Consider the following 57,671-nt stretch of genomic DNA (forward strand, 5'->3'; position numbering starts at 1 on the left):
GATGGATGAGGTCAGCTTCCGCTGCGAGTGAAATGGAGCGGGTGCGTTAGCAGAGTTGCCTGTATCCTGAACGGGCGTATGATAAATCATGTATGAAAAAATTTGCCAACGATTACTTGACAGTAACAAAAATATCTGACAGAAACGTTGCTGTTGAAGTTTAGGATGAAAACAGTGTATAATGACCATAACAGGAGGGGTGTCTATGTGTACGAAAAATGAATTAAGTGACATTATACAAAAGCTGACGCAGATATACCGCACTGTATATGGTGGAAATCTTGTTGAGGTGATTTTGTATGGTTCTTATGCTAGAGGAGATTATAATAATGATTCCGATGTAGATATTGTAGCAATTGTTCGGGGAGAACGCGAAACGTTGCAGGAACAGTTAAAGCAGGTATGGGATGCATCCTGTGAATTGGAATTGGAATATAATACCATACTTTCTCCAACTGTGATTCCTTATGAAGAATTTAAACGATATCAGGAAGATCTTCCATATTACCGCAACATTGTAAAGGAAGGAGTGGTCATTAGTGCTTGATAACCGCGAAGAACTGGTAAAATACCGCTTGGAAAGTGCAAGGGAGCGTTTAAATTCGGCAGAGGTATTGCTGAAAAATGGAAATTACAAAGATTCTATAGGACGATCTTACTATGCGATGTTTACTGCTGTTCGGGCGTTGCTTGCGAGGGACGGAATTGATTATTCAAAGCATGCAGGTGTGATTTCTTATTTTCAGAAAGAGTATATTAAAACGGAACAGTTTGATAAAAAATATTCGAAATATTTAAGTCAGGCTTTCCAAATCAGGAATAACACCGATTACTCAGATTTCTTTGTGGTGTCACATTCAGATGCGGAAGAACAATATGAAAGGGCATTGGCGTTTTGGGGTGTGATTGAGAGTTATTTGAACAAAAAATAGAAGAAGCTGCTAAAAAGATCTGGCGGGATATGAAAGAATGAATTTCATATCCTGCCTTTTTCGTTTGGGAAAGGAGGCGGTCGTTTGGAAAAAGAACTGATTCTTGCATATTACCAAAATCATGAATGGGAACTGGAAGAGAAATATTTAAAGGAAGATAAAGGATATCAGGAGCGGGAAAAAGAATTGAAAGAATCGGTTGCGGTTCTGGAGCCACTTTTAAAGGAACTGGGACATGAGATCTGGCTGAAGGTCGATCGGGTATTGACTGCTCATAACCAGTGTGAAGCGTATGCGCTGCAGGCGATGTACGCAAAAGGGGTAGAGGATGCCTGTAGGATTTTTTGCCCGATACGAAAGGAGGAAATATATGGCAGAAATTAGCATGTATCAGGCATGGACAATGAAACTGCCTCTGCCAGAACCGTTTCAAAAGCTTATGGAACAGGCAAAGGGAAAGCGTGTCAGTTATGCAGATGCAGACTGCTCCTGTTATAACAAACGCGAAAAAGGAAAGATGACAAAACTCCATCCCCCTACCTTATCAGCAATTCTTGGGTTGCTTGAAATTGATTCAGGAACTGCGCCAGGCGGCTGTGGTATTCAGAAACGGAAAGAAGTGGACTATTTTCTTATGGAATACGAAAAAGAGGGCAGAACATATATTCTGGTATACAACTACCGTAATGGGCGTTTTGCGGGACAGGTACAAACCGAAAAAGGAATGGAATCCCTTCCATGTGTTGTTCCCGGAAAAGATACCGGAGAAGAATATCTAGCGGTTCTTGCATACGCAAGCCTTCTGGAAATTAGTCCGCTGTATGACTCAGAATTTTCCAATCATTTTTATGCATTAGGACATCAATATCAAAACGGCTGGACGGATCCGAAGGAAGCACTCCATTCTGCGTTTGTATGCTGTGATAACCTATACCGCAGGCTGAGCGCTGCGCCAGAAGAGGCAATTCCGCTGGAGCAGTCCCAGTTTTGTGAAGAAGGAAAGATGGAAAGGCTTTCCCATTTTAAAATACAGCTTGGTATTTACGCACCAAATGATCATATATGGGGAACTTTTCAGTACCTGACGGTACAAAATACAACGACAGTTGGACAGCGTACGATTGCTGACATGAAAGAATTATATTCCTGTAACTGGGACGTTCCAGAGAACTCCCGAAGCCGGATCCCTCATTTGCCGGAGAGCTATCGGGTAAGCGAAGGCGCAGAGGAAATCCTCCAGAGGATTGTGGATACGCCTGCACGGATGTTTATGCTGACCGGAAGCGCTGGCGGAGGAAAGACAACGGATGCAAAGATGATCGCGCAAATCCTTGGACTTCCTTATTATGTATTTACCTGCGGGCCGGATACAGATGAGTTAAGCCTTTTATCCAGCACAGTACCAAATATGGGAAAGAATCCTAACACACTTCCAGAATTTCCTCGGTTTGAAGATATGCAGATGGATCCAGCTACGGCACTTGCTGTTATAAGTGGTTCTTATGAAGCAGAAATTGGGGCAGAAGACGCTTTTCAAAAGATCATGGAGGCGGCTTATCAGAAGGGATATGAACAGGCAAAGAATGAAAAGGATTTTTTATTAAAGGAATCGGAAATTGTAAAAGCCTGCCGGGAAGCCTGTGTTTTGGAAATCCAGGAGCCGTCTGCAATTGAAAAACCTGGAACTTTGGTACGCTTAAATTCTCTTTTCGATGATGGGGCATGTACTGATCTGGTAAATGGGGAAATTCTGAACCGGAATCCAAATACCATCGTCATTATGACAACAAACCTAAATTATGCCGGATGTCAGGGATTTAATGCTTCTGTCATATCACGCATGGCTTTGGTTCAGCATAGGGAAGATTTGTCTGTAGAAGACATGGTACAGCGAGTAATGGAACGTACCGGTTTTGCAGATGAGGAACTGCTTCTGTTTATGGCATCCGTGGTAAAGAAAATCCAGAAACATCTGGAACAGGAAGAAATTCAGGGAGGCATCTGCGGATATCGAGAACTGGAAAATTGGGTATGGAGCTATCAGACAACAGGAAATCTTTTGAAATCGGTTAAGAATACGGTGATCAGTAAGGCGGCTTTTCTTCCGGAGGACCGGGAAATACTGATGGATACCTATATTCTGCCGCATGTCAGTGAGTAGGAAGGATGGATGCGAATGAAAAATTCTGATTATCAGAAAAGAATCCGCTCAGAGACAGAAAAGGTCTGTCCCAAAGAAGTGTTTGCTTCCGCTTCGTATCTACGGATGATGAAATCGGTGGCATGGGAACTGACCGGCGGCCGACCGGTAAACGTAAGACTCTATTATTTTCCAGGAGAGGATCGGCTGGGCTGGTCTGATGGAAAAACAGTTGGAGTAAATTATGGCAATGGCCTGACGCAAAGTTTTCTGACTATGGAGCAACAAAACTTAAGTGTAACCGGTATTTTAGCTCATGAATGTGGGCATGAGGTTTTATCGGATCACGGACTGCGCATGCATTATACAAGGGGGATGCTGGAGGGAATCTGGTATCCCCGTCCGCCAAAACCGCAAAACGAAGAGGAAAAAAAATCTTTGGAGCAGATCCGCCATTACTTTGAGAAAAAAGACCAGATGGCGTTGTCATTAATCGTGCAGGTAGCCAGATACTTACATAATCTTCTGGAAGATGTCTATGTGGAGGAAATCATGTGCCGCCGTTTTCCGGGAAGTGCCAAAAAAGGAATCCTTCTGAATCGGGAACGAAACGTGGAATGGCTTCCCACACTGCGGGAACTGTTACAGGAAAAAGAAGATGCGGTGTCCATTTTAATGAACTTGTTTGCCCAATATGTGCTGTCCGGAAGAGTTAATAACTGGACACAGGAAGAACATCCGCTTCTTGATACCGTAAAAGAAGCACTTCCGGCTATTCAAAAGGGAATTTATGGAACCAATCCAAGTAGCCGCGTTCTTGCTGTCAATCAGGTACTTCTAAAGATCTGGAAATACCTGTACGAGATCATCCAGAAAATGGAAACGGAGCAGGAAAAAGAGGAGGAGGATTCTCAAAATCAGGAAGCGGAAGATAAAGAAGAACCACATTCCACACAACAGCCTGCAAATAAAGAAACGTCTCTTGGGGAGGGCAATGCTTCAGACGAAGAAAAGCCTGCTGGCTGTGACACAACGCAAGATTCGGAAACTTCGGAGGAAAAACAAGAAGTTTCCCCTATGGAGGCTTATTTAAGGCATCTTGCCGCACGTATGCCGAAGTTTGTACAAGATCCAACAACCGGAAAGCAGTTTCGTGACTTACCAAAGGATGTTTCCTGGGACGGCGATTGGGATGCAAACTGGGAAGTGCCGGAAGAAAAGGAAGAAGCAAAAATTCCAGTTATGGTAATTGATACAGAAAGCAGCCTGCAGGAACTTTTATATCAAATGGCAAAAGAACGGGTGAACGTACAGGTAGATGCAGAAATCCAGCAGGAACTACAAAAAGAACTGGACGAGGCAGATTTTGATACAGGACACCGGAAAGTAAAAAAGAGCGTATGCCGGTTATCTGAGATAAGTGAACAGCAGGAAACACAGTATCAGGAGTTTTCTCGAAAAGCAAAAAAGATACAGCATCGCCTTCAGACAACCGTACTTCCATTTTTGAATATTAGTGGAACTCGAAGGGAACGGCGGCTTTTTATGGGAAAGAAGATTGACATGAGAAGCATAGCACAGCCGCAGGGCGCTATTTACTGCAAGGATTATCCAGGAAAGAAATTGGATGCAGCAATGGCGGTACTTCTGGATTTGTCGGAATCTATGTCTGGAAAACGATTAGAGCAGGCAAAACTTGCCGCATTATGCCTGTATGAATTCTGTCGAAAAGTAGGAATTCCAGTATTGATTTACGGACATCATACAGATGGATATTTTCACCAAAATTTGGAGGAGGAAACAGTATTTCTGCATTCTTGTGCAGAGTTTGCTTCGGACCGAAAAGACGGTTACCGTATTACAGCATTGAAACCCAACGGTGCAAATAGGGACGGCGTTGCAGTGCGCTTTATCGGAAGGAAACTGGCACAGCGAACAGAACACTGTAAATTGTTTGTCCTGATCAGCGATGGGCTTCCAAACTCGAACCAATACAAAGGAGAAGCTGCAAAAAAAGATTTAATACAAATAAAAAAGGAACTGGCCGGACAAGGGATTTCCTTTCTTGCAGCGGCGATAGGAAGTGACAAAGAACGGATCCGCGATATTTACCAGAATGCGTTTTTGGACATCTCAAATATAGAGGCTTTACCGGTCACACTGGCAAAGAAGGTTGCACAGGAATTAAGGAGGAAGTAGCGTGAAAGAAGTAAATCAGGAAGTATCAAAACAGATTAGTGTATATAAAACAAATACAGCTCTTCTGGAACTAAATAACTGCCTGCGGCCAGCATCTGCAGCTGTACCCTGGCATATCCATGCACAGGGACGGCAAGACGAAGCTGGATATTCCCTGATCCGTGCAGTGATGGTGGATTATGCATCGCGAGATCAAAGTATCAGCGTATATGCAAACCTTACGCCGGAACAGGTACGTTATCTTTATGTTCAGATTTGCCGCGGGATCGAAGAATTTTCTTATTTCCAACAAAAAATATTCAAAGACAGTCAAAAATCAGGAAGGGGGATTGTTACCTGCTTTTCCATGTGCCGCCATACTTTTGATGCCAAAGGGCAAAAGCGGCGTCTGCCATGGACGGTAGAAATACAAAATGGAACGGGGAAGCTTGCACACAACAAAAATGGCGGTCAATTTTGTGAAAAAAGATCTTATATAAAAGAGCGGGCGGTATCTGTAAGCCTTCAGGATGAGGACATATTTCTTTTGTTCGCAAGGGCAGAGGCGGTCATACGAGCCTTTGAACAAGACGCTCTCTTCCGAAAGAGAAACGCCGGCAATTTTCAGAAGCTGTATCAAATGATGGAAAAGCTAATCTTGGGAGTGTCTGATTTCACAAAAAGGGCAGTTTGATTTAAGGAGCTATTATGGAAGAGAGTAAAAAGAATAAGCAGCCCTATTTTCGGACCGGCTATGTGATCGAACTAGAACAAGATCGATATTTTTCCGGTTGGCAGGGGGGCAGGATCTGCGGCACTTCTGTAGAAGGAGCCAAATATTTTGATACTGCAAAAAGAGCAGAAAGTTATGTGCGAAGACATCTGGGCTTCCTAGGATTTTCAGCCTGCCTTTGTCGGGTCTGTTTTGTGTTGGTAGAAACGGAGACATTGGAAACGGACTGGGAATTGATTTCGGATGAAAATGGAATTGTCAAATTTACATCTTATGAAGCTGCAAAAAAATACAGGAAGGAACATATGCTGCAGGAGCATACGATGATAGAGCTTTTTGCTTTTCGTGAAAAAAGCATGCAGATAGCAGCATAGGATAGTTGTACAGGGGCTGGAAACAGTCCCTGCTCTACTTAGGAGGATATTTATGGAATGGAAGATTTTTGATGCGCTGATCGATGAAACGCTATATGTTCAAATGAAAGAGCTTATTTATCTGTCCTGTACAATGGAAGATAAATACAGGCGAAAACAAACACAGGAAACGTATGATCTTTTCACAAAGACGGCAAGTACTTCCTTAAAAGAGACCTATGGATTAAGCTATCCGGGGGAAGTATTGGAACGTCTTGGAGAGCACAGGAAGATCACCCCAAAGGAAATACGGACACTGGGGCTTGCTTTGGCAAGAACAAACGAACTACAGGAAAACAGTATGTTTGTAGAAAATCAATTATCCGTATTTTTGAAGAAGCTATTTGCCCTTCCAATTGAGATGGATCCTTTTTTACTGTGTATCCGATATGTACTGGATAATAAAAATAAAATATCTTATTACAATTCCTTACTTCAATATGCTTATACATCCGTTGCAGAGATTTTAGTTGTGCTGTCATTTTTTCCGCAGGACGATATCATTTGGGATAGAGTAAAAGGTCGCTTGAATGAATTGATTGGAAAAAAACGCCAGATTTCAGTGCATGAAAACCTGCCCGTATATGTTTATCTGAGCCAACATTTTTCTTTTCGGATGAAAGGCTACCGCAAAAAGGATCTGGAAGCATTAAAGTACCTGATGCGGCTGCCATTTTCCAGTGTTTTAGGAAGTGGAAAGCTGGCGGATCAGAAATTAAAGGAAAATGGATACGATTCAATGGAAGTGCTGTTTTTAAATGAGGTTTTAATTCATGAGGTAAAACATCCGGAAACGATAGCCGCATATTCGATTACAGCAGAAAAACTGGCGATAGAGTTTTGCAGAAAAGTTCTGGATTCAGAGCAGGAATTCCCGGAACCGTTTTATGAATTATGCAGAACTCTGTTTGGAATATATAAGTCCTTTAATCCTAAAGTGCAGGGATATGACAACCTGCCGGCAGCATTGGGGCCGCTGGTAAAAATTAAAAATGTAAAGTCGTTCTTCGTCCTTCATCCCTATATGAATGATACAGACCGCAGGCACTGGAGGCAGATTGATCTGACCGATTCTAAATGGGACATTTTGTATGGAAGATTATCAGAGAAAAACTATAATCTTTGTGTGACCGAAACCTTAGAAGCAGAACAGGATGCGGAAAAATTAAAAAACAGTATTCTTCATTACCGGGAACTGACCGGAAATGATTATACAACTCGGTTCTGGGAAAAAAGTATCTGGCAAAATCAAATTATTTTTACCCATCTCGTAAATAAAGAGGTACTTCCGGCAGCAGATCTGATGGATACATTTTTAACGGAATACTTGGAAGACGAAAAAAAGGCTGTTGATAAATGGAAGAACATGGTCTGGTATCTTCACGCATATTGCAAAGGAGTGAAGTATCCTGCTGTTTTTCCGGTACTGGAACACTATGCGGAAAGAATAGGAGTTGCAGACCTTCCGCATATTTTTGCGGCGAAGGAAATTTGGGAAAGCTGCTTTAAGAGAAATGATGGTTATTGCAGGAGCAATCAGTATGAGATGGATTTGATACGGGAGTTTTTGACACCTGAGCAACACCAGAAACTGTTTTCCTGGATTGATGCCTATATTTTTCAGTATCATACTGGACAATATCGCTGTTTTTTACTGCATGTACTTTCGCAGGAAAAAAATCTTCTCTGGCTTCCGAAAGAAGATGCAACAGATATATTCCAGTATCTTGGAGATGTAATCGGAGAATTTGAGCTTCCGACACAGCTTCGGAAGCTTTATTTATCCGAGCAGGAACAGGAAGAATTAAAAAAACGAGAATTGCTGAAAAAAGAAGAACAGGAGAACCGGGAGCTACAGTATGATTTGCGTGAAATACGCCATACATTTTCTGTGATTGTTGCAAAGACCAGAAAAAAAGCTGGACAGTTTCAGAAAATTGGATCTTTTTTGAAAATGTGTAGGCGGAAGCATGAACTTTCAAAGTATATTGCCTCTTATCTGAGGGATTATTTTGCAAGGGAACCGGTTTATTTATATGAGCCGCAGGATTTGGAAGATCTAGTATCCCTGCTTACCTTTTTATATTGTAAAAAAGCAATGCAGCTAAAAGAAATCAAAGACATTATTTGCAAAGTGGAGGAAATACCGTATGAAGAAAATCAAGGAACAGGTCATGGAGCATCTGGAGATAGTAAATAGCATGGAAACAGCAGGAATCCCTTCTGGATTTTTGGAAGAGTATGGAGTGAATGCCTGTGAAACAGCAGTATTTGCTATTTTAGGGTGTGGGATAGAACGTATTGTAAAAAAGCTTCCGGAAAAAGGCAGAAAGTATTTTATACAAGATCCGGATATAGCAAAATTCCTTCGGAAAATACAAAAGAAAGAAGAACTTCTCATTCATCGGTTATGCAGCCTTTTTTTGCAGGCAGGAAATGAAAAAATATCTGCATTGGACTGGAAAATGGTAGAAGAGGTTTTATTTGACGAAGAAATTCCGGCAAACATTCAGTATCCGTTTCTATGCTATTTCAAGGCTCTAAAACTTTCTGAAAACCAGATACAACAAGTCTATCAAAGCCTGGAGCAGTACCCGAACCAGACAAAAATTCTTCTAGGCGAACTTTGCGAGGAAGAACGGGCACTGCTGCTGGAACCATTGTTTACGGATAATTTTCTGGCATCCATATGGGAAGATCGAAACGGATGGAAAGCACTGATAAAACCGGGTGTATTTTCAGTGGTACAAAGAATCCATGAAATAGCTTCTGCACAGCAAGAATTGACAAAAAACCAGCTGTTCCAAATCGCTGAAAAGCCGGAGGAAATCCATGTGTTATTAAGTAAGGTACTTGTTTATTTTCAGGAAGAACAATATCCTCAGTTTTGTGAACGGTGGCTGGAAAATAATGCTCTGTGGGCGGATTTAAGGCAGATGGACCGGATTCTTCCAAGGATAACAGAGAAACAGGAAATCCTTGATAGTCGAATTGGCTATGTATGTGCATTATATCATGCCCATTTCGAGAAACTTTCTGTAAGAGAGTTAAATTGGAAACAGGAAGAGTTGATACTCTACGCACTTGTTTATGGTAAAAAGCATTTTCTTAAATTGGTGGATGCACAGCATGAAGATTTTGAATATTTGCCGTACCACAACATGCTGTTGGATAAAGATGTTTACACGCATTATTTAAACATCAATACCATAAATGAAAAAAATCTGCGTAACTGCCGCTTCCTTTCGAAATTTACCCCAAAACAGAAAGAATATTTAAACCGACCGTCTTATACCTTTGAAGAATTGGAATTTCTTTTACCGCTGGATCCGGCGTACATTTATTTTTATGATCGGTTGGAACTTAAACGAAGTGATGACCGTCTACGCGTAACAAGGGAATTGACAAGCCAAGATTATAAGTTTTCCCTTTTACATGAGGAAAAAATTCAGAAGCTTGCGAAAAGGATCTCTCAAAAACCTGTATCCTTGTGGCAACAGCAGGAAATGGGGCATATCAGTGAATTGAAGTTGGTATGCGTTCTGGAACTTCTGGCAGACTGGGAACTATATGAACGCTTTATACCGGAAATCGGTAATGAAAGTCAGGCAAGGTATCTAATTCGTAATCAGAAAATAATACAAAAATATGAAACATTTACTGATTTTCAAAAGCATATGCTGCAGGAAGATAGTGCATGGTTATGGCTGAAGAAAACACTTCCATTTTCAGAAACATTTATTCAGGCAAACGAAGAACGAATCCGCAGCTTTATCAGTTCTGGAAGTGCGGAAATCGTTTATCAGTTTTGTCAGAATACAGAGAATAAATGGGAGAGTGTACGGCGTCTTCTTGCGGCAGAACTGATGGGAGAGTTTCATAAGCTAAAGTATTATACTTCAGATTTGGAACAGGAGATTGCATATCCGTTAGCGAAAGAAACAGAAAAAATGTGGCAGGAAAATCTGGTCCGAACCAGTAAAGCTGGAAAACTATGGGAAGAAGATCGGTTTATCCAGGTACTTCAAATCGGTGAAATTCCTGCACACACTTGTCTTTCCTATCAATCTGGTACCTATAAAGAATGTCTGTTATCTTGTTTTGATTCGAATAAAAAGGTTCTTTATTTAGAATGGGGTGGAAAAATTGTCTTTCGAGCTTTACTACGATTGACAAAAGGTTCCTGGAAAAAGCATCCGATGCCAGCCAGTCATGTGGAGTTTGCTGACCTTACGAAAGAGAAGCCGAATCAAGAAAATATACCAGAAGAGCTGGTTCTGTTTTTGGAACGTCCCTATTTTAAGGGTTTAAACAAAAAAATGGAAAAAACAGTAATGCAGCTGGTAGAAAATTTGGTTCAGGAAAAAGCGAGAAAGATTCAGGCACGACTGGTTATCAGCATGAGTTATTATGGATATCAGGCATTTGAGCATTATAAATGCAGAGAATACTATGTGTATATTTCAGCATCAAAAAATGGAAGTCAGTATCTGGACAGCTTGGGTGGTGAAACAAAGATAAGTGAAGAAGGCACTTACGGAAAAAATGAGTTTTTGATTATGGAAGAAACAATCTTGAAATAAGTGAAGACGCGTGTTTCGTAAAAGGCAACAGATTCCCTATAAGAGAAATCTTATAGGGAATCTGTAATCAATATGTCTAGCGATATGCGTTTCTAAAGGTTGAAAAGCTCAAATTCTCTTGTAAGTTGGAAGAGTGTAACCCCAAATAAGATCTAAGAATTCCTGTAAAACTATAAAATATTTAAATTTTTTTATGGCACAAGAACTTTACCAGAGAAATTTCAGAAATTATAGAATAGCGATTTTGCTTCATTTTTCAATCAACGGAGAATGAGGCTTTTTTATAATTGGGATAGAGATATTCGCAATTTGTAAAAAAATGTAAAAAAAATAAAATCTATGCAATAAAACCTATTTCTGCAGCATTGTATTTATAAAAGGAAGAAAAAAGGGGGAAAGAAATCTATGAAGAAAAAAGGGAAACAAGTGATGGCGGTTTTATTACTAATCATTTTATCAAGCAGCATTCTAATTCTGACGCTCGCAAGACAACCGGTACAAGGAAAACAAAAGGATGTGCTGAAGATTGTTTTGCTAAAGGTTGGAAAGGCAGATGCCATTATTGCACAAGCAAACGGAAAAGCAATCGTAATAGATGCAGGTGAGGAAGAAGATGGGGAGGAGATAGTTACATATTTAAAAAATCAGGGACTCTCCAGAATTGAGGCATTGATCATTACACATTATGATCGAGACCATGTTGGAGGTGCAGATACTTTAGTAGAAGAGATGGAAATTGGTGAAGTGATTATACCGGATTATACGGGAAGCCACACAGAATATGTAGATTTTATTACTGCATTAGAAGAAAAAAGAATTGTACCAAAGAAACTAACGCAACCGATGGAATTTACGTTTGGTGAGGCAACTGTGCGAACGGAGCCCCCATTATCGTATGATAATACAACGGGTGCGATAGAAATGGATAATAACTTTTCATTGATTACTACAATTACGCATGGACACAATCAATTACTCTTTATGGGAGACGCAGAAAAACAACGAATCCGCTCTTGGCTAGATCAAGAAAACGATGTAGCATGTGATTTTATAAAAATTCCACATCACGGTGTTTACAATACGGCTCTTCGTGACCTTCTGGAAGCATCCGAACCGGAATACGCGGTAATTTGTTCTTCTAACAAAAATCCGGCAGATGTTCCGACACTTGAACTTCTAAAACAATATGGTGTGAAAACTTATCAAACCAAGGATGGAAATGTCACCGTATTAAGTGACGGAAATATGTTGGAATTAAAACAAGAATTAGAACATTAGGAGGTGTTTTTATGGCACAAACAGTTTTTAATCGCTACGAAAAAAAGTATCTGATGCCCGAAGAAATATATCAGGAACTACGTTACCGGTTGCAACCGTACATGCAGGAGGATGCATATGGCCTACATACAATTTGCAATATTTATTATGACACACCGGATTCGTATCTAATCCGCCATTCCATTGAACATCCGGCATACAAAGAAAAGCTTCGATTACGTAGCTATGGTATTCCCACACTTGATTCAACAGTTTTTCTGGAAATCAAGAAAAAATATCATAAAATCGTTAATAAACGTAGAATTCAGTTAACTTTACAAGAAGCATATGATTATGTGGAACATGGCATGCGGCCGCAACAGGATAGTCAGATTTTACATGAGATTGATTTCTTTTTGCATAGATATCCGTTAGAGCGTGGCTTGTATCTTGCATACGATCGGATTGCATTATTTGGGCGGGAAAATCATGATTTTCGTATTACATTTGATCAGAATATCCGTAGTCGTCATACTGCAATGGGATTGGAAAATGGAGACTGTGGACAATTGCTTCTTCCAAAAGGATATTATCTGATGGAGAGCAAGGTAATGGGTGCAACACCACTTTGGTTTACGGAAATTTTATCAGAACTTTCAATTTATCCGGTATCATTTTCTAAATACGGTAATATTTACAAAAAGGAACATCAAGCGTTTCATTTTGATGACATGATGGTACATAGAATGGAAAATTGGAATAAAATTAGGAGGGAAGAAGTATGTTAACAAGTATATTTCATGCAGGTACATTTCGTTTGGAAGCAGTTGCAGCAGCTATGGCAGCAGCTTTGATTCTTGGTATTATAATTGCAAGCTTATATCGTATAACAGGAATACATATTAGCAGCTTTGTGGTTATTCTTGCGGTAATGCCATTACTGGTTACAACAGTGATTATGATTGTAAATGGTAATCTTGGAACATCGGTTGCGGTACTTGGTGCTTTTGGATTGGTTCGTTTTCGAAGTGCACCAGGAAGTGCGAAGGAAATAGGTTTTATTTTCTTTGCGATGGCGGTGGGACTAGCCATTGGAATGGGCTTTTTATCGCTGGCTGTTTTGCTTACAATTGTAATTGGAATTACGATGATAATTTTAGAAAAAGCTCATTTTGGAAATGATACTTCCAGTGAACGTGAATTACGTATTACCATTCCGGAAGACATGAATTACACAGGCATTTTTGATGATCTGTTTCAAGTTTATACGAAAACATCACACCTAGAGCGAGTAAAAACAACAAATATGGGAACGATGTACGAGCTTTCATACCGAGTTGAACTGCGCAATATGGAAAAAGAAAAAGAATTTATTGATGCGCTTCGGTGTCGTAATGGAAATCTCTCGATTATTTTGGGACTTGTACAACGAGAAAAAAATGAATTATAATGGGAAAGAGAACAGATGCGTCAATACACAAGCATCTGTGGATAAGGAGAATCTGCTATGCTGGTATTTGCTGCTGTAGTCAATGATGGACCACAAAACAAAGAAATAATTGAGCTTGACGAAACTATATTTTACAGAATTGGAGCCGGAGACAAAGAAGCTTTCTGTGAGTTGTATGCAAAAACAAGCAATGCCATTTTTTCTTATGCACTTTCTATTTTACGTAATCAACAAGATGCAGAGGATGCCATGCAAGAGACATATCTGAAAATTCGTTCTGCTGCCCACCTTTACCAACCAGAGGGCAAACCGATGGCATGGGTGTTTACAATTGCGCGTAACATTTGTTTAATGAAATTCCGCAAAAAAAAACATGCGTCTGTTGTTTCATTTGAGGAAATGCAGGAAACACCGGATTGTAGTAAAATTAAAGATCGGGAGGATCGTATTGTACTGGAAACGGCATTTCGAATTTTAACGCATGAAGAATGCCAGATTATCGTGTTGCACGCAGTGACAGGGTTAAAACATAGGGAAATTAGTGAGTTGCTACAGTTGTCTTTGTCAACTGTTTTATCAAAATATAACAGAGGGCTCAAAAAGCTGAGAAAACAGCTTGAGGAGGAATTATGAAAAAAATTACAGATTCCTATTTAAAAACACATTTAAAACATGCATTGGCACAGCTTGTTCCAGAACGAGCAGAAATTATTTGGAAAATGCCAATAGAAAAGGCATCTGGAGAGGAATGGTATCTGGATGGTGTACGAAAACCGAAAAGGCATATGGGAAAAGTGATTAGTATAATGACTGCAACTGTGGCAGCGTGCCTTGTAATTTGCCTGATGTCTGTACATATGCTGAGTCAGAGAATATCGGCAACAATTTATTTGGATGTAAACCCAAGTGTGGAATTTCAGATTAATCAGAAAGAAAAAGTACTTCAGGCAACAGCGAATAACCAAGATGGCGAAACGATTCTTGAAGATATGGACTTGAGACATACAGATCTTAATGTTGCATTGAATGCAGTTCTTGGTTCTATGGTTAAACATGGTTATCTGAGTGAAGCTCAAAATATGGTATTGCTTTCGGTAGACAGTAAAAATCCGCAAAATGCGAATGCGCTTTGTAATCGGCTCTCTGGCGAGATAGAATCGTGTCTTGACTCTTTGCTAGGTACTGGAACTGTTTTTGGTCAGGAAGTCCAAGTTGACGATAAGCTAATTGCTTTGGCAGAAAAATATGATATGACACCTGGAAAAGCATTCTTGTTACAAAGCCTTATGGAAGCAAATCCGAAGCTAAATTATGAAACGATGTCTGATATTCCTCTGCATCAGCTTCCTTCCTATTTAAATGAAGAGGGTATGAAACTGCAAGATTACGTGTATATTACCGGGAATCAGGATGTATTGGATGATGATACTGCAGAAGAAACAGAAGTGAAAGCCAGTGAAGTAGAAGAAGAATTAAGAGAAGAAACAGAAGAGGATGCGGCTGAGGCAAGAGAAGAAGCAAAGGAGAAGGCAGAAGAAACAGCCGAAAAATTAGAAGAGGCATCAGAAAAGAAGCCGGAACGAGTGCCGGAGTCTGAAATAGTACAACAGGAGCCTGATGCGAATTACGATGACACAAATGATGGAAGTATAGAAAATTACAGCAGTGATGATTTAGAAGATAATGATCCCATAGTATCAAACGAAGTAATAGAGGCTTCTGATGACTACGATGATAATGATAGTAGTGTTTCTGCCTCTAGTGATGATTTTTCTTCCGATGATGAAGCATCCTCGTTAGATGAAGAGAATGACGATTCGGACGATTCTGAAGATGATTAGTTATGAAGAATGGATGTCCGTTTCTGAAATTCTGGTAAGAATAGCTTTTATGTAAGTTAAAAATTTTCTGAATGAGAGAAATCTGTTTGCAGTATTCGACTACTAAAAGAGAGAGACGTTGTAAAAGTTCCTTTAAATTACAACGTCTCCCTTTTTATGGATTGCATCGTTTACATGGTGAATAGCCGCGTTGAATTAAGTCATCTCTTGTACCTAAAAATTCCGTTTTGTTATCATTTTTTATTTCATTTAAACTAGAGCAGCTTGGTAAATGAAATTTTTTTGTATTTGTATTTAGAATATAAGAATTTTCGGTAGCCCCAGTGTTCTTTGGAGGAGAATTTTCAAATCCAAGTTGACTTTCTCCAGTAGTGTAATCAATAGTGATGCCGGGCTGTACATTATAACAATATATTAAAAAGAATTGCATCTCCATTATTTCTTACTGACTTAGCTTCTATCTGACTCCGCTTGCAACTAAATTATCACCATCGTACACAGGGGTGACCTGATATAACACATGATTTCCAGTTTCTTTTATGTAATCTGCCACCATATTTTCGAATGGCAACATTCCTTCTATATTTAAATATCTAGTTCCAGTGATTAAATTTTGCGTATTAGCATTTTCAGATGTCAATTGAAAGCCTATCAAATGACAACGATTATATAGATATTTCCCATCTACACAATCATATTTTACAGTATGCCAACCGGAAGGTTTAACTTGGCTGATAGAATCTCTGTCTTCTGTTGGCATTAAGTCAGGACCGATATTTGCAAATGCTACACCACATCTTCCTAAATCATCTAAATCACTATATATTTCAAAGGATTTTTCTTTTAAATCGGAATCTGCAAAATTGGGAATATTATTTGCAATTGTAATATAAGGCTCGCCAGAATAGGCGGGTAATGCATCTATACTAACTGTGGGTTCAGTTTCTACAATAATCTCCCAAGAGTCTTGATTTTCAGAAAAGTTTCCACGAACCTCTGAACTACACCCACTAAGGAATAGAATAGAAACTGTTATAAGGAGAAAACACTCTTTTTTCCATTTATTCATAAATTTAACCTCTTAAATATTATGTTTTATAATACCATTGACTGAAAAGAGGAGCTTTGCAATTGGTTTGGTGTAAGATAATAATCAGTCACATTGGCTTTTGCAAAATTATGGAAATTATATTTAGTAAAATAACTGCATACTATGTTCGATATATTTTTATTTATAAGATAGGGAGAAGTCGATCATATACCTCCATTGTTATCATTTCATGCGAAGAACCAGTAAAATTTTCTGAATATTTCAATTTCCAATTTCCATTAGCAAGATCAATATCAAAAAAGAAATCTCCAGGATAATTTCGATTCCATTTAAATAGAATAATTTTTTCAATCCATGCTTCTGATTTTTTAAGAGATACGTTTTCTATAAAACAATATTCGCCCGGAGCAGCTTCATTTAATAAATTATCATCAATGTTTAGTTGAGGACAACAGGAAATATTTGCAAATTGCTTTTCTGTGTAGTGGTTTACCCATAGTTTACTGTTACTTGTTATTTCTAAAATCTTTTTACAAAGATTTTTATCTTGACTTTGGCGTCGATGATTAAACATAAGACCATTTCTATTATCAATAGCAGCAATTATAATCATATATTATTATTCCTTAACAATTACCAATAGTATTAACTTTTGTTTTTTATAATGATTTTTTTTAAAATAATTCTACTTTTAATTAAGAACTTTGTCTTTTATATTATATCAGTTTTTAAATGTTACCACAAGAAAAACGTATCAGGAAGAAACCATATTGGTAGAAAAAGAGAAGGGAGGAATGCATAGCTGATGCCGCATATTTCATCTCATATCCTCTCGATTGGATGAGAATAATATCAATCTCAAAGTTATACAGTATGTAATGGGGGCAGGATGCTTTCGTGGACATCCGTTTAGCAGCGATTGTAGCGAAGACTATTCAGATGTACAGATTACCATGAATATTTCTAAAACATTGCCGAAATGTCTCATGTGGAAAATGAGATAGCCAAAATGAGCCTGCCAGGAACTGTACCTGCTGTGGTATAAACATAAGTCGTGTCGTAAAAAATATAGTCAAATCAAAAAAATCAAGTGCGAAAGCAAGCGAAAACTCTCTGCAAAACCCGTAAAATCAAGGCTGCACAAATTATTTATAAAAAAATTAGCACTCAAGCGTTGACATTGCTGACAATGCGTGATATATTACAAATAGAACAAATGGGATATGAAGTTATATTTGCTTTTTACATTCCAGTTCCAAAGAAACAAGGTTAATGAGCATAGAAAAGAAAAGGAGTGATGATTTATGTTGATGCCGAGTATTTTTGGAGAAAATTTGTTTGATGAATTTTTTAATGATTTTCCGATGTATGATGTCAGAGATATGAGAAATTCTGAAAAGATGTTATATGGCGGAAGATTAGCGTCTTTTATGAAAACAGACATTAAAGAGTTGGAGAACGGTTATCAATTAGAAGTGGATTTGCCTGGACTAAAAAAAGAAGATGTAAAAGTTTCATTAGAAAATGGCTATCTAATGATCAAAGCTGTTAGAGGATTGAGTCAGGATGAACAGATTGGACATTATATTCGTAGAGAACGCTATGCAGGTTCTTGTACACGAAGCTTTTATGTAGGTGATGATGTGCAGCAAAATGATGTGAAAGGTGAATTTAAACATGGTATTTTGACATTGTTTGTTCCAAAGAGAAATGCAGAACAAATTGTTGAGCAGAATAAATACATTGCCATTGAGGGCTGACAATCGTGAATATCTTGTTTTAATGGTTATCACTGCAACCCTGATTTCGATAAGTAAAAATTGAGATTTCTTTTTATAAGTTTTGCTTCTCAAACAATCGAATAATCACTAAGCAAATGATAGTACATGAAATATAAAATCAGAATTTGGAGGAAAAGATAAATGAATACTTTAAAAGCTGAAAAACGGAATATGGATGTAAAGGCCAAAAAATTGAGAAGAGAAGGCTTTGTCACAGGTAATTTATTTGGAAGAGAGATTGAAACATCAATTCCTGTGAAGATAAACAAAAAAGAAGTAGAACGCTTGTTAAAGACGAACCATAAGGGAAGTCAAATTGTACTTGCTGTAGATGAAAAGACATATCATGTACTGATTAAAGATGTAGTATACAATTCAATGAAACATTGTGTGGAAGAGATAGATTTTCAAGCACTTGTCAGCGGGCAAAAAGTACATTCCGTTGCAGAAATTGTATTACAGAATCATGAAAAAGTGAATACAGGAGTATTGGAAGAGTTAATGAAAGAAATTTCATATAGAGCGCTTCCAGAGGATTTGATTGATCAAATAAGTGTGGACGTTGGAGATATGAGAGTTGGAGATACAATTCGTCTCAAGGATCTTCCAATTGCAAGCGATGAAAAAATAGAGCTACTATCGGATCTTGATGAAGTGGTTGTAACAGTAACTGCTGTTAATAATAAGATTCCAGAGGAAACTGTAACAGAAGAATAATAGAAAGTACGAATACAATACAGAATACTCAGAATTTTTTTATTACTATAATCGTATTTGGTTTCCGGGAAACCATTTTGACGTAAACAAATCACATAAAATTTATATATAAATTGAAGAAAAAATTTAAAGGGTTTTAGCAAAGTTAAGCGAAAAAGAACGGAAAATTAAAAAAGTGTAGTATCGTTTTGAAAGCTATAAAAAGTTCCATAAATCTGAATTTTTACTTAATTTTTTAGATAAATACTTGCTTTTTCTATCAGAAGAGTCATAATGAGGGTAGAATATAATTATAGAAAGTGAGTGATTGCCGATGGATCTTCAGGTATCTGATGAAGTCTCAAAGGAGTATTTGGCAGAAGTATTGCCGATTCTAAAAAATGAGGAATTTCTTTCTCTCGGCAACTTTTGTCACCATCAATGGACAAACCGCTTAATGCACAGTATAAATGTTTCTTATGTCTCTTGGCTAATTGCCAAAAAATTTGGATGTGATGAACATGTTGCTGCAAGAGCGGGATTACTTCATGATTTCTGCCTTTATGACTTTAAAGAAAAAACACCGACTGGTGAAGCGCAGGCTTTCTATCATCCGAAAGCGGCTGCCGAAAATAGTGAGCGTGTATTTGCTATTAGTGACCGGGAACAAAATGCGATTCTTTCCCATATGTTTCCTCTTGGACCGATGCCGAAAAATAAAGAAGGATGGATTATTACTTTAGCAGATAAAGTATGTGCGTCTATGGAACTTTGTCATGTAGCAATAGCTTTAGAAAAAAATAATAGGATGGTAGTTTCTTCAATTTAATTATTGGCAAACAATGAAAAAAGGTGTTACAAGTTTTTAAATAAGCCTGTAGCATCTTTTTTTATTTTACTTGAAAAAAAGGTAAGCGGTATTTTTATGTATGATGCAGAAAATTTTGCAATTTTTTTTAGCTATTTCAATGCTTGATCTGTAGCTGATTTGTGATTGACTTAATGCTTGCGTTTCTTAGTGATTTATCGTAGAATAATTTTACTAATTTGGGTGTAAAACAAATCACAGGAGGTTATACGCTATGAAAAGAAATATATTCCATAATATTTCAAAAAAGGCAGTAGCATTTTTAGCAGCTACTGTTATGGTAACTGCTGGAACAACGACTGCATGGGCAGAGTCTTCTTATCAGAATGCAGAACAAACGGTATTGGATTCTTTTGTAGCTTCCATAACAGAGAGGTGGAACGCACAAATGGAAGAAGTAGAGAATCATTCGCAGGCTACCAATCTTATTGTAAATTTTAAGTTGGAAGATACAACTAAGTATCTTTTGAATTTTTTAACCTCAATGGATTTTTCCTGGCTAAATAATATTGCACTTTCGGTGAATACGGCAGTGAACCAAAAAAGCGAAGAAATTGATATGAATTTGCAGTTAAATGGTAGTCAGATCTTACAATTTTTGGAGCAAGTGAACATTTCTAATGCGGAAATTTACATGAAGGTGCCGGAGCTTTTTGATGGAAGTATCAAAGTTCCGATGGAGGTCACCGGAAATGTGACTATGCCAGATGGAACCACACAAGAAATGTCTCCACAAGAAGCACAACAATTTTTAACGTCCATGTCTGACGTAACAACGTTTTTGCCAGATACAGCAACGACAGCGGAGCTCCTTAACAGGTATAAAGATATTGTACTTGCGGAAATAGAAGATGGAGCAGAAGCTAAAGAACAAGAACTAGTAATTGAAGGTGTGAGAGAAAACTGTACTCTTTATGAGGGACGCATATATGAGGAAAATTTTTATAATATAGCAGAGAAAGTTCTCAATACGGCAAGAGAAGATGAACAGCTGAAAGCTGTTATTGAAAAGTTTGGTGAACTTAGTCAAATACCTGATATTTATGTACAGTTCCAGGCTGCGATTGATGACGGGTTGGTATCTATTGCAAAGAATGCAGCGGAAGATGCGGGGTTGGATGTTTATTTTTTCTCACGGTTATGGTTAGATGCAAACGGTAACGTAACTGGAAGACAGTTTGGAATGTCAGACGATATTACAACAATAGAATTATTTTCTTGGTATAGTATACAAGAAGGCGATACGTCAGCACTAACTGTGGAGTTCTCTGATGGTGAGCAGAGATTTTTGCTGTCAGGAAATGGAATGATAACTGCTGATGGAAGTTTGGATGGAAATTACCGGGTGATATTTGATGATGCACCTGTATTGGATATTGCAGTATCCGATTATATAGAAAGTGATACAGATTTCATTGGTTCCTATACATTAAGTCTTGATCCAACCATGAGCGATCAGGAAACCTATACTGCTTTTGGTACATATCAATTGGTATTCGATATTAAAAGTAGTGCAGCAGACAAGGATGCAATTATAGAGATTAGCCTACTTCAGAATGAAATATCTCTTGCCAGTTTGACCTTAACTACTGTATATGGTGAAAATGCAGAGATTCCTGAATTGGGAGAGTTGGAGCCAATATATAATCTGAATGTGGAAACGGATGGAATAACTTTTATAGAAAACTTGGATTGGAGTCCATTTCTAAAAAAATTGATGGATGCAGGTATGCCAGAAGAACTGGTGCAGGCTGTAGATACTATGATTGTAAGTTCTTTGTATGGAGAAGAACAATATGAAGATACGGAAAATGAAGATACAGAAGAAACTTATGCGGAAAGTGTAACTGTAAATACCTCTGATACTGTAAAATAATATAGTCAATAAAAGGAAAGAACTAAGAAAGAGTACATTGCATCAGCTGGTATATTCCTTCTTAGTTTTTCCTATTTGGGAATGGGTTATGATTATTTAGTAAACGACTACATAAATGGGAAATAGAGCAAAAGGCAAATGGATCCTTGATATTTGAATAACAATTATCACTAAAAAGATTAGAACATTAGATTACTTACAATTCCGGCAATGCTGAGAATTTAAATTGTGGAGGTTGCATAATGAATATTATTTATACGGTTCTAGCCGCCATAGTAGGTATGGCTTTAGTAATTACTGTTGATATAGGAATAACGAAAATATTTAATAACAAAAGCTTTTTGCAAAAAAATTATATAAAAATGCCGTTGTCTTATTTTATCAGATTTTTTGTTTTCCTTTTAATTATACGATTATTTTTTTCGTAAAGATAACATTCAAACAATATTTTGAGAAGAAATTCATATGTAAATTAAAGTGCAGGGAAGCAAAAATGATTACTTGTCTTATCTTTTTGGCATTCATCTTGTTGGTTAATCTACCATCTATCGTACAAAAAAAGCCTTGCTTATAAGTCAGTAAATGGAGATTATCAAACAGAAAACGGTCCATTAAAAATAATTGAATGGTTTAAGCTCTATCCACTTAAAAAGTTATTATTGATTTTTATGGCTCTTTTGTGCATATATTTCCCTAAGAGGATTGGAAGCATTTTGGAATGAAAAATATCAGATGTTAATTGGAATAGAACTATTTTTTATTGGGTTTACTTTACTAAGTGCATATAAAATATGGAATTATGTCAAAACACCTTATCATTGTGCAATTGTTTTAAAAAAGTTCTATTCCAAAGCAGATTTGGAGTATGAAGTTAGAGGTGAAAAATTTGAATACGTTCAATTTGAAAATTCCATATTGCAAAAAGCAGTTTGCATGCTTGACAGTAAAAATTGGTTAATTATAAATGGGATACTTTATGCCAAAAAGTATATGACAAATTTTAAATATATGTTTATGGGGAATACAAATACCATATGGATTACATATTATGGCGGTAAAGGATTGATTCTTCCTTTCTCAGACGGTGATTTATCAGGAGATAGAGGGAAAGAAGTAAAACAAGTGCTACAGCGTGCCATGGAGAAGTTTCAATAAAAAAATAGGACTAGGAAGAAATTTTTTAACCATAGGATTTACGAAACACAAGTAATATAATTTTTAGTTTGGTTATATATGAAAACCATTTATTAAAGAATATTTATGGTAGATAACAATCAGCTCCCCTTTGGTGAATTGATTTTGACAACTTAATTTCTACCATTTGGAGCTGATTGCTGCTATAAATTCAGAATGAAGAGGTTTGCCATGACTTACAAAAAGCTGGATATGTGGGGCTTTGCTTGTGGCTATTATTTACGAAAGAGGAGAAGGTAAACTATTCTTATTAAAATAATCTTTCGATATTTTTCTGCACTTTTTGATTTAACTGGATGTATTGGTCTGCTTCCTCTCTGGAAAAACCTTCTAGTACTGTTTGCCGATAGGCAGAAGAGATAGTTGAAAAATCCAATAAAATTGAGTCCGCGGTTTCCTGAAAAACAACGACAAATTTTCTGGTGGAATGTTTTGTTTCTACTTTAATCAGTCCTCTGTGCGTCAAACGTTGCAGGAGAGAGGATAGGGTAGAAGGAGAAATCCCAGTAAAATCAGCCAACTCTTTTCGGGTAGTGCCATGGTGAGAATCAAATAAGCAGAAAAGTAACCAAATTTCCTGAGTGGTTAAATTATTTTTCTGGGCAATAGGTTCTAGGTAATAGTCCAGAAGTTTTTTACTACGATAGCAGTCTTTTAACGGACCTTGTCCTATAAGGGTCTCTTTTGATACAAAGTTTCGTTCTTCCCCCAACTTTTTAGTACCGGACAAAATGGAGGGAAGAACCGTTCCATCATTGGCAGCATCAATGAGAAAGCGGTAGACTCGAAGCTGATTCTTTTCATAATCTTTTTCTGTCAATATATGCTTATAAAAATTGTTATAATACTCAAAAACCATCAGTTTCATTTTGATCGTCTGAGTAATGCTCATACCTTGATTAACCAAAGATCCCTTTGTATTGACATAATAATAGAGCGGTATTGGCAAAGCATAGAGTGTCTTAGTATGGCGAAGGTATTCCAAATTAAACATAAAATCTTCACACCAGCTGATAGTTGGATCCATTTTAAGCTGGTACGTTTCGATAAGTTCCTTTCGATATAATTTATTCCAAAGCACTCCATAGTAAAAGTCTGCAGGATTTTCCAACATGTAAGCGGCAAATTCTTCCGTAGTCAGTAATCCTTCTTCATCAATATTTCCTTTTTGAGAAACTCGTTTTCCAGAAACACGATAAAAATCGCAAATGACCATGTCGCACTTATTAGCCAAAATGGCACTACTTAGTAAGCGCATGGCATTGGGCGTAATCCAGTCGTCACTATCCAAAAATTGTATATAGGTTCCCTTTGCCAGCTTAAGAGCTAAATTTCTGGAAGCAGATACCCCAGAGTTTTCTTGATGAATGACCCGAACTCTGGAATCCTTTTTTTCATAGCTGTCACAAATAGAGCCAGAATTATCAGTGCTCCCATCATCTATTATCAAAACTTCAAAATCAGTATATTCTTGTTTTAAAACACTGTCTAGGCAACGTACAATGGTCATTTCTGCATTATATACAGGAATGATTATGGTAATCATGGGATTTGCAATCATAGATACTCCTTTATTTTGTATACTTTCTATAAAATTGGCGCAAGCAAAAGGAACACACTTTCCATTAACTTTTCTTTTTGCCCCCGGTTTTGAAATTGTTCCAAGGTATAACTGGTACAGTCATTGATATCTTTCTGAAAGAGATGAATATACTGTTTGACAAGTTCATTTGTATAAAAAACGCCACAGATTTCGTCATCAACCAGGAGACTGCGCATATCCATATTAACAGAACCTATACAGCAGAGCTCTTCGTCAATTACCATTGTTTTTGCATGGATATATCCGTGATATTTATAAACGGACGCTCCATATTGCATAAGTTGGCCACAATAAAATGTAGTGACAGGATCCAAAAAGAAACTTGCTTTGATTCCTGGAATCATCAGCTCAATTTTAACACCAGCTGCCGCTGCTGTTTTTAAAGCATCTAAAATGGAGGCATCTGGAATAAAGTAAGGAGTTTGTATACGGATGGAAGAGCGAGCGCTGCGAATCATGCTGAGATAGCACATTTTTACAGATTCTTTTGTAGTGTCCGCGCCACCAATAATAAACTGACAGAAATTTTTTGTTATTTTTTCACGGTTTCCAAGCATCGGAATAATGTGAGCAACTGTATCGGCACAATGTTTCTGGCGGATGGAACAGAGCCAGTCTGTCAGAAAATATTCATCTAGGATGTGGGTACAGGTACCGGTTAGACGGATCTGAGTATCGCGCCAGGGATTTTTGACTTTTGCAAGATTAGCATATTGTTTTCCGATATTCATACCGCCAATGTAAGAAATATAATGATCAATAGTTACAATTTTACGATGGCTGCGGTAATGTGTTAGATAGGGTTTGACGCGGATTACTTTTCCACCGACCTCTTTTAACGGACGAAACATACTAGCGGGACTGGAAAGATTAGCAATAAAATCAAATAATACTAATACTTCCACACCTTCCGCTGCTTTTTGGGTTAAAGCATTCACAAAGGCTGTTCCAACTTCATCATGATGGATTGTGTAAAATTCTACGAAAATACATGTTTTCGCCTGCGCAATATCTTTAAAAAGTTGTTCGTAATGGCTGCGTCCGTTGGTATAGAAAGAGGCCGTTTCATATGAAGTAAGCTCACTGTGATTGTAAACATTATTAAAACAAATTACCTGTGCATCCTCCGCAGAAAGACATTCCTCGGGAATAATGGGAATTGTATTAGTTTCTAATGGAGAGGCACAGAATTTTAAACGTCTTTTTCGTAAAAATGAAGTCAAACGAATACCGACTGTATTCCCGAAAATCAGATAGAGAAAAACTCCAGCATAAGGGATACATACCATGACAAGCACCCACAAAAGGGCTTCTGTGGGGCGTTTTCGTTCTAAAAAAATAACTGCTAAGATCAAAAAGATATAAATTGCAAGAAAAATAAGTTTCATAACCATCCCCCCATAAGACCATGTAGATAAAAAAGAGTTATTCTTTTTGTTTCATTTTTCGAAAAACAGGAATATACAAACAAAGTGTAATTCCCATTACTACCATCATTATTACAATCAGTCCATTCGTAAAAATAGGAGGCAAATGAAAGCCTAAAAATAAAATCAGCATTCCAATAAACAAAATGGTTGTACAAATTTTTCCAAACCACATGGCGCCATCTAACATTTCACCTTTTTTCAGAAAGTAAAGTCCCATGAAAGCCATATATCCCTCTTTTACAGCCATTAAAATGATAAGTGCCCACATTAATGGATAACGATAAGCCAAACAGAAAGCTAAGGCGGCGTGTGTCAACTTGTCGGCAACGGGATCTAATACTTTCCCAAGTTCTGTAATCATATGGAAATGACGAGCAACAAAACCATCCAGAAGATCAGTCAGACTGGAAAACAATACGATAGCAGCAACAATCCAAATGTCTTTTCTTGTTTCAGCAGTAACATAGAGATAGCAAAAAACAGGAATCAACAGAATTCGTAAATAACTCATTAAATTAGGAATTGAAAAAATTTCTTTGTGAGTTAATTTCTTGTGGTTCATAAAATTAATCCTCTTTTTTTGCGGTTTGTTTTTTTACATAGATGTAACCAAATGCATTCGGCCCCCAATGACAGGCAATGGAGGGGCAGAGATTATCATGTACACAGATTTGTTTTTGTAAAGAAGGACTGGTTTGACGAATCAATTCCTGAAGGTTTTGATCATTATCAGTGTAGGAAGCAATGATACCATAATCAGGATCGCATCCCGTTTCATTTAGCATATCCAGAATAGCGCGCATTCCCGCACGAATTCCGCGTTTCTTTTTTAATACAGTAACCTTTCCATTTGTAAAACCAATGATTGGATGGATAGAGAGTAAGGTACCAGCCATCCAGCCGGCGCGAGAAAGGCGTCCACCAGCAAAGAGATAATCAAGTGTTTCTGGAATGGCGGCAATTACAATGCGAGGAATCAATTCTTCCAGTTTCTGACGGATTACAGAAAGTGGTTCATCTCGATAACGGATTGCCTCCATGACAAGAAAGCGAATACCACCAACAGCAAGACGAGTGTCAAAAACAAGCACATCTGGATTTTCTTCAAATAGATTCGTAAAAGTTTGCCAAGTCCCAGAAATTTCGGATGAAATAGTTAATATTAATACCTGGTCACCTTGACTGGTATATCTTTCTACGAGAGCCTGTGTATCAGAAAGAGACGGCAGAGCTGTTTTTGGAAATTCTTTTTTTTCTTTTAACCGATGATAGAATTCTTCATTATTCAGATTGATTCCATCCAGAAAATCATCATTTCCCATTTGAATGCGAATGGGAAGAATATCAATACCGTAATTTTCTTTTTCTTCTTGTTTAATACTGCTTCCTGAATCGACAACTATTCGTAACATAAATATCCTCCATTTATACATCATTTTGTCGAACTTTAGTATAAACAGGGAATTACAACCAAACATCAACTGAATATCAACAATAGTTGATAATTATGGATGTTGTTCAGGAAACGTAACGGTAAAGCGGCAGCCACAGACTGGAAGATTTTTTGCTTCAATTGTGCCATTACACAGAGAAAGTATTTTTTTTACAAGTGCAAGTCCTAGTCCATTACCTTCCTGTTTGTGTGACGTATCTCCTTGATAAAACTTATCAAACAGATGTGCTTTAATAGATTCTTCAAAACCAGGGCCACAATCTTCAATATAAAAGAGAATAGTGGACTCTTTCTGGCGTAGACGAATACGAATCAGCCCTTCAGGAGGGCTAAATTTAATCGCATTGCTTAGAAGATTACTCCAAACATGTAATAACAGATTTTGGCTTCCATAATAAAGCATTTCATCCAGTTCGACATCAAATTCAATTTCTTTTTGAGTCCATAAGGGTTCTAGCAATACAATCGCCTGACGTATTTGTTCATCCAAGCGAAATTCACTTTGGTGACTTTGGATTGCTTGATTATCAACTTTAGAGAGTAGAAGGATATTGCCAACTAAAGTAGAAAGACGTTGAGTGTTAAACAGAATTTTATCAATATATTTTGCACATTCTTCAGAAGAAATAATGGATTCCCCCTGCAAAAGTGTGGCATAGCCTTCAATAGCATTGACAGGTGTTTTGATCTCATGAGAGACATTGGATACGAAATCCATTTGTAATGTTTCAGTAGTAGAAAGTTCTTCAGCCATACGATTGAAGCTATGATAAATGGAACGAATTTCATCAATTTGACTGTTTGTATCAAGACGAATATTAAAATCACCATCTGCAACTTTTTTCATGGCATTTTCTAGCTTTGTGATCGGATCAAAAATACGACGACTGAGATAACTGATCAGGGCACCGCTGATAACAGTACTTAAAAGGAGTACCCATACCATAAAGGAGATATTTAAAGTGATATGAAACAAACGGTTGCTTAAGAGTGTAACGGTTCCAGAAAGGATTGTGACAACAAAAAAATTTGCTATAATTAAAAGAATAAACTGAAGTCGCATATTCAAATGCGGAAAACGCTGTCCTTTTTTCACAACCTCACCACCTTATAACCGACACCGCGCATTGTAATGATTTTAAAATCCTTACTGTCACGAAATTTTTCACGCAAACGGCCAATATGAACATCTACGGTATGCGCATCGGTTTCTGCATCATATCCCCATATTTCATCCATCAGTTGCTGACGAGTAAAAATTTTCCCCGGATAGGTAGCCATTTTATAAAGAAGCATAAACTCTTTCTGAGGAAGAACGAAGTGTTGACCATTTACTGTTACAGTTAAGGAATCACATTCCATTTGTGTATTTCCCATGGTTAGGCATCGTTCGTTTATCATTTGTGCTCTTCTTAAAAGGGCTCCAACGCGAAGCACCATTTCTTTAACATTAACCGGTTTTACCATATAATCATCAATTCCAGAGAGAAAACCAAGGCGCATATCATCAAAAGCATCTTTTGCGGTAATCATAAGAAGTGGAATTTGATTGCCACTATCACGCAGTGTTTGTACAAGCTCAAAACCATCCATAACCGGCATCATAATATCAGAAATAATCAGATTATAATAACTATTGTCTATAGCATCTAAGGCTTCCTGACCATTAGAAACGCCTGTTACGGAATAGCCTTCTTTTGTAAGAACATGATAAAATAGCTGACGAAGTTCAAGATCATCTTCTACAATTAATATTTTAAACATAAATTTTCCTTTCTGTTTTCAAATGTATCTTTTCATATAATTATAATATAGATATATAAGAGTTACCAGCAAATTTAATAAAAAGTCTGCTAGTATACATTTATTGTATAAATAAATTATATCAAAATAAATGCAACTAAAGGTCAACTAAATGTCAATGATTGTTGATTTTTGTTTAAAATTATTTCTATAATGATAGTGCTTGGACATTGAACCCTCTGGAGATATAGAGAAAATTTATCATAAAAATCTTATCATTTCTAAAAATAATATATTAAAGAAATACAAAATGATACGGTAGCAATTCTTCATTAAAACATCTTGCTATTGTACTATTTTTTACATATAATTTTGTTTACCAATGGATTTTTACAAAAGATATGTAAAAAAATTGAGATTACAGATGAGGGATGATTTGTGTCTGACATTATTGCAGTGATTTTAATGTCAACATTGGAGGATAACGATGAAAAGTATAATAAAAGAAAAGACTAAAATTATGGTAGTAGATGATGATCCGGAAATTCGGGAAGTGATTTCCATTTTATTGTCCAATGAGGATTTTGATGTTATTGAAGTGGAATCCGGAGAGAACGCACTGAAAATGTTGACTACAAATATAGATTTGATTATTTTAGATGTTATGATGTCTGGGATGTCTGGTTATCAGACAAGCAAAATGATTCGAGAGCGATCAAATGTACCGATACTATTTTTAACAGCAAGGACCCAAAACTCAGACCTTATTTTGGGATATTCTTCAGGAGGAGATGATTATTTAGCAAAACCATTTTCTTATCCCGAATTAATTGCACGAGTGAAAGGGTTGTTACGGAGATATACTGTTTACCAGGGGAAACAACTTTCAGAGCGAAAAACAGAATATCTTGTATGGAATGATTTACGTGTAGATTGTTGTTGCAATATGGCATGGAGGTGTGAGGAAGAATTAGAACTAACATCAACAGAATATCGTATACTTCGATTATTATTGTCTCATCCAGGGCAGATTTTTTCTGCTCAAAATATCTATGAAAGTGTTTGGGAAGAACCATTTTTCTCTACTGATAGTAATACGGTTATGGTTTTTATCCGTAAATTAAGAGAAAAAATCGAAGATGATCCCAAACACCCGGTTCATCTTGTAACCGTATGGGGAAAGGGGTATCGAATTGAGTGAAAAATTCAAATTAGTTTCTCAAAAATTGGGAGTAAAATTATTAGCGGTTGCTGCCTTCGCCTTTATTTTGGCTTGGTTAGGACATTATTTGGTGTCAGATGTAGCTGCGGAATGGTTTTTCTATAATCCCAAATTTGATACTTATTGGGAGACAAAAAGTTATGTCGCTGTACAGGATTTTCAGAAGTATGTTACAGAGCGTAATCTTTCTATGCAGGAGGCATTGACTGATACTGTATGGAATAAACAAAATGCTAATATTATTTTATTTACAGAACCGGCATATTCGTATGAAGAAAAAAAAGCATCCTCTGCTTTCGAGGATGAAGATACATATGAGGTAATATATTGTTCGGATGGTTTTATTTATGCAACATCCTATTTACCAGGGGATTTTTATTTTTTTGGATGGAATATGATAGGTTTATGCGTAGGTGTTTTTCTATTTCTTGGGATTGTTATGCCATTTAATGCCTACACAATACATCGCATCAATAAACTTTATCAACAAGTATTGCTTTCTTCTCAATCTGGCAGGAATAACTGTATTGAAATTAGCGGCAAAGATGAAATTGCAAAACTGGGAAATGAAATTGAAACTATGAGAATATCGTTGTTATCTTTATTGGAAAATGAGGAAAAAATGAGAAGTGAAAGTGAACAGATGGTTGCATCATTGTCTCACGATCTTCGTACTCCTTTAACTAAACTTACCGGATACTTGGAAATATTAATTCATAAAAAGAATTTAACAGAATTTGAACATGAACGCTATTTAACCAAAGCTGTAGAGAAAGCTCAGCAAATGAAATTATTAACGGATGAATTATTTCAAAATTTTGTAGCAGGAACGGAAAACAAATCGGATTACCTTAAAGAATTGATTGATGGTGGAGAATTTTTGAATCAGGTACTATATGAAGAATGTAGTGAGTTGGAAACGGATGGCTTTTTAGTAAATCATCTTCCTGTTTTTTGTTCAGGATATTTTTGTTGTTTACATATCGGAGACATTCGTAGAGCGTTTGACAATATTTTTTCTAATTTGCAGAAATATGCGGATCCCAAAATCCCAATTAAAATTACAGAAGCTAAACAACATGATAAAATAGGGGTTATAATTGAAAATTCTAAAAGAAAGCATCCATTAAATTTCGCAAGTCATAAAATTGGATTAATGACAGTTGCAACATTAGTGGAACAGAATGGCGGAACAGTAAATATAAAACAAGATTCTACCACTTTTTCTATTGAAATTTTTCTTCCTATTATGCCAGCCTCTGAGTGTGACAAACTTCCGCAATCCTATTTGCTTTAAGTAAGGGAATCTAACGTAAATAATATTGTTATATGCAAGCGAATGACCGATATTTTTATCAATCATTCGCTTTTTAACTAAAAAAATAAGAATTGTTAAGAAATTGATATAGTAAAAAATAAGAATTAAAGTTTACTGTGTTTTTAACTTTTTAATATACATGAAGTTCTGCTTAGAATATAGAACAGATTTGTTGCCAGACTTTATTGGGTAATTTATGTGTACGGTGTTGTATGGCAAATAGAATAATTTTTCAAAGGAAAAACAGATGAACTCAAAATAGTAGGAGGAGAAAATAATGCTCGATATATTTCTCATTTTTTTGTAATAGTCCTGTCGATGGTTGTATTTGTTTTTACAAAGGGAATTGCTACCTGGAATAAAAATAATCATTCTCCTCGCATAACGGTAAAAGCAAAAGTTGTTGCAAAACGTCAGGATACTACACATCATAATTATCCAAATGGGGGAGAGGCAACCGGGGCATATGGATATTATACAGTATTTGATACCTTATATTAGATTACTTTTTAGGTAGAAAGTGGTATCAGGATAGAAATGGCTGTATCAGGCTCAGAGTATGGCACGTTAGCAGAGAACGATATTGGAAAACTGGCATTTTAGGGAACAAGATACTTATCGTTTGAGAGAAATTTAGAATTATAAAATCAAAGGTATTTTGAAGGCTATAAAATTACTGACAAATTAAATCTTGACTTTGGAGGAACAAAATGATTAAGAAACTAATGTACATTGAATTAAAAACAGGATATTCTGATGACGGCCCGGCATGGATCGGATATGTGAAAACTTCAAAAACTAAAAAGACTATTTACTTTAATGATCATGCTTTTCAGAAGAGTAATGGTGAATATTCAAACTATATAGATATTGAAAGCGGAGATGAATACTGGATTTCCGGCTTAAAAAAACAAGAGAGTAATCGTCATTGGGCTGGACATGGCAAAATAATGATCGACCGTAGAGCTGTTAATGAATATCTTATATTGATTGAAGAAAAAGAACTTCCATTAAATTTATTTAAAGTAGTTGACATAGAAGACAAATTCCCAATTGACAGGATAAATGGATTGTTGAACAGTAAAAAGTAAATAAAATTTTGACTAAAGGATGCTTATGAAGAGTAAGCTTTTGTTAATTAGGATTGGCTTGTTGTTTTTATCTGTTTTATATGTAATAGACAATTCTTTTATTCTATACCGATCATCGTTTATGTTTTCTTTGCAACTATTGGATTTACTTTGGCTATTACGGGCTTTTATAAAAAATAATAATTTTGGAATAATTTGATTTCATTTTTAGTATTAAGCAATTTTTTTGTTCGATTACAATATTTTTAACCAATATTCATTTGATATGGGGAGGATTCTATGACAAAAAAAAGAAAAGTAGCGATCATTATTGGAACGATTATAATTATTTTATTGCTGTGTATGTTTGGAATTGTTATAAAAAATAAATACTATGCTACGCGATATTCACAGCTCAACGAGACAGATCAAAAAATGTTAGCCGAATATAATCAGTTATATGAAAAGATAAAAACAGAAAAATTGTGGACGGACTTTGATTTAGCAGACAAACCTATTTTGACCGTGTCCAGAGACTCTTTCGCTACTTATTTGATAAATCCCAAAAAGTTTTCTGGAAATTTGTTTTCGCAAAAAATAGCAATGCCGGAAGAATTTAAATTGCAATCAGTTTATCGTATTGTGCCTATTGTACCCCAGATTTTAAAAATACGTTTTGATGTAGGAAGTAGTTTTAATACGATAGGTGAGCAATATTCTGTGTTTGGAAATAATGTATATTATGTCAAATATGATAATAAAAAATCTTTTGAAATGCAAAATACTAGTTCGCATTTTGCACCTTTTTTAGCACACGAATCTTTTCACTATTATATGCAGAACAAATGGAAAATGGTGAAAAGTCCAGAAAATACATTGAATGATAAGGATATGGCATTACTAAAAAAAGAATATCAAATATTGGATAATATAAATACAGAATTACAATCGCAAAAAAGTCATGAAAAGTTGATCACTTTTGCAAAACAATACGTAGATATAGTTTCAAAACGTATAGAAAGTAATAAAACTTATGTATTATCAGAACTATCATACGAAACAGCAGAAGGAACAGCGCAATATCTTACCATTAAAGCATCTAAAATAGTTGGATATAATTATGGTATTATGTATTTTGATAATGTGACTAACGTTCCGATGTCAGATGTTTTTAGGCAAATCGAAGCTGGGAATTTCAGTGTTAATTATTTATATGATAAAATGCCATATCAGACAGGCGCTTTATTGTGCCTCCTATTTGATGAATTAGAAATTCCTAAATGGAAAGATACATTAAATAGTCAGACATTAGAGCACCCGGTGAATTTATATGATGTCTTAAAAGAATATGTATCAAATTTATAGTGAATATTCCGGATAATGTTACATCAGCTGTCCGGTGATATGGAAATCACTTTATAGATTCGCCTTTGTACATACAAAATCATAATTTCTGTTGAGACATTGGTAAAGACTGCTACGCACCGCAGATGCGGCAAGGTCTTGACCAATATCCCAACAGAAATGAATAAGTCATCAAGCACAAAATAGGCGATTTCCGAGTACCGGAACTCTGATTTCCAAATTTCCGGAAGTGCGATTTCAACGCACAAGAATATTCATTATAGTGGCTTAGAAAAAAAGATAGGACATCGTTTGAAATAACGAGTGTAATCGTAAAGAAATTAAAAGTCCAATCAAGCAATCATTCCTAGTGGTGATAGACTTCTTGATTGGACTTTTTTAATGGGTTGATGTAATGAGAATGAATAATAATTAAGAAGTATGTTCTTTTATGGCGTTGTATTGTAAACAAACAAATTGGTATAATTGTTTGACAGCATCCTCATGAATCTGTTTTGCTTGACAATTTTTCATCTTTTTTTGAACCTCTAAATCATTGATAAGACGAATTCCTTTATTAACTTGTCCCTTTAAGGTAAGTGCAGACAAACTCATACCGGTGTGTATAAAGAAACGCCGATTGATTGTTTCGCAACCAGGAATGGGAGTTGTATGAATTATTGGAACACCAATGACAGCCGCTTCTGTAGAGGTTAATCCTCCTGGTTTTGTAAATACGACATCACAGGCACTTAAATAAAGCGGCATTTGTTTTGTGAAACCTAACACCATTACGCGAGAGCATTTTTTGAACTTCTTTTTTAATTTTCGCTCTGCTTTTCGATTATTTCCACAAATAGCAAGGATTTGCTCTGTATTTGTACTGGAAATCAATTTTTGAATCAGTTCCGTAAAATCTCCAGCGCCCATACTGCCACCAGCTACCAGGAAATATTTCTGATCTAATTTTAAACCTAATTTTTTACGAGCTTCTTTTTTGCTAATTTTTAATCGACAGCTTTTTACTACGGGAATTCCGAATGTCTGAATTTTTTCATTTGGTATTCCTTTTTTTATACAAGATTTCCGTAAAGCTTCATGAGCAAGAACATAATAATCACAGTCTGTTTCTTCCCAGAATGGAATGCAGGTATAGTCGGTCATTACAGCAATAGTTATAGGTAACTCCATCCCTTTTCGTTTCATGTAAGTAATCGTTTCAGCAGGATAAAGGTGTGGCATGATTAGAACATCTGCTGGATGTTCTTTTAAGTAATTGCTGAGATATTTTGCCATACGCCCATTAATATAATAAACTGGTGATTTCCGAGTAATCCGACTGATTATCATTCCTAATTTATAGATCAACCCAAATAAAAGAGGCGTTTTTTTCACAATCTGTACATAACCGTCACCAACTAATTTTGATATTCCTTTGCCTGCGAGACAGAGATAATCAAACACATAAGCCTCATCGCCATGATCACGAAATTCTTCTGCGATTGCTCTTGCAGCAGAATTGTGGCCACCACCTGTATTACAGGATAATATCAGTGCTCTCATCAGAACCTCCATTTGTTACGCTTTTTATAACTTTTTTTATTAATTTTGCTCAATAGCACTTAAATAATGTTTGTGAATGACAATAGTGGAAATTAAAAGGCAGCCATATAGAATCGTTTTATATTTTACAATAAATGCAGAACTAACTCCGAATGCAAAAAAAGCATAGATGCTTTTTCTTGTGTTGGATTTTTCAGGTATTGCCATAAGAAAGAGTAAATACCAAATAATGAGCAAAACCAGTGGTTGCCAAATTGGAAGCAATCCTAGTAAAACACCAAAAGAAACAGCAATTCCTTTGCCACCATTTCCTTTATTAAAAATAGAGTGTGCGTGTCCAAATACAGGTGCTGCCATTACAAATGGAAACAACCAGGAGTTTCTCCCTATGCGAGATGCACACAACAGAATTGGAAAAGCTCCTTTTAAAAGTTCCAGTAATAAAACAAGAATTCCACAACCCATGCCACCGTATGTAAAGGCATTAAAGGTGCCGGGATTTCCATCATCTGATGCTTCAACTACATCCACATTTTTTAGAAGAAAAGGTATGATTTGACCAAAAAGGATACTTCCGAAACAAAAACCAACAACAATATAAAACAAATATCCATATCCCATAAAATAACCTACTTCTTTGAATAAAATATTTGATTTTCAATTATCTTTTCCAAGTATATCTTAAAATATTGTGTCAGTCAATCGTTAGAACGCAGCTTACCATTGATGATCATTGAGAAGGGATGGATTGTATTTTCCCTTTTGCTTCCGCTAAATTACTCTGATTAATGAAATGTTTCCTAGGATGGATTGATAGCATATGATCCAGATATTTTATGAGATGATATAAAATGTTTTATGTTTTTTGCAACGCAGAGAAAAATGCACTGGTAATCCAATGTCTTCAAATATTAAAAGAAAATAAGAAAATGAATTGTTGTATATCTTATCGGTTCAATATTTCTATAATATGACATCACGGAAAACTATATGTATTGATTTAAAGCATTGACACATACTAGATATTGTGCTAAATTGAGGGTGGATGATAATTTTGTGCATAAGTTTTATGCAGTGGATTTTGTTCCGGTGCGTTTGCCGGAAGCATAATTTCAGGGAAACCTTAAAAATACAGTAAGACATCAAAAATCAGAATGGATTTTTGGTGTCTTTTTTTATTTCTGTATCGTACAGGTTTGGGGCGCACTTATGCAAATAAGAAAAAGGAGGGCAGAATACATCCGAATAAAAAATAAAATATTGCGGATAGCAAAAAAGTACAGAGAAGGGAAGAAAAATCCCTTCTTTTCTTTATGAAACAGATTTTGGTATCCGCAAGAACGGGATATCAGTATCTGTTTTCATCAGAAAGGAGTATACATGGTGGATTTATTTGCAGATATCCCAGAAGAAATTGTTGAAAATACGCTTCGTTCCATCCGGGCGAATCTGGACAAGGTGGATTTGTATGGAGGACATACATTAAGAAAGCATTCAGATATTCAGGTGCAGGCATTGTGGTGCCGCTTAACCAGAGAGGATATTGATTATGCCACATCTTTTTGGGATATGGAGGTTGCGGTTACTGTAGCACAGGAGATGATGCGTCAATGTTTTGATGATGAAATTTCATTTTGGTTAAGGAACTGTTGGAGCGATAGCCTTTCCTTGGTAAAACACTTTCAAAAAACCATTGGGTATGGTTTCAAAAAGGGAGAGGATATGCTGCAGGAAAACCTGAAAAAAGCCCGTCTTGTCTTGATAAAAGATAAGAGTGCAGACTGGGGATTTCGGATTCTTACTAGTTATCCATTATTTTAGCGGAGGTAAAAATGAAACTACAGGTTTTGATGGCAGTAAATGAAGGTATCAGTCCGGGAAAGCGAATTGATTTTGAACTGGATAAGAAAAGCAGGCTCTATATCGCTTCCTGTGAAGGAAGGGCTTTTGGAGTTGCAAAAAGGCTATTGGCCGGAAAACAGCGTTCCTTCAGAAAACTTGGGAATTCTTTCAGCGGAGTGGCAGTATGTGTGAAACCGGATAAACGGGATATGGAAGTAAAAGTATTACGTGAAAGGAGAAAGCCATGGAACCCACGCTGTTAAAACGTGCAGAAGAATTATTGAAGCAGGAGTTTGGCTTCAGATGGAAAGAAATTGTACAAACGCTTGGAACGATGGAACTGACTTCCTGTGCCGGTAAAGATCTGACATCTTTTATGGCATTTCCAGAAAGGGCACAGGGCGGAAACCATATGTGGCGTGGAAATTGTGCGCCGCAGGTTGTGCAGAAAATACTTTCCTTTGTTTTGGAATGTCTTCCGAGGAGAAAAAAAGAGGATTTTTTATTTTTGGATCCGATGTGCGGTTCTGGAACCAGTAAGGATGTAGCTGATAAAATGGGGCTTTCCTGTATCCAGTATGATCTGAATCCGAATTTGCGACAGGGAAAGGGTGGATGGAATGCGTTAAAAGACGAAGTGGAAGATCGAGCGGATCTGGTATTCTTACATCCTCCTTATCATTCCATTATACGGTATTCAGGAGAAATGTGGGGAAGTGCACATCCGGATGATTTAAGCCGCTGTGAATCTTATTGGGAATTTATTGAAAAATTGAATTTTGTCGTAAGGAAAATGTTCCTGAGTCTGCGAAACGGAGGATTTCTTGCAGTGCTTGTAGGAGACATCCGCCAAAATGGAATTTTCCATTCGATTGCGGATGATATTATGACCATTGGTCAAATGAAATCCTGGATTGTAAAAGGACAATTCCACTGCAAATCTGCCAGAAAGCAATATACAGGAAGGTATCCGTTTATTCCTATTACGACGGAACATTTATTGTTGTTCCAAAAAGAAAACAGTATTCAGATACCGTTTTCTTATCGGAAACATGGAACATTTTGTGTCTTAGAGCAGGACTCAAACGCAATGACCTGGTATGTGTTAATCTGTACGGTAATGGAAGAACAAGGAGGGAACGCAACATTTCAAGAATTGTATGAAGCACTTGCAGACCATCCGAAAGCAAGAGGAAAGCGCCATTATCGGGAGCGGATCAGAGGCTGCATTTATGAACACAGATCATCCTTTCAAAAAGACAGTCACGGCAGGTATTATCTGATCTATCGGTAGGGTGGTGGTGAAATGAGAGACGAAGAATACGCAGGGTACTGTTGTCTGATCATTGCGATTTTATGTGACCTGAATGCGGATGAGGCAAGAAAAATGTATCAGTATGGTCCAGACCATCCCTTATGTCAGAAAATCATGAAAAAGAAAATACATAGGGAAGGGTTTGACAAGCTGGATCAGAATGAAAAAGGAAAAGTTATGGCACAGCTTCTAAACCAGGGATATAGTGTAGATGCGGTGGCAGATGCTTTTTTATGCTTTCCTTCCACAGTCCGGCGAAGGGCAAGAGAATACAGAGAAAAAGGAGAGGAGGATGCAGATGCACCTTCACAAATTTGCAGAAGAGGCTTTTTTTGATGAAATTGGTGAGTATCAGACCAGACCCGCCACGAAGGAATACCGCAGTTTTTTCAAAACCTACATCCATCCCAGTTTTTAAATTCCATCGTCCGGATTCCGGTTTATGAAGTGAAATATTCGTATTTTACGAAACGGGAAAACTATCGGGTGGTATATAAATATATGTTTCTGAAACAGGAATATGAGGAAGTAGGGTTTGAAATTGAGATGGCATTTCGTGACTGGATAGAAAACATGAACAAAGAAAAACCATACCGGGCAATTTTCAACGCAGAGATTCTGGAAATTCGCCCAGTGGCATATGCAGCTCTTAGAATTGGATTATAAACATGCTTTCTTTCTTCCCAACCTGGGTAAATACCCAGGTTGCTGCTTAGAAATCCTGCGATTGCGCGTAAGGATTTTGATAAAAGGAGTCGGTCAGGCAGCGTAAAAAGACACACCGCAAAGCATGGCTTTTCCGTCCAACAGCAAAATCAACTGCAAAGGACGGGGAAGAAATGGAGCAAATGTGTTTATTCCGGTTAGAAGAGAAAATAGCACATGCAGTCAGTTATTTAAAAATGTTTGAGGCAGCTGCACTTGCAATGAGTTCGGAAGGCTATTACTTAGCATTCAGCGGCGGAAAAGACAGTCAGGTGATTTATCAGCTGGCAGTTATGGCAGGGGCAAAGTTTACGGCTCATTATCATATTACGACGGTGGATCCGCCGGAGCTTTTCTATTTTATCCGCAAAGAATACCCGGATGTATATATGGACAAGCCGGAGACAACTATGTGGGATCTGATTGTGAAAAAGGGGTTTCCCCCTACAAGGATGGTACGATATTGCTGTTCTGATTTAAAAGAACGGGGCGGCGCAGGGAAATTTGTACTCACCGGTGTCCGCTGGGAAGAAAGCCGGAAACGGAAAAACCGTAAGCTGGTAGAAATAGATGGCATGGAGACCTTTTTTTAAACAGTGACAATGATGAAAAGCGCAGGCTGATCGAAAACTGCCAGATAAAAGGAAAGCGGTTTCTAAATCCGATCATTGACTGGACAGATGAGGAAGTATGGGTATTTATCCACCGATATGTTCACCGCTATTGCGAGCTGTATGATCTGGGATTTTCAAGAATCGGCTGCATTGGCTGCCCTTTGGTATCCAGAAGAAAGCGGGAAAAAGAATTTGCAAGGTATCCTAAATTTAAAGAAGCATATATGAGAGCATTTGCCCGGATGCTGCAGGAACGCCCGCCAAAACCGATTCAGGAAACGAGTTGGAAAAATGCAGAGGAAGTCTATCAATGGTGGCTTTACGGAACGGTAAAAAAAGAGCAGCAGGTATCGGGGCAGTTAAGTCTCAACTTGCCGCAGGAAGCAGGGAGTGTGAAAGATGGGAAAATAAAAGAGAATGAGAAACAAAGGTGGATGAATGTATATGACCGGCAGCTGGAACGATGGAACCGGGTTTGTCAGTATGGAGATCCAACCAAGATGTGGGCGGATGGTGTGACGCTTAACCATATCCGGTTGAAGTTGATGCAGACGCAGGCAGAGTTAAAGAAGTATGATATTCTGGTATCCATTCCTAAGATACAGCCGGATGATTATATGGCAAAAGCTGATCAGATACGGCAACAGGCAAATGACAGTCTGAAGGTCTACACCAAAAATCCAGATTATCAGTATCTATGTGAAGTAGAAGGCTGCTTAAATGAATCTCAACAGAGAAAAACACAGATAGCCGTAGCACTGGGAAAAATTCGAAACCTGGCGCGTGCCATCAAACAGGATGATCTTGTAGTGATGCGTGAATTTGGTTCAGAGGAACGGCTTGAACAGCTGCTATCGGAAACAGCTGTACGGGTCAAAGGCTGCATGCTATCTGGTCGAAGCAGAAGCTGTCAAAAATCAAAAGCACAAAAAATACAGCGAAAGGCTGAACAAGAGCCGGAGGCAGATGGCCAGATTGAAGGTCAAATGAGTATTTTTGATTTGGCATCTTAAAGATAAGGAGGAAACGAATGGTAGATCAAAAAGAAATAGCAGGTATTTTTAATGATTTCAGAAATCTGTATATTGGAAAAAGCGAGCTGGGAATCCGGCAGCTGTTGGAAAAATACAAGAACCATCCAGTGCTTATGGGACTGTTTTCTAACATGGATGAAGCCGTAAAACTCCAGATCCCGCAGACTATGAAAGAAGTTTATGATTTTTATAAGAAATACCGTGGCAGGGAGTTGGAAGATAAGGACTGGGAAAATGTGTCTGAAGAAGCAAACAGAATGATCAAAGAAAAAGATAATAATTTCTGGTATCGACGAATGGTATTGGAAATGGTAACTCTTCTGGATAAGGACGACCATGAACGCCGCCAGATTGCAAAGGAAGTAGAAAAAGAAATGGAGGCTGCCATTCAGGAAATGGACGCAGCATAAACGTGTACAGGAGGGGATTCCCCCTCCTGTTTTGGTAAAGGAGGATTTTATGTTAGAAAAGATGATCAGCACTATTTCAGAATTAAATGTAGCTGCCCTGCATCTGCGTGGAATAGGGGATATAGATGGCGTAAAAAAACTGGCAAAGGAATGGGCCGTACCCTATCAGCAGGCAATGGATTTTATACAGGGAAAGCGGTACCGTCTGGCAGATGTTCCGATAACGGATCGATATTTTGAGACAGCAACTGAGAAGCTGTGGGAAGAAATGCTCCTTCTGGATGACCGAAGCTTTGCCGGAGTAATTGGGGAATATGTAAGTTCCCTTTGCAGAGAGGATGAGAACCTGCATAGTCAGGTCTTGAAAAAACACAAATCTCTTCAGCATTGTCTGGATTATGTAACCGGAAAAGCCTATGAGGTTGCCTTGGCACAAGCGCAAGCAAAGGGAGCAGAGAGGCTTACGGAAAATACAGGACTTGCCCTTTCCGAGCGTGAAGTGTTCCCCTGGGTACTGGAATATTACAAGAATGCTGATGAAGACAAGGCAGAGGAGAAAAAAACAAAAGAAAGAGAGAAAATCCTCTCTGAGTGGCAGAGAAAGGAACCGGGTCTTTCTGGAAAGAAAACCGCAGTATCAAAATCCGGTAGGGGGAAAGCCAAACAGACAGAAAAAAAAGAGACATCTTCTGCAAAACCAGAAAAAGCTGTAAAACAGGAGACGAAGAAAAAAGAGGATTTCGGGCAGCTGTCGTTGTTTGATATGCAGTAAAACGGGAAGGAGGAAGAGCAGGATGTTGGCCTACAAAGGGTTAAATAAGGATTTGACTTGTCTGGGATACCAGTTTTTTCCGGACAAGGTCAATGTAACGGAACTGGCGAACTGCAGGGCAAACGGTTTCCATTGTGCAGAAGATCCTCTGGATTGCCTGTGCTATTACAGGGACTGGAAAAATTCAGTTTATTATCTGGTTCAGGCAGAGGGGGATTTGGACGAAGATGGGTGGGACAGTAAGATCGCCTGTACCCATATGCGGCTTCTAAAAGAGTTATCCATAAAAGAACTGCTGCTGCATGGACTTGCGTATATGGCACGTCACCCGAAACGAACCTGGAATTCTTATGTAATAAAGGAAAAGGGAACTGCTGGAAATGGATTTGTAATAGTCAGAGGGAAATCCCCTCTGGCTTCCGGAAAGAAAGGAGATATTCTTGCCATTGCAAAAGAAAAACAGAATAATTCAGAAATTCAGGACGCAGGGCTGTTTGTCATAGACGGTGAGCAATACCGGGAAGATGTCTGGTATGACGTATATGGAGAGGAAAGGAGTCCGATAGTCTTATGAAAAAGAGAATGCTGTTAACATTTCCGGTTCTGGGGCTGACGGAAAGAATGAAAAAGGTGCAGGAAGGACAGCCAGGGGTACAGGAAGCATCCTCCGAAAAAAACTATGGATTTCTTCGTACAGCCATAAAAGACGAAATCTTATATCTGGAAGTGTATCTGCAAAAGCAAGCGGTGCAGGAAAATGCTGCTCCACATTACCGGGTCTTTTTTGATAAAGATAAAAGGGATTTTATCACTTATACTCCAGCCATACAGCAGTGGTCCGGTGCAAGACTTGATAACCTGCTGGGAATATGCGATTTCTATATAGAAGATATGATGATAGAGCAGAAAGAAAAAGAATGTCTGTTGCACTATCTTGAAATTGATTCCATACAAAGATTGTACAGGTGGCAGCAAGTCTGCCGGGAAACTACAAGAATGGAAGGCTATGAACGCAGGGCAAGAAAATGGGATGCTGTTTTTGAAAAAAATCCATTCGGTTCCAAAAGACTGGGAGCGCTGGTTGTTACGCCATGTGATTGATGACCACTATGTATTGTATGAATACAGGGAAAATGGTATTACAACCGGTATCTGCAGCCGCTGTGGAAAAATACAGACCTTGGATCACCCAAAATACAATGGCAGTGGAACCTGTAAGAAATGCGGCGCAATCATAAGCTATAAATCAGTGGGGAAATGTCCCCGCATAGTAACTGAAAGTTATGACGCACATCTGCTGCAAAAAATGGAGAATAAGGTGGTATCCAGACAGTTCCGTGGATTTGCGGTTTTTGACCCGAAAAAATGGGAAAAACCAAGGCTGCATTTTTGGGAAGAAAGACGGATTCTGATCGAACGAGATGGAACAATGAAAGCATATTCTTATGAGGAATACAAGGATAAAAAAATGCACTGGATACCTGCAAGATTATCGGGTACAGGGACAGAATACTACTACCACAATCCGTATCATTATAGCGCTCAAGGCCGGGTGTACAGGCGCACGCTTCCTGCATTGGAGGCAGGGCCGCTAAAACATACGGGAATAAGAATAGCCGCAGAAACCGGCATGGAATTTGCTCCGGAAGCATATCTTACGGCAGTGCAGCGATACCCGATACTGGAAAAAATCAGAAAAGCAGGACTTTTGTCCCTTTATCAAGAGTATTTGATAAACTGGGCTGTCCTTTCTCTGGAAGATAAAGGAGAACTGCATAAAAGCCTTGGCATCCGAAGAGATCAGTTAAAACAGCTGAGAATACAAAACGGAGGCTCCGCATATCTGGAATGGCTTCAGTTTGAACATGCGCAAGGAAAGGATCTTGCAGAAGAAATCCGTTCCTGGTTCATGAAAAATAAGATTCAGCCGGAGCATCTGTCCTTTATTCAAGATCGTATGTCCCTGATACAGGTCAAACATTATCTTTGCCGACAGAAAAATCTTATGGCAGGAAAATCGTATAAGGAAATATTAAGCGTGTGGAAGGATTATCTGCAAATGGCAAAGGTCTGCGGGATGAATACCAAGGATGCGATCATATATCGGACGGGTAATCTGGAAAAACGCCATAATGATCTGGTTTTGTTGATAGAAGAAAAAAAGAATAAACAAGATGCGCAGGAAATTCTGAAACGTTTTCCAGAATTGAACGATGTATTAAAAACCCTGAAAGAAAAATATGAATACCGGGATGATACTTATGCAGTAATAGCACCAGATGATGTAACGGATATCATACAAGAAGGAAATACACTGCACCATTGCATCAATAAAACCGATACTTACTTTGAACGGATTGTAAAAAAAGAATCTTTTCTTCTGTTTTTGAGAAAGACAAATGATTTAGAAACGCCTTATTATACGCTCGAAGTGGAACCGGGAGGAACTATACGGCAGAAGCGGACCGAATATGACCGGCAGAATAAAGATCTGGAAAAAGCAAGTATTTTCTTGAAACAATGGCAGCATGTAATTCGAAAACGGCTGGAACAGACGGACCATGTGTTGGCTGGAAAGAGTCGGCTGCTTAGAATGCAGGAAATTAAAAAACTGCGAGAAGATCAAGTGGCAATCCATCAGGACATATATCATGGTGAATTACTGGCAGATATTTTGGAAGCAGATCTTATGGAAATAGAAGAAGCAGCATAAACGTGGAGAGAGCAGGGGATTCTGCTCTCTCTATTAAAAAGGAAGGATCAAAAGGAGATGGAACAAAATACATTGACGGAAATGCTTCAGCTTGCTGGATACACAGATACCAATTATCCGAAATATGTAAAAATACCGGAAGGATCTTATGGAAAGGAAAAGCTTGATAATATTTATGGTGGTTTTGAATTTCGCACGGACTATCTGGTAAAAAGGAACTATCGGACAGACTGCGGTTTATCCGTAAAATTTGAAAACTGTATCCGCCATATGTCCTACATGGGGATAGAGTGGTGTGCTGAAAATGATAACCCGGTAATCCGATGTCCTTTTCGGAAAACCGGCTGTAAACAGAACCACCCGCTGTTGGCAGATGATCTGACACAGTTTTGCTTCTGTGCTTGCCATATGTCAGAAAATTATGTGTATGATAACAGTTTGGAACGGATATTAAAGGAAGAGGAGCAGGAAAAACAGGCAAAATATGTGGCATATCTGGAAATGAACAAAGCAGTCTGTTCTGCCCATATGTTTTATGATACTGTAAAAAGAGAGTGGGATTTCCGGTATGATCCAATACGGTGTGCCCTGTCCTGTACGTTTGCGTATTGTCCGGTTCATGGGTATAGTCTGATTTCCGGCAAAGGGAACATTTACTATGATGTCATGGTTTCGACCAGACGGAAGGATGGAAGTATGTTCGATGGACAGCCGATAGTGGCTATTTATAAAGGAAAACGCTTTTTAAAACGTCCGGTTTCCCTGAAAATTTGTCAGAAAGCGCTTCCTTACTGTGAGCCAGAGATTTATCGTCGGGAGTGGTGGAATGGATATTCCATACAGAAGCAGTATGATCCAGATCTGGAGATTGCTATTAAAAATATCCGAGCCTGCCGCAGAGATATAAAAAATCCGGCAGCAGGGATATGATGCTTTAAGGGAGGAAGAAAAGCGTCTGGTACAAAAGAAAATGAGTCCGGAAAAGCTCTTTAAACTGGAGCAGGAACATGCTGCGTATGGACAGCAGTTATCATTAGCCGAATGGATGGATTTGTAGATTTTTGGTTGGATGGAAAGAGAGATTCTGGTATAATTAGAAATATCCAAGCCTGCAAATAAAAAGTCAAGCTAAAGTTTAAAGAACATTGAAATGAGTTCCTTTGCTTTCCCATAGATTTCTTCGGCTTTTGATTTGCTGAAGTTGTACTTTCTGCAGCTGCACCACTTCTGATAGTGGTTTGTAAAAGCGCTCAGAGACATCTTGCGGACACAATCCACATGCCAGTGAGTGTCAATGAAATCTACCCATTTTTGGCTGCCGTCTTCACGGGCAGGACTGTCGAAATAGGTGTTGGCACCGGGATATGTCTGATCGATGAGACCGATCAAGTTATTCTTCATGGCAGTTTTGTGTTTCATATAGAAATCAAACTGGCGGTTCATGGTTTTGAGTTGAGAACGTAATTCATCCATAAGATTATACTGTTTCAGATTTGCCCAACTGTCAAGAGTGTAGCGTGCGATTTTTACAGAATCCGCCTTATCGGTCTTGATTTTACGTAGAGGATTGCCCTGCCCTTGAAACTCATGGATAATCTGAGGATTCACAGCACTAACAAAGAAACCGGCCTGGGATAGTTCACGGGCTACCGGTTCATAGTAGCGGCCGGTGCATTCCATAACAATGCGTGTTTCACCATCCAGATCCATGATAAGCTTCTTAAGCGATTGGAAATCAGCAGACAGATGTGGTACATCAAAGGGCTTTACAACAACCTTTCCACCGGGGCGGAGAATTGCCACTGTACTTTTCCTCTTGGAGACATCAATCCCTACTGCGTTCATGTTCATAAAAATGTCACTCCTTACTTAAGATTGCAATTGGTCAGTACCAGTTTTACTCATTGCCCATTCAATCTACTGGGGTGTGACACGAACGCACTCTGAAGGCGGCTCAACCTGCATAAAACGAACGCTGCGAATGAAGAGCTGGTTAGCAGACTTGTGTACGGGCGCGAGGCCCAAGGAGGTTTCCGCTATACCAATTGCTCTTATCATTCTAACAGCTTAAGCAATAAGATGGATAACATCCTAGCTGGATGTTAGGAATATTATTTGAAATATATTGTAGTAGGAGGTTGATAAGATGGAGGGAAAATATTTTTTTAATGGGAAAGACATTACGATGAATATATGTATTCAGATCCGAGATGTTATTGACATCATCATGGAAAAATATGAGATGAATTTTCCGGATGCTGCGTATGCATTTTATCACTCGAAAACGTATAAGGCGCTGCAGAATACCGAAAATACACTTTGGGCAGAATCAGCAGGCTACATTGCCGATCGTTACTTTGAAGAAGGAAAGATCGTAAAACCGGAATAATTTGAAAGTAAATCATTGACGAATGGGTCATCCTGTGATACGGTTTAAGTGTAAGTATTTTGCATGGGACATCCATGATACAGCGTTTTTGTTCCGGTATTTTCCGGAAGTAAACTTTGATTCAGCAGAAACTGAATGAAACATACAATGGCATCAAAAATCATGTTCGTATGGTTTTTGGTGCCTTTTTGCGTTGTACCAAAAGAAAGGAGGGGTAAGATGACGGATGAAGAACGTGTGGAATGCTGCCAGAGAGAAATATTCCGTTTGCGGAATGTTGTTAGGAATCAATACACGCTCATGCAGCAATTTGAAGAGGAACTGATCCAGGCTATGGAAGAAACCACTATGCCGGGGCTCTCACGGGCATTGGAAATCTGGAAACAGGTCACAAAAGATGCTTAGCAGCAAAATCGAGTAGGAGGCGGTGATTAGCCGCCGTCCTCTCACACCACCGTGCGTACCGTTCGGTACACGGCGGTTTCAATAGTTGATGTGCAGAGACTGATAGGCTGTGGCTAAATCATAGAAGCCCCAGTTTATCAGTCTTTCTTTTGTTAATGCTCTTTTGACCACACCCGTGTTAGACATCCTCCAGTAGGATTTTCTGCTGTATGCTCCTTCGCATGCTGCCCACTCTGATAACCCCAGTCCTATCAGCTTTCTCCTCCTGGTCTTTGGCAGTTTCCACTGTTTCCAGATACACATCCGTATCCGGCGGTACAGCCATCCGTTCACGCTTTCGATATTGTTCTTCATATCCGCTATCCCATAATAGTTTAGCCATCCTCTCATGTAGACTTTTACCTTTTCCATAGTTCGGACGACACTTCCGCACTTGCTCCGGGAAGTGAGCCTGCGCAGTTCATCCTTGGCTTTCTCCCATGACTTTCCATGGACTCGGATATAGATTCCTTTTCCGTTCTTCCCAAAACAGAAGCCAAGGAACTTAAAATTTCGGATTGCGAATACACTGACTGTCCGGCTCTTTTCCCGGTTCACTCTCAGTTTCAACGTTTCCTCCAGATATTTCGTGCTGGATTCCAGCAGTCGCTCTGCGGCCCGTTCGCTTTTCGCCAGCAGTACGATATCGTCTGCGTAGCGGATGCATGGCACACCCCGCCTGTGAAACTCCCAGTCGAATTCATTCAGATACACGTTTGCTAAGAGTGGAGATAGATTTCCTCCTTGCGGGGAGCCTTCCTCCGTCTCTGTTACAACACCGTTTTCCATCACTCCGCTCTTCAGATATCGCTTTACCATCTGTACCACTCTTTCATCTTTTACCTGTTTCCTCAACTGGTTCAGCAGTATCGTATGGTTCAGCGTATCAAAGTATCTCGACAGGTCGAGGACGACTGCCCTCGTATATCCCTGCTCGATGTACTCTTTTATCCTCCTGACAGCGTCTTTTGCCCCTCGACCCGGACGATAGCCATAACTGTCCTTCGAGAACAGAGGTTCATAGATTGGCATCAGCTGCTGTGCCATGGCCTGTTGGATGATGCGGTCTATGACAGTAGGGATTCCTAGCTTTCTTGTCCCTCCATCCGGCTTCGGGATCTCCACTCTCCTGACTGGGGAAGGGCTATATTTCCCCTTCCTGATTCTTTCTACCAGTTCGTGATTATTCTCCCTCAACCATGGTAACGCCGCTTCAATAGTCATCCCATCAACTCCTGGCGCTCCCTTGTTCGCCTTCACTCTTTTGTAAGCTCTGTTCAGGTTATCCTTATTCAGTATCTTACTTAGGATATCTGGCTCTGCACTGTCCCTTTCCTTCCATATCCGGTTGAATGAGCGGTGCGCTCTCACATACCCTTTGCGTTCCGCGCTATCTCTTTGTGAGCAGCTTTCTCTGTTTTCTGTACCCATTCTGCCCATTCCTCCTTTCCCAGTCGTACGAAAGACTCCTATTGATTCAGCCCTTCGCTGAAAAAAAATCAACTACTATGGCCTCTGCTGACTTCTGTACGTTCAGCGTTACCTTCCGATAACGGTTACTCTTTTCAGAGCGTTCCGTACAGACCTCCCTGGGTACCACACGTTTCTTTCCCTCCATCCATCTGCCGCATTTACTGCACATGATTCCGTGTAGTTATCGGGCTTCATCTTGTCTTGCAGACTTACCCTCATGTACAGCCTTATATGCGATTTCTGTCCGTCAGACCAGAGGTTTGCCCGTGGGTTAGTAAGTTTCCCACATCTGGCTTCCTTCAGATTCCATCTCACGATGGACACCCTTGCCTTCGGCTATATCCTTCCCACTACCGGGCGAATTCGGGACTTGCACCCGTTAGAAACGTGCGCCGCCAGGCGCACAAGAAAGAAAGGCGCAGCCATCATGGATAACCGTGATGGGGGGCGCCTTTCTATTTTGATGAAAAAGGAGGAACTGAATGGAAAACATTATGATGACAACAACCGAATATCTTCTTTATTTAAGAGCACGAAAAAAACAGATGGAGGATTACATTCTGGAATGCCTGAAGAACGCAGAAGGTCAGTCTATGTCTGAAACAGAGATTTTTACTTTGGTAGAAGAAAAATTTCATTGCGAGCTGCCAGTGGATGATAAAGATCAGATAATTCTAAAGGGTATTTTGAGAAACCTTTTGGATTGGTTTGAGGTGCAGGAAGTTCTTATTCCGATTATCATACGGTCTGAATCTGGTTATCAGTTTTCAGGAAAGAACAACGAAACAGCCGCTTGAAATGGAGGAAAATTAAGTGAAGAAAAAAGAATTATCCGCATTGACTAAGCCAACGGCAACACAAGATATCATACAGATGGCGAAAGAGGATAAACCAGAGGAGATAGGGTTCGGGAACCATATGCGGTACCGGTATCACCATGAATTATATTTAGTTGCGGAAGTAGAAGAAGAAATATTGAAAGTTTCTATGTTCCTTCCGGAGTATTTGACATTAGGTGGAAAAAATCCGATTTACACTTTATTTGCAGACAAAAAGAGAGACACCTTTACCGGATACCATGTTATCCAGCAAAAATGGACAGATGCCATGCTGTACCATCTTGATTTCATTTGGGGTGGAACTTGTAAAGCGTATTGTAATGAAGCTAGTACAAAGTGCATACAGGAATATTTGGGGATGAACTTACATCCATATGAGGCAATCCAAACATTCCAACAAGGTGTTCGAAGAAGAAATATTTTAAAAAAGCATAAGAAGCTGACAGATCAATGGGACGCAGTGATGCGGGGAGTACCCAAAATCCCAAAAAGTTTTGAGCATTGGATAAAAAAGACGGGACTCAGAAAACATTTCATTTTTTATGAATACACCAGAAAAGGGGCGGATAAGGGATATTGTACCTGGTGTGAAAAAGAGGTTCCAGTGATTCGTCCAAAGCATAATCAAAAAGGCAGATGCAGCTGCTGCGGAACCGATATTCAATATAAATCTGTGGGCCGATTGAAAAAACTAATCACAGAGGAAGACAGCGCTTATTTAATTCAGAGATGTAATGATGGCATTGTAGTGCGGGAATTTACGGTTCGCATGATGGTGAGTATGACATCCTATCAAAAGCCGATGATCTGCTGGCATGAGAGAAGACGGTTTGTATATACGAAAGAACACAATGGAGAAGAATTTTATTATGGTTATGACCGCACAGAAGGAAATAGGCGGTGGATTCAAGGTGAATTACGTATGTTTTGTGGTGCTGGTTATCCAGAGTATGTTTTTTTCAAAAGAGGCAAAGTGTTTACCCGAAATCTGTCACAGTTGAATAAAACCGTTTTGAGAAAAACGGGACTTCCGGAATACATACGGAAGAATGACTGTATGAATCCCTGTGCATATCTGTCAGAGCTTTGTGAACAGCCAATTCTTGAGCAGATAGTTAAGGCGGAGTTATTTTGCATCGCAGAAGAAATGGTGGTTCAAGAAAGAACCGTGTCATATAGGCCGGCAAAGGAACTCGGAAAAGCGCTTCTGATTGACCGTTTCCGTCTGGAACGGCTGCGGAAACAGAATGGAGGGTCGATTTATCTGCAATGGCTTCGTCTTGAGAAAGAACAGAACCGAGTTATTTCGGATGAAGTGCTTATGTGGATGCAGAAAAAGAATATTCAGCCGACAGATCTTACATTTATCAGTGACCGTATGAGTCCGCAGCAGATCAAAAATTATCTGGAGCGACAATCCCTGGAAACAGGGGAAAGTATCAAGGATCTGCTCATTACATGGCATGATTATCTTATTATGGCAAAACGTTTTGGTATGGATGTGACAGATCCGATTGTCTTTCGGGCACGTGAATTGGTACGCAGGCACGATGAACTGTTGGAACGCTTAGGAAATGTGGATATGGTAAAACAGGCTGAAGAACTGGAAGAAAAATATCCTCTTCTTTCGCAGGTTTGTGAGGAATTGAAAAAATATGAGTATTCTAACAAGGACTATCAAATTATTGCTCCGGAAAGAGTAGAGGATATTTTGATTGAAGGAAATGAATTAAGGCACTGTATCCATCAAGTGGAAAAATATTTTGAACGGATGCATAAGCGGGAATCTTATATTTTGTTTTTGCGGAGAAAAGAGCAGCCAAAGAAGCCATATTATACACTCGAGATTGAACCAGATGGAACAGTACGTCAAAAACGGACAAGGTATAACCGGCAGGAGGAAGACATTGAATTAGCAATAAAATTTCTAAAAAAATGGCAGGTTCAGCTGCAGAAAAAAATATCCTTAGAAGACAGAGAACTTGCAAAACAGAGCCGCCAACTCCGGGCAAAGGAGATTGATGAGCTTCGAGAAAAACAGATTAAGATTCATGGTAATTTTAATGGCAAGTTGCTTGCAGATCTTTTGGAAGAAGATTTGATGGAAGTCAGAGAGGAAGAATTGATCGCTGCTTAGGCAGGAGGAATACATATTGAAAAAACAGTTAAAAATTCTTGCAAGGGATATATGCAGGGCTGGAAAAGAAATTGCATATGACAAAATTTGTAAGGAAATCCAGCTTGGATACAGAAACAATGTCATCACGATTGTCAGTGACAGCAGTTTTGAGGCTATTTATATTGGAAATTTGAGCACATCCTGTAAGATGGGCTATATGGCTCTCTACAGAAAAAATACGGAGAAAAGAAACAGTTATCCTAATAGTTGTAAGATTGCAAAGTTACTGGAGAAGGTCGTTGCAAAAGAGCGGCTTGACGAAGGGGAAGGAAAAGCCGCTTATTATGACTGGCCGGAATTTGGTGGTATGGAACATCAATTGGAATATTTTTCAAGAGTAGTTCAAAATTTGACCACTCTGCAGAGATGATTAGTTTGGCAGAAGCAGGTGTGAGCCTGCTCTGCCAGCTTAAAAATTTAAAATGATAAAAAATTAATACAGAAAATCTATAAAAAAGACTTCTTTTTGATAAGAAAATAAAACCAATAATCTCATATAGGATTATTCATGTGCAGTCTGAGGAAGGAGGAATTTTATGGATTCGATGGATAAGGTTATGCTGTTTTTAATGGTAATTGATTTTTTACTATTATTCTTAACCACTCCTTTATTTATAGGTATGTTTATTTTCACCGTATTAACCATATGATAAGACAAAAACAATTCAAAAAAAGCAAGTTTATAGAGGATTGATGCGTATGTACAAATTGAACTTTTACAGTATTTTACTAAATTATTTGGAGGTGAGTATATCAATACAAAGTATAAAGAAAAACGCGTATATGAAGTAGAAGATATTCAAGAAATTTTGAATATCGGTAGAACGAAAGCTTATGCATTTATACAAGAAGTATATCACGAACAGAAGCCTTTTAAAGTTATTAAGATAGGAAACATTTATCGTATTCCCAAAGCATCTTTTGACCGTTGGCTAGATGAGTGCAACTAAGCCTATTAGAATTCTTTTCGTATATATTGACACACATAAATCAATTATGTTACGGTGATTATATGGTAAACGATGCATATAAGCACCTGCTGAATAGGAGGTAGTTTATATGGAAAAATCAATTATAAACAATAAAGGAGCTGTATTTTATGAAAATGGTACATGGAATTTTATAACCAAAACGGTAAATCGCAACAATTATACAATTGAATATGAGAAAAAAACAGGTTTTTCTTCTGTTGAGAAAGCGAAACAGGCCCAGGAGCAAGAAAGTAAACGATATCAAGATCAAATAGTAAGAGTAAAAAGTTTGACAAATATGCGGTATACTTTTTTTGAATATCTTGATTACTGGTATCAAAAAATTTACCTTCCAAATTCTGACAGTCAGCTGAAGATAGTTTATTCTTGGACAATTTACAATATTATTTTTCCAATGGCTCCAAAAGACATTTTAATTGGTATGGTATCTTCTGATTATTTAAATGAACTTTTGAACAGTTGTAAAGATTATTGCAAAAGTGCAGGTCCTATAATAAATAAAGTACTCAATGTATCCTTAAAGGATGCTATGGATGATGGTCTTATTTCTAATGATCCATTGAAAAACATGAAAAAATATTATTGGGATGTGCCAGCAATGATTGTATACTCTAAAGAACAAATAAAAATATTACTTCAGGCAGCTTATGAGTACCATTCTATCTATTTAGAAATCTTACTTGCTTTATTTGCTGGATTGCGAAAAGGTGAAATTTACGGATTGAAATATTCTGATTTTGATCCGAAAACTCAAACAGTCAAAATAGAGCGTCAGATTACTAGAGATTACGAAATAACTGTAAAAAATCATTCTACTTTTAAAATCATTAATTCCAAGCAATTGGTAAAACCACCGAAATCTTTATGTAGTTATCGAACTTTGCGTATTCATAATATTATTTTTCACGAATTGGAAATTCGAAAAAAGGAGAATATGCAGTTGTTTGAAAAGCTTGGTAAAGATGAGCAGGAATGGAAAGAATATATTTGCATTGGAAAAAAAGGGCATATCAAAAGCGATGGAACCTGTAATGAGGGGCTGAAACGGATATGTGAACGAAATGCACTTCCTAGAATTTCTATGCATGATTTGCGGCACCCTTATGTCAAGCCCACGACAAAAAAATATTTATTTTTTCTTGTCCCCATGATCCAGCTTTCTTGATAGGGATTTTGCCGCCTCCCGTTTCTGTTCGGCGGCAAAAAAAGCATGAAGTCGTTCCTTTTCTTCCGGCAGCATACAGCCAAAAATTGTGCTGCCTTTTCTGTAATAAAACGCAATCCGCATAATCAATCCCTTTCCCTCATTTGTGAGCTGCCAAACTTTCCCTTATCTTAAATTCAACATCCACCCGTTTATCAGGGTAAACATAAATCTTATCAATCAGAAGATCAACCAATTCCGAAGTCAGCCCATCGCTTTCCGTCAGCATCCGGGAAATATCCATCTGCTGGCGCTGGTGGTGCCGTTCTTCCTGTTCGGCTTCAAGACGGGCCATGATAACCGCTTTGGTATTCTGCACTTCCAACAGCCTTTCACTGATCTGCTCTTTTTGCTCCTTGTATTTCGGGAGCGGAATCCCCCCGGAAACAAGCGATTCATACAGCTTCCGCTTTTCTTCCTGCAGTTCAAAAATCTGCCGGTCAAAGTCAGCTTGACGTAAAGCAACGGTATCTACCTTACAGAGATCCGCTAAGCTGTCAACGCCAAATGCTACCTGGAACTGTTTGCACAGTAATTCATAAACAAGCTGGTTCAGTTCTTTTTCTCGGATATGAATATTATAGCAGTCCAGTGAAGGAATCGTGCTGGAAAAGCGGCACCGGTAAGATGTCCCGTTTGCCAGGTGCAGAGCATGTTTACAGCATCCGCAGATAACCTTCCCACGCAGGAGATAGTTGTGCTTTTTCCTGTTTGGAATCTTAAAACGCTGAATAGAGGCATTGGCCTTTGAAAAGATTTTCTCATTTACCAGCGGTATATGATGGTCCGGTATTTTGATCCAGTCGCTTTCCGCTTTGCTCCGCATCTTGTGGCCGCCAATTTCCGTAACCTCTCTTTTGCCAATCACATAAGTGCCCATATATCGTTCGTCAGCAAGAATCCGAAGCACCGTAGAATTGCACCACATTCCGTGAGTTCTTGAAACATCGTGTGTCTTAATTCCTTTTCGGGCCTTATGTTCTCCGGGCGTGGGAATCTGCTGACGGGAAAGCTCCCGTGCAATATCGGCTGCGTTCATGCCATTTACGGCATATTCAAAAATTTTCTGGACTACTTCGGAAGTCTCCGGGTCCGGCACCATCCGTCCGTTTTCCCCTTTACGATAACCGTAAGGGCAGATTTTACTTTGGTATTCGCCACGCTGGAATTTCAGGTATTTGGCCGTTTTGGTCTTTACCGACATATCACGGCTGTAATACTCACTGATTAAATACTTGAAGGCAACTTCCATACCTCCGGTATCACCTTTTAACTTTTGGGTGTCAAAATCATCATTGACAGAAATAAAGCGGGTATGGAACAACGGAAATACCCGCTCGATAAAGTAGCCGGTTTCCAAACTGTTGCGACCAAACCGGGAAAAATCTTTTACCATGATACAGTCAATCCGATTGGCCCGTACCAGGTCAAGTAATTCCTGCACAGCAGGGCGCTCGAAGTTTGCCCCGCTGTACCCGTTATCTACAAACTCCATAAGTTCCGCATTGGTATATTCAGGCAGTTCAGAGGCATATTCCCGAAGGATGCTTCGCTGGCTGGAAATACTCATACTATCTGTTTTGGCGTCCTCCAAAGAAAGACGGATATAAAGAGCAATCATATACTTTTTCATTCTGCCGCCGCCTCCTTAAACGCCTCAAATTCCGTACGGAATGTAAATTTTACATCTACCTGTTTATTCGGGTAGACCGTGATCCGCTCAATCAAACGCTCAATGAGAGCGGCAGTCAGGGAGCCTCCGGCCAAAAGTTCCTGCTCGTCTTTTTCCAGGTCCTTGCACTTTTCGGTCTGTTTCTGACGGACGGCAGACTGGTTTTCATAAAAGGAAAGCTCTTTTTGGGCCGCCTGCATCTGTTCTTCGTAAGTCGCTTTCAAAACGAAATATTCTTCGCTGTCAATCGCTCCGTTCATCAGACTTTCATAAAGAGTTTGCAAAAACTCACGATTTTGGTTAAGCTGTAACTTTGCCCGGTTGATTTTCTCACGGGTGGCAGCCTCTTTTTCCTGTTTTTGAATGTTGTCGTTCAGAAGCAGCGCATAATCCCCCAGAACGGCGGCTAATTCCCTTTTAAGAATGTCCAGCACCGTTGCGATCAGCTCGGTTTCGCTGATGGAAACACCAGCGCATTTATCTTTATGTACCCTGGTAGGGGTCAGGCAGTGGAAGCGATATGAACCATTGCATTGTTGGCGCTGCCGGTGCAGGCTTCTCCCACAGTCTCCACAGAAAATCCGCCCCTTGAAAATATTGGGCGTATATGGAATAACCGGGTGCTTCTTGCTTTCCTCGGCCACTTCTGCCCGGTACTTCTGGACAGCATCAAAAATCTCTCTGGAAACAATAGGCTCATGGGTGCCAGTAACCACAATCAGGTTTTCCTCGCCTGCGGGCACCTGCCGATGAAGAACGGTTTTGGTCCGCCCCTGCACCATGTCACCAGTATACTTATCTTCCTGCAAAATCTTAGAAACCGTCCAGGTCTGCCAGTAACCACGACCAGCCAATGCCTGATGGGTGATCTCTCCGGTCTGCATTTTATACTTTCCTGGGGAGGGATAGCCACCCTCATTAAGCAGCAATACAATCCGATTGAGAGGGACTTTTTCATAAGCCCACTGGAAAATCTGGCGTACCACAGGAGCCGCCACCGGATCAATAATCAATTTGTGACAGTCATCAGGGTCTTTCATATATCCAAATGGCGCCCTGCCACCCACATACTTGCCCTCTTTCATATCCTGACGGGCCTGGGCCTTTATCTTGCGTCCTATGTCCAGCGCATAGGCTTCGTTAATCATATTTTTCAGCGGAAGGATAATACCGCCGTGGAGATTATCAGCATTTTCAGAGTCAAATTGATCCGTAACGCTGATGAACCGGACATTATGGGAAGGAAAATAACGCTCAATGTAATATCCCGTGTCAATGGCATTGCGTCCCAGGCGCGACAGATCCTTGACGATCACACAGCCTACTTTGCCGGAT

General features: G+C 38.6%; 57 protein-coding genes and 2 pseudogenes (1 of these 59 running past the window's edge). 44 read left to right on the forward strand and 15 right to left on the reverse strand.

Annotated features, from left to right (window positions below; all coding sequences use genetic code 11):
* The first annotated feature begins 205 nt into the window (after nucleotides 1-205).
* From QOX44_RS00005 to QOX44_RS00070, 14 genes are all read left to right on the forward strand, one after another.
* Nucleotides 206-547 carry a nucleotidyltransferase domain-containing protein gene (locus QOX44_RS00005; RefSeq protein WP_283680590.1) on the forward strand — a complete coding sequence of 114 codons (342 nt, stop codon included), beginning with the start codon at nucleotides 206-208 and terminating at the stop codon, nucleotides 545-547.
* Nucleotides 540-932: a HEPN domain-containing protein gene (locus tag QOX44_RS00010; RefSeq protein ID WP_283680591.1), complete on the forward strand. Its 393-nt coding sequence runs from the start codon at nucleotides 540-542 to the stop codon at nucleotides 930-932. The genes QOX44_RS00005 and QOX44_RS00010 overlap by 8 nt, the downstream gene beginning before the upstream one ends.
* Before the next feature lie 84 nt (nucleotides 933-1,016).
* Nucleotides 1,017-1,316: a hypothetical protein gene (locus tag QOX44_RS00015; protein ID WP_283680592.1), complete on the forward strand. Its 300-nt coding sequence runs from the start codon at nucleotides 1,017-1,019 to the stop codon at nucleotides 1,314-1,316.
* Nucleotides 1,303-3,093: a hypothetical protein gene (locus tag QOX44_RS00020; protein ID WP_283680593.1), complete on the forward strand. Its 1,791-nt coding sequence runs from the start codon at nucleotides 1,303-1,305 to the stop codon at nucleotides 3,091-3,093. Before QOX44_RS00015 ends, QOX44_RS00020 begins: the two co-directional genes overlap by 14 nt.
* A gap of 9 nt (nucleotides 3,094-3,102) precedes the next feature.
* On the forward strand, nucleotides 3,103-5,271 hold the full coding sequence (locus tag QOX44_RS00025) for a cobaltochelatase CobT-related protein (RefSeq protein ID WP_283680594.1): 2,169 nt from the start codon (nucleotides 3,103-3,105) through the stop codon (nucleotides 5,269-5,271).
* Between the two features lies 1 nt (nucleotide 5,272).
* Nucleotides 5,273-5,944, forward strand: coding sequence for a hypothetical protein (locus QOX44_RS00030; protein ID WP_283680595.1), 672 nt, complete (start codon nucleotides 5,273-5,275; stop codon nucleotides 5,942-5,944).
* Nucleotides 5,945-5,958: 14 nt separating this feature from the next.
* Nucleotides 5,959-6,357 (forward strand): hypothetical protein, encoded by a 399-nt coding sequence (locus QOX44_RS00035; RefSeq protein WP_283680596.1) that lies wholly within the window; start codon nucleotides 5,959-5,961, stop codon nucleotides 6,355-6,357.
* Nucleotides 6,358-6,409: 52 nt separating this feature from the next.
* On the forward strand, nucleotides 6,410-8,596 hold the full coding sequence (locus QOX44_RS00040) for a hypothetical protein (RefSeq protein ID WP_283680597.1): 2,187 nt from the start codon (nucleotides 6,410-6,412) through the stop codon (nucleotides 8,594-8,596).
* Nucleotides 8,571-10,979, forward strand: coding sequence for a hypothetical protein (locus QOX44_RS00045; RefSeq protein WP_283680599.1), 2,409 nt, complete (start codon nucleotides 8,571-8,573; stop codon nucleotides 10,977-10,979). The genes QOX44_RS00040 and QOX44_RS00045 overlap by 26 nt, the downstream gene beginning before the upstream one ends.
* 405 nt (nucleotides 10,980-11,384) lie before the next feature.
* Nucleotides 11,385-12,257, forward strand: coding sequence for a ComEC/Rec2 family competence protein (locus QOX44_RS00050; protein WP_283680600.1), 873 nt, complete (start codon nucleotides 11,385-11,387; stop codon nucleotides 12,255-12,257).
* A gap of 11 nt (nucleotides 12,258-12,268) precedes the next feature.
* The gene (locus QOX44_RS00055; protein ID WP_283680601.1) at nucleotides 12,269-13,024 is read left to right on the forward strand and encodes a polyphosphate polymerase domain-containing protein; all 756 of its coding nucleotides are present in this window, start codon (nucleotides 12,269-12,271) and stop codon (nucleotides 13,022-13,024) included.
* Nucleotides 13,018-13,686 carry a DUF4956 domain-containing protein gene (locus QOX44_RS00060; protein ID WP_283680602.1) on the forward strand — a complete coding sequence of 223 codons (669 nt, stop codon included), beginning with the start codon at nucleotides 13,018-13,020 and terminating at the stop codon, nucleotides 13,684-13,686. Before QOX44_RS00055 ends, QOX44_RS00060 begins: the two co-directional genes overlap by 7 nt.
* A 57-nt stretch (nucleotides 13,687-13,743) precedes the next feature.
* The gene (locus tag QOX44_RS00065) at nucleotides 13,744-14,319 is read left to right on the forward strand and encodes an RNA polymerase sigma factor (protein ID WP_283680603.1); all 576 of its coding nucleotides are present in this window, start codon (nucleotides 13,744-13,746) and stop codon (nucleotides 14,317-14,319) included.
* A complete protein-coding gene (locus QOX44_RS00070; protein ID WP_283680605.1) occupies nucleotides 14,316-15,527 on the forward strand; it encodes an anti-sigma-I factor RsgI family protein in 1,212 nt (403 codons plus the stop codon). Before QOX44_RS00065 ends, QOX44_RS00070 begins: the two co-directional genes overlap by 4 nt.
* Nucleotides 15,528-15,681: 154 nt before the next feature.
* On the opposite strand, the pseudogene QOX44_RS00075 reads toward QOX44_RS00070, so the two are convergent.
* Together QOX44_RS00075 and QOX44_RS00080 are read right to left on the reverse strand one after the other, a co-directional pair.
* Nucleotides 15,682-16,596, reverse strand: a pseudogene (locus tag QOX44_RS00075) (DNA/RNA non-specific endonuclease).
* 163 nt (nucleotides 16,597-16,759) lie between these two features.
* Nucleotides 16,760-17,191, reverse strand: coding sequence for a ribonuclease Z (locus QOX44_RS00080; protein WP_283680606.1), 432 nt, complete (start codon nucleotides 17,189-17,191; stop codon nucleotides 16,760-16,762).
* Between the two features lie 691 nt (nucleotides 17,192-17,882).
* On the opposite strand from QOX44_RS00080, the gene QOX44_RS00085 reads away from it, so the two are divergent.
* The 5 genes from QOX44_RS00085 to QOX44_RS00105 all read left to right on the forward strand — a co-directional run bounded on the left by QOX44_RS00085 (nucleotide 17,883) and on the right by QOX44_RS00105 (nucleotide 22,954).
* Nucleotides 17,883-18,338: an Hsp20/alpha crystallin family protein gene (locus tag QOX44_RS00085; protein WP_283680607.1), complete on the forward strand. Its 456-nt coding sequence runs from the start codon at nucleotides 17,883-17,885 to the stop codon at nucleotides 18,336-18,338.
* Nucleotides 18,339-18,500: 162 nt separating this feature from the next.
* The gene (locus QOX44_RS00090; protein ID WP_283680608.1) at nucleotides 18,501-19,076 is read left to right on the forward strand and encodes a 50S ribosomal protein L25; all 576 of its coding nucleotides are present in this window, start codon (nucleotides 18,501-18,503) and stop codon (nucleotides 19,074-19,076) included.
* A 313-nt stretch (nucleotides 19,077-19,389) separates the two neighbouring features.
* Nucleotides 19,390-19,884, forward strand: a complete 495-nt coding sequence (locus tag QOX44_RS00095; protein ID WP_283680609.1) for an HD domain-containing protein — start codon at nucleotides 19,390-19,392, stop codon at nucleotides 19,882-19,884.
* Between the two features lie 253 nt (nucleotides 19,885-20,137).
* Nucleotides 20,138-21,799 carry a hypothetical protein gene (locus tag QOX44_RS00100; RefSeq protein ID WP_283680610.1) on the forward strand — a complete coding sequence of 554 codons (1,662 nt, stop codon included), beginning with the start codon at nucleotides 20,138-20,140 and terminating at the stop codon, nucleotides 21,797-21,799.
* A gap of 702 nt (nucleotides 21,800-22,501) precedes the next feature.
* Nucleotides 22,502-22,954, forward strand: coding sequence for a hypothetical protein (locus QOX44_RS00105; protein WP_283680611.1), 453 nt, complete (start codon nucleotides 22,502-22,504; stop codon nucleotides 22,952-22,954).
* Nucleotides 22,955-23,243: 289 nt separating this feature from the next.
* Here the strand turns inward: QOX44_RS00105 and QOX44_RS00110 are convergent, their stop codons facing one another.
* The 6 genes from QOX44_RS00110 to QOX44_RS00135 all read right to left on the reverse strand — a co-directional run bounded on the left by QOX44_RS00110 (nucleotide 23,244) and on the right by QOX44_RS00135 (nucleotide 29,243).
* Complete coding sequence (locus QOX44_RS00110; RefSeq protein WP_283680612.1) at nucleotides 23,244-24,554, reverse strand: glycosyltransferase; 1,311 nt, start codon at nucleotides 24,552-24,554, stop codon at nucleotides 23,244-23,246.
* A gap of 26 nt (nucleotides 24,555-24,580) precedes the next feature.
* A complete protein-coding gene (gene cls, locus QOX44_RS00115; RefSeq protein WP_283680613.1) occupies nucleotides 24,581-25,984 on the reverse strand; it encodes a cardiolipin synthase in 1,404 nt (467 codons plus the stop codon).
* Nucleotides 25,985-26,021: 37 nt separating this feature from the next.
* Nucleotides 26,022-26,588 carry a CDP-alcohol phosphatidyltransferase family protein gene (locus tag QOX44_RS00120; RefSeq protein ID WP_283680614.1) on the reverse strand — a complete coding sequence of 189 codons (567 nt, stop codon included), beginning with the start codon at nucleotides 26,586-26,588 and terminating at the stop codon, nucleotides 26,022-26,024.
* 4 nt (nucleotides 26,589-26,592) lie between these two features.
* Nucleotides 26,593-27,438, reverse strand: a complete 846-nt coding sequence (locus QOX44_RS00125) for a DegV family protein (RefSeq protein ID WP_283680615.1) — start codon at nucleotides 27,436-27,438, stop codon at nucleotides 26,593-26,595.
* A gap of 93 nt (nucleotides 27,439-27,531) precedes the next feature.
* On the reverse strand, nucleotides 27,532-28,575 hold the full coding sequence (locus QOX44_RS00130; protein WP_283680616.1) for a HAMP domain-containing sensor histidine kinase: 1,044 nt from the start codon (nucleotides 28,573-28,575) through the stop codon (nucleotides 27,532-27,534).
* A complete protein-coding gene (locus QOX44_RS00135) occupies nucleotides 28,572-29,243 on the reverse strand; it encodes a response regulator transcription factor (protein ID WP_283680617.1) in 672 nt (223 codons plus the stop codon). Before QOX44_RS00135 ends, QOX44_RS00130 begins: the two co-directional genes overlap by 4 nt.
* A 466-nt stretch (nucleotides 29,244-29,709) precedes the next feature.
* Between QOX44_RS00135 and QOX44_RS00140 the strand changes: the two genes are divergently transcribed.
* The 5 genes from QOX44_RS00140 to QOX44_RS00160 all read left to right on the forward strand — a co-directional run bounded on the left by QOX44_RS00140 (nucleotide 29,710) and on the right by QOX44_RS00160 (nucleotide 34,197).
* Entirely contained in the window at nucleotides 29,710-30,423 is a 714-nt protein-coding gene (locus QOX44_RS00140) for a response regulator transcription factor (RefSeq protein ID WP_283680618.1), read from the forward strand.
* Nucleotides 30,416-31,741, forward strand: coding sequence for a sensor histidine kinase (locus QOX44_RS00145; RefSeq protein ID WP_283680619.1), 1,326 nt, complete (start codon nucleotides 30,416-30,418; stop codon nucleotides 31,739-31,741). The genes QOX44_RS00140 and QOX44_RS00145 overlap by 8 nt, the downstream gene beginning before the upstream one ends.
* A 327-nt stretch (nucleotides 31,742-32,068) precedes the next feature.
* Nucleotides 32,069-32,263, forward strand: coding sequence for a DUF2500 family protein (locus QOX44_RS18005; RefSeq protein WP_331488287.1), 195 nt, complete (start codon nucleotides 32,069-32,071; stop codon nucleotides 32,261-32,263).
* A 209-nt stretch (nucleotides 32,264-32,472) separates the two neighbouring features.
* Nucleotides 32,473-32,853: a mannose-1-phosphate guanylyltransferase gene (locus QOX44_RS00155; RefSeq protein ID WP_283680620.1), complete on the forward strand. Its 381-nt coding sequence runs from the start codon at nucleotides 32,473-32,475 to the stop codon at nucleotides 32,851-32,853.
* 279 nt (nucleotides 32,854-33,132) lie between these two features.
* Nucleotides 33,133-34,197: a hypothetical protein gene (locus QOX44_RS00160; protein ID WP_283680621.1), complete on the forward strand. Its 1,065-nt coding sequence runs from the start codon at nucleotides 33,133-33,135 to the stop codon at nucleotides 34,195-34,197.
* Nucleotides 34,198-34,608: 411 nt separating this feature from the next.
* Here the strand turns inward: QOX44_RS00160 and QOX44_RS00165 are convergent, their stop codons facing one another.
* A complete protein-coding gene (locus QOX44_RS00165; protein ID WP_283680622.1) occupies nucleotides 34,609-35,739 on the reverse strand; it encodes an MGDG synthase family glycosyltransferase in 1,131 nt (376 codons plus the stop codon).
* Between the two features lie 39 nt (nucleotides 35,740-35,778).
* Nucleotides 35,779-36,360 (reverse strand): glycerol-3-phosphate acyltransferase, encoded by a 582-nt coding sequence (locus QOX44_RS00170; protein WP_283680623.1) that lies wholly within the window; start codon nucleotides 36,358-36,360, stop codon nucleotides 35,779-35,781.
* Nucleotides 36,361-37,119: 759 nt separating this feature from the next.
* Between QOX44_RS00170 and QOX44_RS00175 the strand changes: the two genes are divergently transcribed.
* The 13 genes from QOX44_RS00175 (at nucleotide 37,120) to QOX44_RS00235 (ending at nucleotide 46,074) form a co-directional block, all read left to right on the forward strand.
* The gene (locus QOX44_RS00175) at nucleotides 37,120-37,560 is read left to right on the forward strand and encodes an RNase A-like domain-containing protein (protein ID WP_283680625.1); all 441 of its coding nucleotides are present in this window, start codon (nucleotides 37,120-37,122) and stop codon (nucleotides 37,558-37,560) included.
* Between the two features lie 11 nt (nucleotides 37,561-37,571).
* Nucleotides 37,572-37,844: a hypothetical protein gene (locus QOX44_RS00180; RefSeq protein ID WP_283680627.1), complete on the forward strand. Its 273-nt coding sequence runs from the start codon at nucleotides 37,572-37,574 to the stop codon at nucleotides 37,842-37,844.
* A complete protein-coding gene (locus QOX44_RS00185) occupies nucleotides 37,826-38,875 on the forward strand; it encodes an SAM-dependent methyltransferase (protein ID WP_283680628.1) in 1,050 nt (349 codons plus the stop codon). Before QOX44_RS00180 ends, QOX44_RS00185 begins: the two co-directional genes overlap by 19 nt.
* Nucleotides 38,876-38,887: 12 nt before the next feature.
* Complete coding sequence (locus QOX44_RS00190) at nucleotides 38,888-39,232, forward strand: helix-turn-helix domain-containing protein (RefSeq protein ID WP_283680629.1); 345 nt, start codon at nucleotides 38,888-38,890, stop codon at nucleotides 39,230-39,232.
* A 165-nt stretch (nucleotides 39,233-39,397) separates the two neighbouring features.
* Complete coding sequence (locus QOX44_RS00195; protein ID WP_283680630.1) at nucleotides 39,398-39,562, forward strand: hypothetical protein; 165 nt, start codon at nucleotides 39,398-39,400, stop codon at nucleotides 39,560-39,562.
* 173 nt (nucleotides 39,563-39,735) lie between these two features.
* Nucleotides 39,736-40,194 (forward strand): phosphoadenosine phosphosulfate reductase domain-containing protein, encoded by a 459-nt coding sequence (locus tag QOX44_RS00200; protein WP_283680631.1) that lies wholly within the window; start codon nucleotides 39,736-39,738, stop codon nucleotides 40,192-40,194.
* Nucleotides 40,195-40,439: 245 nt separating this feature from the next.
* Complete coding sequence (locus QOX44_RS00205) at nucleotides 40,440-41,228, forward strand: hypothetical protein (protein ID WP_283680632.1); 789 nt, start codon at nucleotides 40,440-40,442, stop codon at nucleotides 41,226-41,228.
* A 17-nt stretch (nucleotides 41,229-41,245) separates the two neighbouring features.
* Nucleotides 41,246-41,659 (forward strand): hypothetical protein, encoded by a 414-nt coding sequence (locus tag QOX44_RS00210; protein ID WP_283680633.1) that lies wholly within the window; start codon nucleotides 41,246-41,248, stop codon nucleotides 41,657-41,659.
* A gap of 49 nt (nucleotides 41,660-41,708) precedes the next feature.
* The gene (locus QOX44_RS00215) at nucleotides 41,709-42,431 is read left to right on the forward strand and encodes a Cas9 inhibitor AcrIIA9 family protein (RefSeq protein WP_283680634.1); all 723 of its coding nucleotides are present in this window, start codon (nucleotides 41,709-41,711) and stop codon (nucleotides 42,429-42,431) included.
* A gap of 22 nt (nucleotides 42,432-42,453) precedes the next feature.
* Nucleotides 42,454-43,005, forward strand: a complete 552-nt coding sequence (locus QOX44_RS00220) for a DUF7666 domain-containing protein (protein ID WP_283680635.1) — start codon at nucleotides 42,454-42,456, stop codon at nucleotides 43,003-43,005.
* Complete coding sequence (locus tag QOX44_RS00225; protein WP_283680636.1) at nucleotides 43,002-43,532, forward strand: hypothetical protein; 531 nt, start codon at nucleotides 43,002-43,004, stop codon at nucleotides 43,530-43,532. The genes QOX44_RS00220 and QOX44_RS00225 overlap by 4 nt, the downstream gene beginning before the upstream one ends.
* Nucleotides 43,471-45,144 carry a PcfJ domain-containing protein gene (locus tag QOX44_RS00230; RefSeq protein WP_283680637.1) on the forward strand — a complete coding sequence of 558 codons (1,674 nt, stop codon included), beginning with the start codon at nucleotides 43,471-43,473 and terminating at the stop codon, nucleotides 45,142-45,144. The genes QOX44_RS00225 and QOX44_RS00230 overlap by 62 nt, the downstream gene beginning before the upstream one ends.
* Before the next feature lie 57 nt (nucleotides 45,145-45,201).
* Nucleotides 45,202-46,074: a sarcolemmal membrane-associated protein gene (locus QOX44_RS00235; RefSeq protein ID WP_283680638.1), complete on the forward strand. Its 873-nt coding sequence runs from the start codon at nucleotides 45,202-45,204 to the stop codon at nucleotides 46,072-46,074.
* Between the two features lie 204 nt (nucleotides 46,075-46,278).
* Here the strand turns inward: QOX44_RS00235 and QOX44_RS00240 are convergent.
* Nucleotides 46,279-46,995, reverse strand: a pseudogene (locus tag QOX44_RS00240) (IS110 family transposase); the annotation flags it as partial.
* A gap of 295 nt (nucleotides 46,996-47,290) precedes the next feature.
* Between QOX44_RS00240 and QOX44_RS00245 the strand changes: the two are divergent.
* Together QOX44_RS00245 and QOX44_RS00250 are read left to right on the forward strand one after the other, a co-directional pair.
* Nucleotides 47,291-47,533, forward strand: coding sequence for a hypothetical protein (locus tag QOX44_RS00245; RefSeq protein WP_283680639.1), 243 nt, complete (start codon nucleotides 47,291-47,293; stop codon nucleotides 47,531-47,533).
* Nucleotides 47,534-47,752: 219 nt separating this feature from the next.
* Nucleotides 47,753-47,938 (forward strand): hypothetical protein, encoded by a 186-nt coding sequence (locus QOX44_RS00250; RefSeq protein WP_283680640.1) that lies wholly within the window; start codon nucleotides 47,753-47,755, stop codon nucleotides 47,936-47,938.
* 78 nt (nucleotides 47,939-48,016) lie between these two features.
* Here QOX44_RS00250 and ltrA read toward each other — a convergent pair whose 3' ends face one another.
* Complete coding sequence (gene ltrA / locus QOX44_RS00255) at nucleotides 48,017-49,408, reverse strand: group II intron reverse transcriptase/maturase (protein ID WP_283681000.1); 1,392 nt, start codon at nucleotides 49,406-49,408, stop codon at nucleotides 48,017-48,019.
* Nucleotides 49,409-49,454: 46 nt separating this feature from the next.
* On the reverse strand, nucleotides 49,455-49,595 hold the full coding sequence (locus tag QOX44_RS00260) for a hypothetical protein (protein ID WP_283680641.1): 141 nt from the start codon (nucleotides 49,593-49,595) through the stop codon (nucleotides 49,455-49,457).
* Between the two features lie 337 nt (nucleotides 49,596-49,932).
* Here QOX44_RS00260 and QOX44_RS00265 point away from each other — a divergent pair, with 337 nt between their 5' ends.
* The 5 genes from QOX44_RS00265 to QOX44_RS00285 all read left to right on the forward strand — a co-directional run bounded on the left by QOX44_RS00265 (nucleotide 49,933) and on the right by QOX44_RS00285 (nucleotide 54,625).
* Entirely contained in the window at nucleotides 49,933-50,247 is a 315-nt protein-coding gene (locus QOX44_RS00265) for a hypothetical protein (protein WP_283680642.1), read from the forward strand.
* Between the two features lie 16 nt (nucleotides 50,248-50,263).
* On the forward strand, nucleotides 50,264-52,426 hold the full coding sequence (locus QOX44_RS00270) for a PcfJ domain-containing protein (RefSeq protein WP_283680643.1): 2,163 nt from the start codon (nucleotides 50,264-50,266) through the stop codon (nucleotides 52,424-52,426).
* Nucleotides 52,427-52,442: 16 nt separating this feature from the next.
* A complete protein-coding gene (locus tag QOX44_RS00275) occupies nucleotides 52,443-52,838 on the forward strand; it encodes a hypothetical protein (protein ID WP_283680644.1) in 396 nt (131 codons plus the stop codon).
* Nucleotides 52,839-53,220: 382 nt separating this feature from the next.
* The gene (locus QOX44_RS00280; protein WP_283681001.1) at nucleotides 53,221-53,418 is read left to right on the forward strand and encodes a helix-turn-helix domain-containing protein; all 198 of its coding nucleotides are present in this window, start codon (nucleotides 53,221-53,223) and stop codon (nucleotides 53,416-53,418) included.
* A gap of 109 nt (nucleotides 53,419-53,527) precedes the next feature.
* Nucleotides 53,528-54,625, forward strand: a complete 1,098-nt coding sequence (locus QOX44_RS00285; RefSeq protein WP_283680646.1) for a tyrosine-type recombinase/integrase — start codon at nucleotides 53,528-53,530, stop codon at nucleotides 54,623-54,625.
* 139 nt (nucleotides 54,626-54,764) lie between these two features.
* Here QOX44_RS00285 and QOX44_RS00290 read toward each other — a convergent pair whose 3' ends face one another.
* Complete coding sequence (locus QOX44_RS00290) at nucleotides 54,765-56,297, reverse strand: recombinase family protein (RefSeq protein ID WP_283680647.1); 1,533 nt, start codon at nucleotides 56,295-56,297, stop codon at nucleotides 54,765-54,767.
* Nucleotides 56,294-57,671 carry the 3' portion of a recombinase family protein gene (locus QOX44_RS00295; RefSeq protein WP_283680648.1) on the reverse strand. The gene runs 260 nt beyond the window's last position, so 1,378 of the gene's 1,638 nt are visible here — the last part of the coding sequence; its start codon lies off the right edge, out of view; it ends in the stop codon at nucleotides 56,294-56,296. Before QOX44_RS00295 ends, QOX44_RS00290 begins: the two co-directional genes overlap by 4 nt.

The sequence above is a fragment of the Parablautia sp. Marseille-Q6255 genome, from assembly GCF_951230155.1.
Classification (GTDB): domain Bacteria; phylum Bacillota; class Clostridia; order Lachnospirales; family Lachnospiraceae; genus Choladousia.

What these genes read in the sequence shown, in the direction of transcription:
- QOX44_RS00005 (WP_283680590.1), top strand. Translation starts at nt 206, where the DNA reads ATGTGTACGAAAAATGAATTAAGTGACATTATACAAAAGCTGACGCAG.
- QOX44_RS00020 (WP_283680593.1), top strand. Translation starts at nt 1,303, where the DNA reads ATGGCAGAAATTAGCATGTATCAGGCATGGACAATGAAACTGCCTCTG.
- QOX44_RS00025 (WP_283680594.1), top strand. Translation starts at nt 3,103, where the DNA reads ATGCGAATGAAAAATTCTGATTATCAGAAAAGAATCCGCTCAGAGACA.
- QOX44_RS00035 (WP_283680596.1), top strand. Translation starts at nt 5,959, where the DNA reads ATGGAAGAGAGTAAAAAGAATAAGCAGCCCTATTTTCGGACCGGCTAT.
- QOX44_RS00040 (WP_283680597.1), top strand. Translation starts at nt 6,410, where the DNA reads ATGGAATGGAAGATTTTTGATGCGCTGATCGATGAAACGCTATATGTT.
- QOX44_RS00045 (WP_283680599.1), top strand. Translation starts at nt 8,571, where the DNA reads ATGGAGCATCTGGAGATAGTAAATAGCATGGAAACAGCAGGAATCCCT.
- QOX44_RS00050 (WP_283680600.1), top strand. Translation starts at nt 11,385, where the DNA reads ATGAAGAAAAAAGGGAAACAAGTGATGGCGGTTTTATTACTAATCATT.
- QOX44_RS00055 (WP_283680601.1), top strand. Translation starts at nt 12,269, where the DNA reads ATGGCACAAACAGTTTTTAATCGCTACGAAAAAAAGTATCTGATGCCC.
- QOX44_RS00060 (WP_283680602.1), top strand. Translation starts at nt 13,018, where the DNA reads ATGTTAACAAGTATATTTCATGCAGGTACATTTCGTTTGGAAGCAGTT.
- QOX44_RS00065 (WP_283680603.1), top strand. Translation starts at nt 13,744, where the DNA reads ATGCTGGTATTTGCTGCTGTAGTCAATGATGGACCACAAAACAAAGAA.
- QOX44_RS00070 (WP_283680605.1), top strand. Translation starts at nt 14,316, where the DNA reads ATGAAAAAAATTACAGATTCCTATTTAAAAACACATTTAAAACATGCA.
- QOX44_RS00080 (WP_283680606.1), bottom strand. Translation starts at nt 17,191, where the DNA reads ATGATTATAATTGCTGCTATTGATAATAGAAATGGTCTTATGTTTAAT.
- QOX44_RS00085 (WP_283680607.1), top strand. Translation starts at nt 17,883, where the DNA reads ATGTTGATGCCGAGTATTTTTGGAGAAAATTTGTTTGATGAATTTTTT.
- QOX44_RS00090 (WP_283680608.1), top strand. Translation starts at nt 18,501, where the DNA reads ATGAATACTTTAAAAGCTGAAAAACGGAATATGGATGTAAAGGCCAAA.
- QOX44_RS00095 (WP_283680609.1), top strand. Translation starts at nt 19,390, where the DNA reads ATGGATCTTCAGGTATCTGATGAAGTCTCAAAGGAGTATTTGGCAGAA.
- QOX44_RS00100 (WP_283680610.1), top strand. Translation starts at nt 20,138, where the DNA reads ATGAAAAGAAATATATTCCATAATATTTCAAAAAAGGCAGTAGCATTT.
- QOX44_RS00110 (WP_283680612.1), bottom strand. Translation starts at nt 24,554, where the DNA reads ATGATTGCAAATCCCATGATTACCATAATCATTCCTGTATATAATGCA.
- cls (WP_283680613.1), bottom strand. Translation starts at nt 25,984, where the DNA reads ATGAAACTTATTTTTCTTGCAATTTATATCTTTTTGATCTTAGCAGTT.
- QOX44_RS00120 (WP_283680614.1), bottom strand. Translation starts at nt 26,588, where the DNA reads ATGAACCACAAGAAATTAACTCACAAAGAAATTTTTTCAATTCCTAAT.
- QOX44_RS00125 (WP_283680615.1), bottom strand. Translation starts at nt 27,438, where the DNA reads ATGTTACGAATAGTTGTCGATTCAGGAAGCAGTATTAAACAAGAAGAA.
- QOX44_RS00135 (WP_283680617.1), bottom strand. Translation starts at nt 29,243, where the DNA reads ATGTTTAAAATATTAATTGTAGAAGATGATCTTGAACTTCGTCAGCTA.
- QOX44_RS00140 (WP_283680618.1), top strand. Translation starts at nt 29,710, where the DNA reads ATGAAAAGTATAATAAAAGAAAAGACTAAAATTATGGTAGTAGATGAT.
- QOX44_RS00155 (WP_283680620.1), top strand. Translation starts at nt 32,473, where the DNA reads ATGATTAAGAAACTAATGTACATTGAATTAAAAACAGGATATTCTGAT.
- QOX44_RS00160 (WP_283680621.1), top strand. Translation starts at nt 33,133, where the DNA reads ATGACAAAAAAAAGAAAAGTAGCGATCATTATTGGAACGATTATAATT.
- QOX44_RS00165 (WP_283680622.1), bottom strand. Translation starts at nt 35,739, where the DNA reads ATGAGAGCACTGATATTATCCTGTAATACAGGTGGTGGCCACAATTCT.
- QOX44_RS00170 (WP_283680623.1), bottom strand. Translation starts at nt 36,360, where the DNA reads ATGGGATATGGATATTTGTTTTATATTGTTGTTGGTTTTTGTTTCGGA.
- QOX44_RS00175 (WP_283680625.1), top strand. Translation starts at nt 37,120, where the DNA reads ATGGTGGATTTATTTGCAGATATCCCAGAAGAAATTGTTGAAAATACG.
- QOX44_RS00180 (WP_283680627.1), top strand. Translation starts at nt 37,572, where the DNA reads ATGAAACTACAGGTTTTGATGGCAGTAAATGAAGGTATCAGTCCGGGA.
- QOX44_RS00185 (WP_283680628.1), top strand. Translation starts at nt 37,826, where the DNA reads ATGGAACCCACGCTGTTAAAACGTGCAGAAGAATTATTGAAGCAGGAG.
- QOX44_RS00190 (WP_283680629.1), top strand. Translation starts at nt 38,888, where the DNA reads ATGAGAGACGAAGAATACGCAGGGTACTGTTGTCTGATCATTGCGATT.
- QOX44_RS00195 (WP_283680630.1), top strand. Translation starts at nt 39,398, where the DNA reads ATGTTTCTGAAACAGGAATATGAGGAAGTAGGGTTTGAAATTGAGATG.
- QOX44_RS00200 (WP_283680631.1), top strand. Translation starts at nt 39,736, where the DNA reads ATGGAGCAAATGTGTTTATTCCGGTTAGAAGAGAAAATAGCACATGCA.
- QOX44_RS00205 (WP_283680632.1), top strand. Translation starts at nt 40,440, where the DNA reads ATGAGAGCATTTGCCCGGATGCTGCAGGAACGCCCGCCAAAACCGATT.
- QOX44_RS00210 (WP_283680633.1), top strand. Translation starts at nt 41,246, where the DNA reads ATGGTAGATCAAAAAGAAATAGCAGGTATTTTTAATGATTTCAGAAAT.
- QOX44_RS00215 (WP_283680634.1), top strand. Translation starts at nt 41,709, where the DNA reads ATGTTAGAAAAGATGATCAGCACTATTTCAGAATTAAATGTAGCTGCC.
- QOX44_RS00220 (WP_283680635.1), top strand. Translation starts at nt 42,454, where the DNA reads ATGTTGGCCTACAAAGGGTTAAATAAGGATTTGACTTGTCTGGGATAC.
- QOX44_RS00225 (WP_283680636.1), top strand. Translation starts at nt 43,002, where the DNA reads ATGAAAAAGAGAATGCTGTTAACATTTCCGGTTCTGGGGCTGACGGAA.
- QOX44_RS00235 (WP_283680638.1), top strand. Translation starts at nt 45,202, where the DNA reads ATGGAACAAAATACATTGACGGAAATGCTTCAGCTTGCTGGATACACA.
- QOX44_RS00245 (WP_283680639.1), top strand. Translation starts at nt 47,291, where the DNA reads ATGGAGGGAAAATATTTTTTTAATGGGAAAGACATTACGATGAATATA.
- QOX44_RS00250 (WP_283680640.1), top strand. Translation starts at nt 47,753, where the DNA reads ATGACGGATGAAGAACGTGTGGAATGCTGCCAGAGAGAAATATTCCGT.
- ltrA (WP_283681000.1), bottom strand. Translation starts at nt 49,408, where the DNA reads ATGGGTACAGAAAACAGAGAAAGCTGCTCACAAAGAGATAGCGCGGAA.
- QOX44_RS00260 (WP_283680641.1), bottom strand. Translation starts at nt 49,595, where the DNA reads ATGGAGGGAAAGAAACGTGTGGTACCCAGGGAGGTCTGTACGGAACGC.
- QOX44_RS00265 (WP_283680642.1), top strand. Translation starts at nt 49,933, where the DNA reads ATGGAAAACATTATGATGACAACAACCGAATATCTTCTTTATTTAAGA.
- QOX44_RS00285 (WP_283680646.1), top strand. Translation starts at nt 53,528, where the DNA reads ATGGAAAAATCAATTATAAACAATAAAGGAGCTGTATTTTATGAAAAT.
- QOX44_RS00290 (WP_283680647.1), bottom strand. Translation starts at nt 56,297, where the DNA reads ATGAAAAAGTATATGATTGCTCTTTATATCCGTCTTTCTTTGGAGGAC.